53 protein-coding genes, 2 tRNA genes and 1 rRNA gene (1 of these 56 only partly in view) are annotated in these 56,412 nt (G+C 59.3%); 23 read left to right on the forward strand and 33 right to left on the reverse strand.

Features of this window, described 5'->3' with window-relative positions; all coding sequences use genetic code 11:
* Window positions 1-135: 135 nt before the first annotated feature.
* The 4 genes from rrf (at window position 136) to CIB54_RS00020 (ending at window position 4,032) form a co-directional block, all read left to right on the forward strand.
* A 5S ribosomal RNA gene (gene rrf, locus CIB54_RS00005) occupies window positions 136-251 on the forward strand.
* A 215-nt stretch (window positions 252-466) separates the two neighbouring features.
* Complete coding sequence (locus tag CIB54_RS00010; RefSeq protein WP_065951353.1) at window positions 467-1,126, forward strand: paraquat-inducible protein A; 660 nt, start codon at window positions 467-469, stop codon at window positions 1,124-1,126.
* The gene (locus CIB54_RS00015; protein WP_065951354.1) at window positions 1,113-1,736 is read left to right on the forward strand and encodes a paraquat-inducible protein A; all 624 of its coding nucleotides are present in this window, start codon (window positions 1,113-1,115) and stop codon (window positions 1,734-1,736) included. The genes CIB54_RS00010 and CIB54_RS00015 overlap by 14 nt, the downstream gene beginning before the upstream one ends.
* Window positions 1,729-4,032 (forward strand): PqiB family protein, encoded by a 2,304-nt coding sequence (locus tag CIB54_RS00020; RefSeq protein WP_101218154.1) that lies wholly within the window; start codon window positions 1,729-1,731, stop codon window positions 4,030-4,032. Before CIB54_RS00015 ends, CIB54_RS00020 begins: the two co-directional genes overlap by 8 nt.
* 177 nt (window positions 4,033-4,209) lie before the next feature.
* On the opposite strand, the gene mksF is transcribed toward CIB54_RS00020, so the two are convergent.
* The 3 genes from mksF to mksB are packed head-to-tail and all read right to left on the reverse strand — an operon-like array spanning window position 4,210 to window position 9,021.
* Window positions 4,210-7,050, reverse strand: coding sequence for an Mks condensin complex protein MksF (mksF, locus tag CIB54_RS00025; protein WP_065951356.1), 2,841 nt, complete (start codon window positions 7,048-7,050; stop codon window positions 4,210-4,212).
* Window positions 7,047-7,754, reverse strand: a complete 708-nt coding sequence (gene mksE / locus CIB54_RS00030; RefSeq protein ID WP_065951357.1) for an Mks condensin complex protein MksE — start codon at window positions 7,752-7,754, stop codon at window positions 7,047-7,049. The genes mksF and mksE overlap by 4 nt, the downstream gene beginning before the upstream one ends.
* Complete coding sequence (mksB, locus tag CIB54_RS00035) at window positions 7,744-9,021, reverse strand: Mks condensin complex protein MksB (RefSeq protein ID WP_101218155.1); 1,278 nt, start codon at window positions 9,019-9,021, stop codon at window positions 7,744-7,746. Before mksB ends, mksE begins: the two co-directional genes overlap by 11 nt.
* Window positions 9,022-9,208: 187 nt before the next feature.
* On the opposite strand from mksB, the gene CIB54_RS00040 reads away from it, so the two are divergent.
* Entirely contained in the window at window positions 9,209-9,952 is a 744-nt protein-coding gene (locus CIB54_RS00040; RefSeq protein ID WP_065951359.1) for an energy transducer TonB, read from the forward strand.
* Window positions 9,945-10,397, forward strand: coding sequence for a ribosomal protein S18-alanine N-acetyltransferase (gene rimI / locus CIB54_RS00045; RefSeq protein ID WP_101218156.1), 453 nt, complete (start codon window positions 9,945-9,947; stop codon window positions 10,395-10,397). Before CIB54_RS00040 ends, rimI begins: the two co-directional genes overlap by 8 nt.
* 298 nt (window positions 10,398-10,695) lie before the next feature.
* On the opposite strand, the gene CIB54_RS00050 is transcribed toward rimI, so the two are convergent.
* The gene (locus tag CIB54_RS00050; RefSeq protein ID WP_101218157.1) at window positions 10,696-11,100 is read right to left on the reverse strand and encodes a serine kinase/phosphatase; all 405 of its coding nucleotides are present in this window, start codon (window positions 11,098-11,100) and stop codon (window positions 10,696-10,698) included.
* Between the two features lie 138 nt (window positions 11,101-11,238).
* On the opposite strand from CIB54_RS00050, the gene can reads away from it, so the two are divergent.
* Window positions 11,239-11,883: a carbonate dehydratase gene (gene can / locus CIB54_RS00055; protein WP_003188288.1), complete on the forward strand. Its 645-nt coding sequence runs from the start codon at window positions 11,239-11,241 to the stop codon at window positions 11,881-11,883.
* Here the strand turns inward: can and CIB54_RS00060 are convergent.
* From CIB54_RS00060 to CIB54_RS00075, 4 genes are all read right to left on the reverse strand, one after another.
* A complete protein-coding gene (locus CIB54_RS00060) occupies window positions 11,880-12,404 on the reverse strand; it encodes an SET domain-containing protein-lysine N-methyltransferase (RefSeq protein WP_065951361.1) in 525 nt (174 codons plus the stop codon). The two genes, can and CIB54_RS00060, sit on opposite strands and share 4 nt — an antisense overlap.
* A gap of 141 nt (window positions 12,405-12,545) precedes the next feature.
* Window positions 12,546-13,715, reverse strand: a complete 1,170-nt coding sequence (locus CIB54_RS00065) for a hypothetical protein (RefSeq protein ID WP_101218158.1) — start codon at window positions 13,713-13,715, stop codon at window positions 12,546-12,548.
* A gap of 123 nt (window positions 13,716-13,838) precedes the next feature.
* On the reverse strand, window positions 13,839-15,539 hold the full coding sequence (acpA, locus tag CIB54_RS00070; RefSeq protein ID WP_101218159.1) for an acid phosphatase: 1,701 nt from the start codon (window positions 15,537-15,539) through the stop codon (window positions 13,839-13,841).
* Window positions 15,540-15,691: 152 nt separating this feature from the next.
* Complete coding sequence (locus CIB54_RS00075) at window positions 15,692-17,110, reverse strand: short-chain fatty acid transporter (RefSeq protein WP_065951364.1); 1,419 nt, start codon at window positions 17,108-17,110, stop codon at window positions 15,692-15,694.
* A gap of 185 nt (window positions 17,111-17,295) precedes the next feature.
* Here CIB54_RS00075 and CIB54_RS00080 point away from each other — a divergent pair, with 185 nt between their 5' ends.
* A complete protein-coding gene (locus tag CIB54_RS00080) occupies window positions 17,296-18,585 on the forward strand; it encodes an MFS transporter (RefSeq protein WP_065951365.1) in 1,290 nt (429 codons plus the stop codon).
* Between the two features lie 136 nt (window positions 18,586-18,721).
* Here CIB54_RS00080 and CIB54_RS00085 read toward each other — a convergent pair whose 3' ends face one another.
* The 3 genes from CIB54_RS00085 to CIB54_RS00095 form a co-directional block, all read right to left on the reverse strand.
* Window positions 18,722-18,958: a hypothetical protein gene (locus CIB54_RS00085; protein ID WP_101218160.1), complete on the reverse strand. Its 237-nt coding sequence runs from the start codon at window positions 18,956-18,958 to the stop codon at window positions 18,722-18,724.
* A gap of 450 nt (window positions 18,959-19,408) precedes the next feature.
* Window positions 19,409-19,645, reverse strand: a complete 237-nt coding sequence (locus CIB54_RS00090) for a hypothetical protein (RefSeq protein WP_065951366.1) — start codon at window positions 19,643-19,645, stop codon at window positions 19,409-19,411.
* A gap of 447 nt (window positions 19,646-20,092) precedes the next feature.
* Window positions 20,093-20,902, reverse strand: a complete 810-nt coding sequence (locus tag CIB54_RS00095) for an AraC family transcriptional regulator (RefSeq protein WP_065951367.1) — start codon at window positions 20,900-20,902, stop codon at window positions 20,093-20,095.
* A gap of 137 nt (window positions 20,903-21,039) precedes the next feature.
* Here CIB54_RS00095 and CIB54_RS00100 point away from each other — a divergent pair, with 137 nt between their 5' ends.
* Window positions 21,040-21,678, forward strand: a complete 639-nt coding sequence (locus CIB54_RS00100) for a LysE family translocator (RefSeq protein ID WP_065888066.1) — start codon at window positions 21,040-21,042, stop codon at window positions 21,676-21,678.
* Window positions 21,679-21,739: 61 nt separating this feature from the next.
* Here CIB54_RS00100 and ggt read toward each other — a convergent pair whose 3' ends face one another.
* Window positions 21,740-23,569 carry a gamma-glutamyltransferase gene (gene ggt / locus CIB54_RS00105; protein WP_101218161.1) on the reverse strand — a complete coding sequence of 610 codons (1,830 nt, stop codon included), beginning with the start codon at window positions 23,567-23,569 and terminating at the stop codon, window positions 21,740-21,742.
* Window positions 23,570-23,883: 314 nt separating this feature from the next.
* Between ggt and CIB54_RS00110 the strand changes: the two genes are divergently transcribed.
* Window positions 23,884-28,068 carry an AvrE-family type 3 secretion system effector gene (locus tag CIB54_RS00110; protein WP_232790507.1) on the forward strand — a complete coding sequence of 1,395 codons (4,185 nt, stop codon included), beginning with the start codon at window positions 23,884-23,886 and terminating at the stop codon, window positions 28,066-28,068.
* 70 nt (window positions 28,069-28,138) lie between these two features.
* Here CIB54_RS00110 and CIB54_RS00115 read toward each other — a convergent pair whose 3' ends face one another.
* The 3 genes from CIB54_RS00115 to CIB54_RS00125 form a co-directional block, all read right to left on the reverse strand.
* Window positions 28,139-28,918 carry a PhzF family phenazine biosynthesis protein gene (locus CIB54_RS00115; protein WP_101218163.1) on the reverse strand — a complete coding sequence of 260 codons (780 nt, stop codon included), beginning with the start codon at window positions 28,916-28,918 and terminating at the stop codon, window positions 28,139-28,141.
* Window positions 28,919-29,075: 157 nt separating this feature from the next.
* A tRNA-Met gene (locus tag CIB54_RS00120) sits at window positions 29,076-29,152 on the reverse strand.
* A gap of 222 nt (window positions 29,153-29,374) precedes the next feature.
* Entirely contained in the window at window positions 29,375-29,926 is a 552-nt protein-coding gene (locus CIB54_RS00125; protein WP_065950580.1) for an RNA polymerase sigma factor, read from the reverse strand.
* A gap of 264 nt (window positions 29,927-30,190) precedes the next feature.
* Here CIB54_RS00125 and sctW point away from each other — a divergent pair, with 264 nt between their 5' ends.
* From sctW to sctU, 11 genes are read left to right on the forward strand one after another with little or no spacing between them, the layout of a single operon-like run.
* Window positions 30,191-31,255 (forward strand): type III secretion system gatekeeper subunit SctW, encoded by a 1,065-nt coding sequence (sctW, locus tag CIB54_RS00130; RefSeq protein ID WP_101218164.1) that lies wholly within the window; start codon window positions 30,191-30,193, stop codon window positions 31,253-31,255.
* On the forward strand, window positions 31,252-33,345 hold the full coding sequence (gene sctV / locus CIB54_RS00135) for a type III secretion system export apparatus subunit SctV (protein WP_101218165.1): 2,094 nt from the start codon (window positions 31,252-31,254) through the stop codon (window positions 33,343-33,345). Before sctW ends, sctV begins: the two co-directional genes overlap by 4 nt.
* A gap of 37 nt (window positions 33,346-33,382) precedes the next feature.
* The gene (locus CIB54_RS00140) at window positions 33,383-34,282 is read left to right on the forward strand and encodes an FHA domain-containing protein (protein WP_178084417.1); all 900 of its coding nucleotides are present in this window, start codon (window positions 33,383-33,385) and stop codon (window positions 34,280-34,282) included.
* Window positions 34,279-35,637, forward strand: coding sequence for a FliI/YscN family ATPase (locus tag CIB54_RS00145; RefSeq protein WP_065950584.1), 1,359 nt, complete (start codon window positions 34,279-34,281; stop codon window positions 35,635-35,637). Before CIB54_RS00140 ends, CIB54_RS00145 begins: the two co-directional genes overlap by 4 nt.
* Window positions 35,624-36,052: a type III secretion system stalk subunit SctO gene (gene sctO / locus CIB54_RS00150; protein WP_065950585.1), complete on the forward strand. Its 429-nt coding sequence runs from the start codon at window positions 35,624-35,626 to the stop codon at window positions 36,050-36,052. The genes CIB54_RS00145 and sctO overlap by 14 nt, the downstream gene beginning before the upstream one ends.
* Window positions 36,049-36,507 carry a type III secretion system HrpP C-terminal domain-containing protein gene (locus tag CIB54_RS00155; protein ID WP_101218167.1) on the forward strand — a complete coding sequence of 153 codons (459 nt, stop codon included), beginning with the start codon at window positions 36,049-36,051 and terminating at the stop codon, window positions 36,505-36,507. Before sctO ends, CIB54_RS00155 begins: the two co-directional genes overlap by 4 nt.
* Window positions 36,504-37,517 carry a FliM/FliN family flagellar motor switch protein gene (locus CIB54_RS00160; protein ID WP_101218168.1) on the forward strand — a complete coding sequence of 338 codons (1,014 nt, stop codon included), beginning with the start codon at window positions 36,504-36,506 and terminating at the stop codon, window positions 37,515-37,517. Before CIB54_RS00155 ends, CIB54_RS00160 begins: the two co-directional genes overlap by 4 nt.
* Window positions 37,514-38,167, forward strand: a complete 654-nt coding sequence (sctR, locus tag CIB54_RS00165) for a type III secretion system export apparatus subunit SctR (protein WP_065950588.1) — start codon at window positions 37,514-37,516, stop codon at window positions 38,165-38,167. The genes CIB54_RS00160 and sctR overlap by 4 nt, the downstream gene beginning before the upstream one ends.
* A 7-nt stretch (window positions 38,168-38,174) precedes the next feature.
* Entirely contained in the window at window positions 38,175-38,438 is a 264-nt protein-coding gene (gene sctS / locus CIB54_RS00170; protein ID WP_057725901.1) for a type III secretion system export apparatus subunit SctS, read from the forward strand.
* 10 nt (window positions 38,439-38,448) lie between these two features.
* Complete coding sequence (gene sctT, locus CIB54_RS00175; RefSeq protein ID WP_065950589.1) at window positions 38,449-39,237, forward strand: type III secretion system export apparatus subunit SctT; 789 nt, start codon at window positions 38,449-38,451, stop codon at window positions 39,235-39,237.
* Window positions 39,234-40,331 (forward strand): type III secretion system export apparatus subunit SctU, encoded by a 1,098-nt coding sequence (sctU, locus tag CIB54_RS00180; RefSeq protein ID WP_101218169.1) that lies wholly within the window; start codon window positions 39,234-39,236, stop codon window positions 40,329-40,331. The genes sctT and sctU overlap by 4 nt, the downstream gene beginning before the upstream one ends.
* On the opposite strand, the gene CIB54_RS00185 is transcribed toward sctU, so the two are convergent.
* The 18 genes from CIB54_RS00185 to CIB54_RS00275 form a co-directional block, all read right to left on the reverse strand.
* Window positions 40,332-40,703 (reverse strand): transcriptional regulator, encoded by a 372-nt coding sequence (locus CIB54_RS00185; RefSeq protein ID WP_065950591.1) that lies wholly within the window; start codon window positions 40,701-40,703, stop codon window positions 40,332-40,334.
* On the reverse strand, window positions 40,700-40,903 hold the full coding sequence (hrpT, locus tag CIB54_RS00190; RefSeq protein ID WP_065950592.1) for an HrpT family type III secretion system protein: 204 nt from the start codon (window positions 40,901-40,903) through the stop codon (window positions 40,700-40,702). Before hrpT ends, CIB54_RS00185 begins: the two co-directional genes overlap by 4 nt.
* On the reverse strand, window positions 40,900-43,032 hold the full coding sequence (sctC, locus tag CIB54_RS00195) for a type III secretion system outer membrane ring subunit SctC (RefSeq protein ID WP_065950593.1): 2,133 nt from the start codon (window positions 43,030-43,032) through the stop codon (window positions 40,900-40,902). Before sctC ends, hrpT begins: the two co-directional genes overlap by 4 nt.
* Window positions 43,033-43,045: 13 nt before the next feature.
* Window positions 43,046-43,438: a type III secretion protein gene (locus CIB54_RS00200; protein ID WP_065950594.1), complete on the reverse strand. Its 393-nt coding sequence runs from the start codon at window positions 43,436-43,438 to the stop codon at window positions 43,046-43,048.
* Window position 43,439: 1 nt separating this feature from the next.
* Window positions 43,440-43,655 carry a hypothetical protein gene (locus CIB54_RS00205; protein WP_101218170.1) on the reverse strand — a complete coding sequence of 72 codons (216 nt, stop codon included), beginning with the start codon at window positions 43,653-43,655 and terminating at the stop codon, window positions 43,440-43,442.
* A gap of 108 nt (window positions 43,656-43,763) precedes the next feature.
* Entirely contained in the window at window positions 43,764-44,339 is a 576-nt protein-coding gene (sctL, locus tag CIB54_RS00210) for a type III secretion system stator protein SctL (RefSeq protein ID WP_101218171.1), read from the reverse strand.
* A gap of 570 nt (window positions 44,340-44,909) precedes the next feature.
* Entirely contained in the window at window positions 44,910-45,731 is an 822-nt protein-coding gene (sctJ, locus tag CIB54_RS00220) for a type III secretion system inner membrane ring lipoprotein SctJ (protein ID WP_065950597.1), read from the reverse strand.
* A complete protein-coding gene (locus tag CIB54_RS27545) occupies window positions 45,716-46,081 on the reverse strand; it encodes a type III secretion apparatus protein RspB (RefSeq protein ID WP_232790508.1) in 366 nt (121 codons plus the stop codon). The genes sctJ and CIB54_RS27545 overlap by 16 nt, the downstream gene beginning before the upstream one ends.
* A 102-nt stretch (window positions 46,082-46,183) precedes the next feature.
* Entirely contained in the window at window positions 46,184-46,366 is a 183-nt protein-coding gene (locus tag CIB54_RS00230) for a hypothetical protein (protein WP_065950598.1), read from the reverse strand.
* A 185-nt stretch (window positions 46,367-46,551) separates the two neighbouring features.
* Window positions 46,552-47,469 (reverse strand): sigma 54-interacting transcriptional regulator, encoded by a 918-nt coding sequence (locus CIB54_RS00235; RefSeq protein ID WP_101218172.1) that lies wholly within the window; start codon window positions 47,467-47,469, stop codon window positions 46,552-46,554.
* A 301-nt stretch (window positions 47,470-47,770) separates the two neighbouring features.
* Window positions 47,771-48,871, reverse strand: a complete 1,101-nt coding sequence (gene ychF, locus CIB54_RS00240; RefSeq protein WP_057725888.1) for a redox-regulated ATPase YchF — start codon at window positions 48,869-48,871, stop codon at window positions 47,771-47,773.
* A gap of 21 nt (window positions 48,872-48,892) precedes the next feature.
* On the reverse strand, window positions 48,893-49,477 hold the full coding sequence (gene pth / locus CIB54_RS00245; RefSeq protein WP_065950600.1) for an aminoacyl-tRNA hydrolase: 585 nt from the start codon (window positions 49,475-49,477) through the stop codon (window positions 48,893-48,895).
* A gap of 167 nt (window positions 49,478-49,644) precedes the next feature.
* Complete coding sequence (locus CIB54_RS00250) at window positions 49,645-50,247, reverse strand: 50S ribosomal protein L25/general stress protein Ctc (protein WP_065888041.1); 603 nt, start codon at window positions 50,245-50,247, stop codon at window positions 49,645-49,647.
* A gap of 136 nt (window positions 50,248-50,383) precedes the next feature.
* Window positions 50,384-51,325 carry a ribose-phosphate pyrophosphokinase gene (locus CIB54_RS00255; protein WP_003208392.1) on the reverse strand — a complete coding sequence of 314 codons (942 nt, stop codon included), beginning with the start codon at window positions 51,323-51,325 and terminating at the stop codon, window positions 50,384-50,386.
* A gap of 46 nt (window positions 51,326-51,371) precedes the next feature.
* Window positions 51,372-51,446: transfer RNA gene (locus CIB54_RS00260), tRNA-Gln, on the reverse strand.
* A 20-nt stretch (window positions 51,447-51,466) separates the two neighbouring features.
* Window positions 51,467-52,288: a 4-(cytidine 5'-diphospho)-2-C-methyl-D-erythritol kinase gene (ispE, locus tag CIB54_RS00265; protein ID WP_232790515.1), complete on the reverse strand. Its 822-nt coding sequence runs from the start codon at window positions 52,286-52,288 to the stop codon at window positions 51,467-51,469.
* A gap of 49 nt (window positions 52,289-52,337) precedes the next feature.
* Window positions 52,338-52,955, reverse strand: a complete 618-nt coding sequence (gene lolB, locus CIB54_RS00270; protein ID WP_101218174.1) for a lipoprotein insertase outer membrane protein LolB — start codon at window positions 52,953-52,955, stop codon at window positions 52,338-52,340.
* A gap of 4 nt (window positions 52,956-52,959) precedes the next feature.
* Window positions 52,960-54,684, reverse strand: coding sequence for a tetratricopeptide repeat protein (locus CIB54_RS00275; RefSeq protein WP_101218175.1), 1,725 nt, complete (start codon window positions 54,682-54,684; stop codon window positions 52,960-52,962).
* Between the two features lie 310 nt (window positions 54,685-54,994).
* Between CIB54_RS00275 and hemA the strand changes: the two genes are divergently transcribed.
* Window positions 54,995-56,284 (forward strand): glutamyl-tRNA reductase, encoded by a 1,290-nt coding sequence (gene hemA / locus CIB54_RS00280; protein WP_065950604.1) that lies wholly within the window; start codon window positions 54,995-54,997, stop codon window positions 56,282-56,284.
* Window positions 56,281-56,412: the beginning of a peptide chain release factor 1 gene (prfA, locus tag CIB54_RS00285; RefSeq protein WP_065950605.1), read on the forward strand. The gene runs 951 nt beyond the window's last position; only the first 132 of its 1,083 coding nucleotides appear in the window; it begins with the start codon at window positions 56,281-56,283; the stop codon falls past the right edge of the window. Before hemA ends, prfA begins: the two co-directional genes overlap by 4 nt.

Here is a 56,412-nt window from a genome sequence, read left to right on the forward strand (position 1 = left end):
ACTCTAACGAGCATCAGATTGCGGTGTGTGAAGACGAGATGAACCGAAAGTTCGACGCTCACAAAACACCGACAGCTGTCACATACCCAATTTGCTGAAGCGAGGCCATCAGGCCACGACTCAGTACCCGAATTTCTTGACGACCATAGAGCATTGGAACCACCTGATCCCATCCCGAACTCAGCAGTGAAACGATGCATCGCCGATGGTAGTGTGGGGTTTCCCCATGTGAGAGTAGGTCATCGTCAAGATTAAATTCCGAAACCCCAATTGCGAAAGCAGTTGGGGTTTTGTTTTGGGCGCTCGAAAAGCGCTGCTCTCTGGCGCAGCGAACTTTTCTCGACGCGTACCAACGCCCTGCACGCCCTTATCCTCGCTCCAAAACCTCGGACAAATTTGCACAGTTATTTCTGAACCAGAGCACTAGAATAGGCACCTAACCTTTTTTAGAGCCAGAGCCCTATTTATGCCCGATCCGGTTGATGCCCTTGAGGTGTCGGACTTACCGCTGGACGACCTGGTGGCCTGCCATGAGTGCGATCTGCTGATGCGCAAACCCGTACTCGCCCTCGGTGAAAAAGCTCAATGCCCACGGTGCGGCTACGAGCTATACGCTCACCGTCACAATGTCGTCGAGCGAAGCCTCGCCTTGGTCCTGGCAGCACTGTTGCTGTACATCCCCGCGAACTTTTTACCCATCATGCAGCTCAATCTACTCGGGCAGTCCTCAGAGGACACCGTGTGGACCGGCGTAGTCGGCCTGTTCAACACCGGCATGCAAGGGGTAGCCGTCGTGGTTTTCCTTTGCAGCATGGGTATTCCCTTGCTCAAATTGCTTTGCCAATTGGCCGTGCTGCTCAGCATCCGCTGGAACATCGGTCGCAGTCATGGACTGCTGTTCTACCGCATCTACCACCATATGAAAGACTGGGGGATGTTGGAGGTCTACTTGATGGGCGTCCTGGTGGCGCTTGTGAAGCTGGCGGACATGGCCTCCATTACGCTCGGCCTGGGTCTGGTGTGCTTTGTCAGTCTTTTAATGGTTCAGATCCTGCTCGAGGTGGTGATGTCACCCCATCAGATCTGGCAGGCGTTGTCAGGAGAGGATGACCATGCGGGCGATTGATGCAGGCATTCTGGTTTGTACGGAATGCCATGAGTTGAACAAGCAGGAAGCGGACGCCGATGAGCAACTCTGCAGCCGTTGCGGTGCGCTGATCCACGCACGTCGCCCCAATAGCCTCATACGCACCTGGGCACTGCTGGTCACTGCGGCAATCCTGTATATCCCCGCCAACCTGCTGCCCATCATGACCGTCAACTCCCTCGGCCAAGGTGACCCCAGCACCATCATGTCAGGGGTGATCCAGCTGGTGCAGCACGGCATGTTCCCCATTGCCGCCGTGGTGTTCATCGCCAGTATCCTGGTGCCAACGTTCAAGCTGGTGGGTATCGGCCTGTTGCTGTTTTCGGTGCAGCGCCGTCAACCACTGTCCGCGCAACAACGCATTATCATGTACCGCTTTATCGAGTTCATCGGTCGCTGGTCCATGCTGGATATCTTCGTGATCGCCATCCTGGTGGCGGTCGTAAACTTTGGGCGACTTGCCAGTGTCGAGGCCAATCTCGGCGCTGCAGCGTTCGCCAGTGTGGTGATCTTGACGATGCTTGCCGCAGTAACCTTCGATCCCCGACTGATTTGGGATAACACGGAGTCGGATGACGACCATGAGTGATTTGCCTAAAGCTAAAACCCGCCCTGCATCCAACTGGTCGGCCATCTGGGTGCTGCCGCTGATTGCCCTGATCATCGGTGGCTGGCTGGGTTGGCGTGCCTACTCCCAGCAAGGTCTCGAGATCCAGGTCCGCTTTGAAAGCGGCGAAGGCATTCAGGTCAACAAGACCGAAGTGGTCTACAAAGGCATGACGGTGGGTAAGGTCAAAGCCTTGGCGCTGGATGACGAGGGCAACAATCGGGGGGTGATTGCCACCATCGAGATGAACAAGGACGTCGAGCAATACCTCAGGACCAATACCCGTTTCTGGCTGGTCAAGCCCAGCGTCAGCCTCGCCGGTATCACCGGCTTGGAAACCCTTGTGTCGGGTAATTACATCGCCGCAAGCCCGGGGGATGGTGAGCCCACCCGCAAGTTCAAGGCGCTCTCCGAAGAGCCGCCGTTATCCGATGCCAAGCCTGGTCTGCACCTGACCCTCAAGGCAGATCGCCTGGGTTCGCTGAACCGGGGCAGCCCGGTGTTCTACAAGCAGATTCAGGTGGGACAGGTCAAAAGCTACTTGTTGTCCGAGGACCACAGTACCGTCGAGATCAAAGTCTATATCGAACCGACCTATGCCAACCTGGTGCGCAAACACACGCGTTTCTGGAACGCCAGCGGCATCAGCATCGACGCCAATCTGTCGGGTGTGAAGGTGCGCAGCGAATCTCTTTCCAGCATCGTCGCCGGCGGTATCGCTTTCGCCACGCCGGAAAATCGCAAGGACAGCCCGCCAACCGACCCGAGCCTGCCGTTCCGCCTGTACGAGGATTTCGACGCCGCCGCCGCCGGTATCAAGGTCAAGGTCAAGCTTACCGACTTCGAAGGCCTGCAAGCTGGACGTACACCAGTGATGTACAAGGGTATCGAGGTCGGCAGCCTGAAGACCCTGAAGATCGACCCGGACCTGTCCAGTGCCAGCGCTGAATTGACCCTCGACCCCCTGGCCGAAGATTATCTGGTGCAGGACACGCAATTCTGGGTAGTCAAACCGTCCATCTCCCTGGCCGGCATTACCGGCCTGGAGGCTTTGGTCAAAGGTAACTACATCGCCATCCGCCCCGGTGACAAGGGCACCGCGCCACAACGTGAATACGTGGCTCGCGCCAAGGCGCCACCGTTGGATCTGCGCTCCCCGGGCCTGCACATGGTGTTGCTCACCGACAACCTGGGCTCGCTGGATGTCGGCAGCCCGATTCTGTACAAACAGGTCAAGGTCGGTTCGGTACAGAGCTACCAGTTCTCACGCAAGAAAAAGCAATTGGTGATCGGTGTTCACATCGAGAAAGAGTATGAAAGCCTGGTCAACGGTTCGACCCGTTTCTGGAATGCCAGCGGTGTCACCCTGACCGGCGGGCTTACCGGCGGTATCCAGGTGAAAAGTGAATCCCTGGCCAGCCTGATGGCCGGCGGTATTGCCTTTGAAACGCCGGAACCGAATGTGCCGCTGAAAAGGCACATCCCGCGTTTCCGCCTGTTTGCCGATCGGGACGCTGCCAATCGGCACGGCACGCTGGTCACCATCAAGGTTGACCGCGCCGATGGCTTGAGCCCTGGCACGCCGGTGCGCTTCAAAGGCCTGGACGTGGGCAAGATCGAAAGTGTGGACCTGAGTGCCGACATGCAATCAGTGCTGCTCAGCGCGCGTATCACTCAAGTGGCCGACCGCATTGCACGGGTTGGCAGTCAGTTCTGGGTGGTCAAGCCTGAATTGGGCCTGATGAAGACCGCGAATCTGCAGACCCTGGTCACCGGGCAATACATAGAAGTGCAACCGGCCGCGAAAAACGCCGGGCCGCAGAAAAGCTTTGTTGCCCTTGCCCAACCGCCTGAAGCCGCACATCGGGAGGCGGGCCTGAGCCTGACGCTCAGCGCCGCGCGCCGTGGTTCGCTCAAGGAAGGCGTACCCGTCACCTACCGTGAAGTCACCGTGGGCAAAGTCACCGGCTACGAGCTGGGACAGACCGCCGACCGTGTACTGGTGCATATCCTGATCGAACCCAAATATGCGCCCTTGGTCCGCAGTGGCAGCCGCTTCTGGAACACCAGTGGCTTCGGGCTCGACTTCGGCTTGTTCAAGGGCGCGACGGTGCGTACCGAGTCCCTGGAGACGCTGGTGGCCGGCGGTATTGCCTTTGCCACGCCTGATGGCGATCGCATGGGCAACCCGGCGCGGCCGCAGCAGACCTTTGCGCTGTTCGACAAATTCGAGGATGAGTGGCTGACCTGGGCGCCAAAGATTCCACTGGGCAAGTAGATCGAGGCGCGGCCATCGGGGGCAAGCCCCCTCCCACATTCGGATTTGTGAATACATTCAAAGTGTGGGAGGGGGCTTGCCCCCGATAAGGCCCTCAAACTCAATACAAAACTCCAGCCCAAAAAAAGGCCGCGATCCAAAAAGATCGCGGCCTTTTCGCCTTTTCAGCGCTACACGTCAGACTTCATCCAACTCCGGCTCATCGGCCTGTACGTTCAGAGTTGCCTTCACCCCATCGTGACGACGAATGTATTTCCAGTCCGCCTCATCAATGTAGATCCCGTTGGGCCCGCTGCCGCCTTCCAGGTCGATCGCCACCTGGGCGGACACCTGCGGCTTCACACTGGCCAGGATCGGCACGAAGCCCAACTGCAGGCTGGTTTCCAGCAACGCGGCCTGGTTCTTCTCATCGATATCCGCTGCCTCATCGAGGTAGTACGGCAAGCGCACACGCCCGGCCTGGTCGCGGTCCATCAAGTGCAGCAACAAGTACATGTTGGTCAGCGCCTTGATGGTCATGGTGGTGCCGTTGGACGCGGCGCCATCGATATCGGTATGAATCACCGGCTGGCCGTTTACCTTGGTGATCTCGAACGCCAGTTCGAACAGGTCCTTGAGGCCCAGCTGGTTATGGTTGGCCGCGACTAGGCGGGCCAGGTATTCCTTGGCCTCTTCGTTCTTGTTGTCCTGCTCGGCACTCTGGCTGAGGTCGAACACCGACAACGTCTCGCCTTCTTCATACTGACCGGCGCTGTGGATGATCTGGTCGATATGCTTGAGGGCTTCCTTGTTCGGCGCCAGCACGATGCGAAAGCTCTGCAGGTTGGAGACCTGGCGCTTGTTGATCTCGCGGTTGAACAATGCCAGTTGATGTTCCAGGCTGTCGTAGTCGCTGCGGATATTGCGCAAGGTCCGTGCGATATCCGTGACCGCCGCGCGGCGTGCCTTGCCCAGGGTCAAGGCCTCGTCGGTACGGTGGGCATAGGCGTTGATCAGCAGTTGCAGGCGACGCTCCATGTCATCCTCGCTGTCGAACTTGGCCACACCCTTGAGGCGCACCTGCGCATACAGCGCTTCGATCTGGCCATCGGCGCGCAGCAAACCTTGCCAGCTGTCCTGATAGTCGTTGAGCAGCGGCAGCAGGTTGTCCATGGAGTCGTCGACCGGATCCATGAACGGCGTGCCGAAGGGCAGGTCCGCCGGCAACAGCTGGCGACGGCGCAAGGCATCGTCCAGCGTACGTTGCTTGGCTTCCATATCGCCGATCTGACGGCCGACCAGTTGCAGCTTGGCCGACAGCTGCTGGACGCGCTCGGTGAACGCATCACTGGAGCGCTTCAATTCGTCCTGGGCCGCTTCCATCTGCGCCAGGTTTTCCAGCTTCTCGCCTTCTTCCGCGCTCAGGGTTTGTGCGCGGCGGAAATCTTCCAGCGCCTTCTGTGCGTCGAGTACCTGCTGGTACAGCGCTTCGGTCTGGGTCTTGCTCGCGGCGCGGTCGGAGGCTACGGCCTGCTGAGTCTTGAGTTGCTTGAGCTCTTTTTCCAGGCGCTCTTTCTGATCGCGCAATGCCGCGCGATCGGCCAGCGCCTGTAACGCCGGTGGCTCAATGTGCGAGATGTCGATGGACAGCCCCGGCACTTCGAAACGCTCGCCCTTGAAGCCATCCAGGATCTGCTCCAGGGATTTGACCCACTGGCCGTCCTCGTCCAGCGTGATGCCGTGCTCGCCCAGCGGCAGGCTGAACAACGAACTGTTGAACAGGCGCATCAGGCGCTCGACATCCTGCTGCGAAAATTCTTCGCGCAGCTTGGCGTAGCTGTTGTTGTCCGCGTGGTCCAGCTGCTGCTTGACCGACTTCAAGCGTTTTTCCAGGTCGCGCAGACGCTCGTCCAAATCCTCGGCGCTGAATTGCCGGGACTGCGCCAGCGCACCCGCCAATTCGTCGTGAGCATCCTTGGCCGCGAGCAGTTGCTGCTCCAGCACCCTCACATCATCGACCAACGCGAAGCGATGCTTGAGCACCGACAGTTCGCCCAACCAACGCTGGATGCCGCTGATCTCGCGCTCCAGGCGCATCAGCTCCTGGGTGCCGCCGCGCTGGTCGTTCTGCAGCGCATCCTGCTCGCTGCGATAGTGTTCGGCCTGGAGGGTCAGCTCTTCCTTGCGGGCACTGGCGTAGTCCGACCAGGTGCCCAACAGCGAATCCAGCAACGGCGACAGGCGATGCAATTTGCCGCGCAGGATGTCGCGCTGTTTCACACCATTGGCGAGCGCTTCGACCAACGGCCCGGCGGCCACCAGCGAGTGGTAGTCCTGCTCCATGCGCCGCACATCGCGGAAGGCTTCTTCGCACGCGGCGATGTAATCGACGCTGCCGGAACGCAAGCTGTGTTCGAACGCATCGAGGAACAATTGCTTGAGCTTGGCCGCGGTGATTTCGCGCATGTGCAGCAGGTTGATAAACAGCGCGCGGAACGTCTTCAGGCTCTGCTCGCTGGTGGAACGCAGAGGGATCAGCGTCAGGTCCAGCGGAATCGACGTATGGCCGCCTACCAGCAAGCGACGCAGTTCATCAGGTTTGAGTTCATAGGCTTTCAGGCCTTCGCGCTCAAGGTTGGTGAACAGCTCCTTCTGGCGCAGGCAGGTGTCGTTTTTCTGGTAGTGGGCCAGGTCCAGCTTGCCGGCGTAGGCAAAGAACTGGTGACCGAAACCACCGCCCGGGCCGCGCCCGACTACGCCAATCACGTGCGGGCCGTGGGGCAGCGAGACCTCTACCAGGATGTAGCTGGTGTCCGTGGCAAAGTAGAAGCGCCGCGATTGCTCCAGGGTGTACTTGCCGAAGCTCATGTCCGACATGCGCGCCAGGATCGGGAACTGCAAGGCGTTGATCGACGCGGATTTACCCAGGTTGTTCGCGCCATACACCGACAGCGGTTCTTCCAGCGGGAACAAACCCAGGCTGTAGCCGGCGGTGTTCAACAGGGCGAAACGGCGTATGCCGTAGCGTTCCTTACTCATGCGTCGGTCTCCTGTTCTTCGGCAATGGCGCGGGCGAGGGCGTCTTCTTCGCTTTCCTCGGCGAAGTCGCTCAAGTCCAGCGGGTCATCGGTCTTCAGCAGTTTTTCATCGCTGTCTTCGTCGATGATCACCGGTGCCGGCAACGGCAACACGCTGTGGACGCTGGCGGCGAGGTCGCGGTCCTGCTGGACCGACAGGCACACGTCGAGGAATCGATGCATCGGCGGCAGGAAGCGATAGATGCCATTGTCTTCGCCGGCAAAGCCCAGCTGGGTCATGCGGCGCATGATTTTTTCTTCAAGTTCTTCCTGGGTCTGCACCTCGGCCTGGATAAACAGGTCGCGGTACTTTTCCAGCAACGACGGCAGCTCATCGCGGCCCAGGCTGCCGCCATCGAGCACGGCAACCGGGTCGCGGCCCTGGTCGGCCAGATGCTCGACCAGGATGAAGGTGAACAGGGCCAGACGCTGCGCGGTCTTGTTCACCTGCGCGCTGGCGATGGCCGAATCCGGTACGAAGTAATAGAAACCACGGGTATCGCAGACCAGCTCAAAACCCAGGGCCTTGAACAGCGTGCGGTACTGGTCCTGGAAGTTCGACAGTTGCGCGTACAGCTCCGGGTCGCGACGGCTGACGTGGTAACCCTTGAACAGCTCGCGAAAGATCGGCGCCAGCTGGGACAGTTCGGATAGATCAAGATGCATAAGGCGTGCTCGCAGAATTCTCGGTGGCGTCAACGCCGGCCGGGAGCAGGGCGAAGGAGCGCAGGCTGACCTGGTGCTCGTGTGTGTGATAGTCGCGGCGCTCCAGGCGTTCGCGCTTGAAACGTTTTTCCCGCGAGAGCCGCGAGAACCAGTACAGCAACTCGTCGGTGGCACCGTCCGGTTCCTGCTCCAGCAGCCAGGTCATCAGGTCTGGCATCGGCAGTGCGTCTTCGCAGCGCTCGAGCATTTCCTTGACCGTACGCGGCGCGCGCTGGGCTTCGCCCTTGTGGATTTTGTGCGCCTTGGGGAAGCGTGCCGGTTTTGGTTCGAAATTGGCCAGGGCATACACGTAGGCTTCCACCTGGCTCGCGCTACCCAGGAAGGTGCTTTGCGGGCGGGTGAACAGGGGCATGGCGGCCTGTGGCACCGCGTCCAGGCCTTTGCGGCGGATCGCTGACAGGGCCAGCGCCGCGCCGCGGGTCACGGCATTGTGTCGGCGGGCTTCTTCGCGTAACGGCAACAACAACTCGCGCGCATGGCGCAAGGTCAACTGGGCGCTGGTCTGCATCTCGAGGATGCGCGCGTGCGTGCGCAGCAGCATGTCGTCGTCCACCAACTGGCCCAGACGCTGCTGCTCGGTGAGCATGCGCAGCAGCACATTCTCGACCTTGCGCACGCCTTGCTCGAACGCGCCGTCGGCGTTTACCAACTGGATCATCGGCTCGACGTATTCGTCCCAGGTTGCCAACACCTCGGCATAACGCTGGCGCAACGGGATCTGGCGGTCGCTGGTCTTGGCGCGGTCGGCCACGGCCGCGAGGGCCTGTTCGTCGTTGGCCAGTTTTTTCAGCACATCGCGCACGCGCATATCCAGCAGACGCAGTTGGCGGGCCAGGTCGTGGCCATCACGGATGTCGAAGGCGTCCTGGATATAACCGGCCAGACGCTCGAGGTGGCGCAGGTAGGCTTCGATTTCCAGGCACAGGCCAAGCCGGTGCTCCTTGCGCAGATACGCCAGGAAGTCGTGAATCTGCGCGTTGAGCTCGAAACGGTTCGGGCTCTTGGCGACAGGCACCAGGATATCCAGGCGAATCCACACGTCCAGCAAGCTGGTGATGTCCTGGGGCGTGCTGTCCAGTTGTTGGGCGGCCAGTTGCGCGCGCAGTTCGCCCAGGCTCAGGGTGCCTTGGTCGAAGTGTTCGCACAGTGGCTCAAGTAAGGCCCAGTGTTCGGCGAGGGCGCGCAGGACGCGCTTGGGTTCGATCATGGGAATGGCCGGCTGGTTGGCGATTAAAAGTCGCGATTGTACTGCATCGGACGCGGGATTTATCCACAGCCGGTCAGTGTGCAGTGGGCGATTGTTGCCGAACAGCGGTAGAATCGCCGCTCTTTAGTTATCCACAAGTGGCCGAGCTGTGCTTATCGAGTCCCGACGTCGCGCTTACTTGAGCGCCATGCAGGTGGTCAACTGGCTGCCCCGCACCGAACTGCCGTTTGCCGCGCCGTCGCGGCCCGAGCTGTTGCAGGTGCCTGAGCCCTATGAGGCATTCGAGCCTTCAGGCGAGGAAGCCGCCGCGCCGGTTGCGGTGGTCAAGCCTGTGCCTGAAATGCGGCCGACGGTGGAGCGCACGAAAATCGAGGTGCCGCGCCCGTCACCTGTGGTCAAGGCGGTGGTTGCCGAGGAGACTGCCCCGGTGATCAAGGCCCCGGTGGTGCCGCCGCCACGCTTTGCCCTGCAACTGCTGCGCGCGGGTCGTTGCCTGCTGCTGGTGGAGTTGCCCACCGGCGAACGTTTCCAGTCGCGCGACCCCGCCTACCTGCTGCTCAAGGATATGCTGCGCGCCGCCGGCCTGCCCGACAGCCCGCAAATCGTCGGTGACCCGGTGCGCTGGCCGCTGTTGGTGCGCGGCACCATGGACCAGGGCCCGGAAGCTGCGCGGGATTTTGTACAGAGTTTTGTCTCGGCACGCCTGGAAGATGAACCTTGCGTATGCCTGTGGCTGATCGGCCTGCCCGCCGTGCGTTTTGCCGGTGAAGCCAATGCCGAAGCCTGGTACCGCGAACTGCAGGTCGAGGGCCTGGGTTCGGTATGGGCCCTGCCGGGCCTGGAATTATTAATGGAAGAGCCACAGCGTAAGGCTGATGTCTGGCAAGCCATGCGCCGGCTGATGGCGCGCTGGAAAACAACCGATGAGTGAGGCTTTATCCTTTCGCCCGATGACCGAGGCCGACCTCGACGCCGTGCTGAAGATCGAATACGCGGCGTTCAGCCACCCATGGACCCGTGGCATCTTTCTCGACGGCCTGGGCAAGTACCAGATCTGGCTGATGTTCGAAGGCGAGCAGCAAGTGGGGCATGGCGTGGTACAGATCATCCTCGATGAGGCGCATCTGTTGAATATCACCGTCAAGCCGGAGAATCAGGGCCGGGGTTTGGGGTTGGCGTTGCTGGAACATTTGATGTCCCGCGCCTACGCGGCCAACGCGCGCGAATGCTTCCTGGAGGTGCGGGACAGCAATACCGGGGCGTTTCGCCTGTATGAGCGCTATGGCTTCAACGAGATTGGCCGTCGCCGGGATTACTACCCTGCCGTGGGTGGCCGCGAAGACGCGGTGGTCATGGTCTGCACCCTGATCGACTGAACACCGAAATCCATGTGGGAGGGGGCTTGCCCTAATGCCAGTCAGTTAGCGCCGATCTCCTGTGGGAGGGGGCTTGCCCCCGATAGCGGTGGGTCAACCAACATCAGTGTTTGCTGTGCCGACGTCATCGGGGGCAAGCCCCCTCCCACATTTGATCTTCGCAGCCTTAAGCATTTCGTTCGCTTAACTGACTGGCATTAGGGCTTGCCCCCGATGGCGGTGGTTCAGCCAATACATGAGTTGACTGACCCACCGCTATCGGGAGCAGGCCCCCTCCCACCTGTTGAACTGAATTGTGTCAGCGCTTGCCGTTGAGCGGGTCCAGGTCGGCCAGTTCGGCCTCGTCCAGGCCATTTCCGCCGCCTATCTCTTCTTCACCAACAACGCTCAGATCGTAGTCCGCCGCGCCGTCTTCACCTTCTTCCCGCGCATCCCGTGCGCCATCCTCATGGATCAGGGTTTCCGGGCTCATATCGTCATCGGTCGACTCGTGATCATCCGTTGAAGCACCGGTCATGCCCGCTTCGCGCACCCGTTCGTCAGGCATCAGGTGCTCGCGCTCGCCAGGGGGGATCTCATCGCCGATTTGGGCCGTCTGGTCTTCTTCATCAAAATCCAGCTCGTGCATCGAACCCATGCGGTCTTCATTATCATCAATCGGTTCGGGCTGCGTAGCGCCGTAGGGACGTCGTGATTCAGTCATGGCCAATCCTCATACTGTGGGGCTTATAGTGAGTGGACAGGCTATGTGCCCCAAAGATTCAAGCTAATTTGCGCCACGCGTGACCCGGACGAGGGCTTGTCAGTCACAAAACAGCGCATCATTCCTGAGGCTTTCCTGATGAACGAACTACAAGACCTGCTAGATAACAACGAACGCTGGGCGGATGCGATCAAACAGGAAGATCCCGAATTCTTCGCCAAGCTCGCCCGCCAGCAAACCCCGGAATACCTGTGGATCGGCTGCTCCGATGCACGTGTACCGGCCAACGAGATCGTCGGCATGTTGCCCGGTGACCTGTTCGTGCACCGCAATGTGGCCAACGTGGTGCTGCACACTGACCTCAACTGCCTGTCGGTGATCCAGTACGCCGTCGATGTGCTCAAGGTCAAACACATCCTCGTCACCGGCCATTACGGTTGTGGCGGCGTGCGCGCCTCGATGCAGGACCGCCAGTTCGGCCTGATCGACGGCTGGCTGCGCACCATTCGTGATCTCTACTACGAAAATCGCGACGTGCTGGCCCAGTTGCCCACTGAAGAAGAGCGCGTAGACCGCATGTGCGAGCTGAACGTGATTCAGCAGGTGGCGAACGTCGGTCATACCAGCATTGTGCAAAACGCCTGGCACCGCGGGCAGAGCCTGTCGATTCATGGCTGCATCTACGGCATCAAGGATGGCCGCTGGAAGAGCTTGAACACCACCATCAGTGGCTTCGAGCAACTGCCGCCGCAGTACCGTCTGCGACCGCTGGGCGAAGCCTAAGACCGTTTATGCTCGCGCCACCAGGCCATGAAGGCCTGGCCTCTGGCGTTCAACGGCTCCTTGTGGCCGGTGATCCAGCCCCGGCAGTTCGGCTCGCCGCAATGGCAGGCGAACTGTCGGAACAGCGCGTCTTCGGTCGTGGCGTAATCAACCGTCAGCGCTGTACCGACGGGGATAGACTGTGCGGTCCACAGTTCCAGGTAAGTGGTGTCCAGGAACACGTTTGGGGTGCACGAGTGCTGCAACAGGCCGCAGAACCAGGCGTCGTACAAGTGAATGCGTGGCGATAGCTGCAGCGTATACCGACGTCGTTCGCTGACGGCATACCCGCAAATCCTGGCGATGCGCACGCCTCTCCCAAATGCGACGCGGGCTTTTATGACGGCGGGCGTGCCGTGAGTGCCTTGCACAATCTGGAAGTGTTCGCTCGAGGGGTAACCCTGATCGACGTGCAGCGTCTTGAACGGGTAAAGGCTGTCAAACACAGCCGCTTTAGCCTTATCCATGGCTTGAGTCTTCATCACTCTCCTCATAGGGCTGCATGGACCTGCGGGGCTTAACTGACGGCCAATCTGTTGCAGCAAATGGGTGCTGCCCAAGACTCACCCAAGTCGCAGCCGATTTCTACTGTCAAATCTGACAGTAGAAATCATTGCCACCGCTCACAGCGCAGGTGGTGCGAGGGTGGGGGGCGGGGCGGCACTGCGCAGCTGTTTCAACTGGGCTTTGATGGTGGGCGTGGCGCATTTGGCGTTGGCCTGCTCCGCAGTCAGGTTGCGCACCGAGGTGTAGAACAACTCGCAGGTCTGCTCCTTACGCGTGACCTGCCAGGTATTCATGCATGCCTTGAGCAACACATTTGCATCGCTGGCCGGTTTCTGGCCCATGCCGGCTTGCCAGCAGGCCGCGCTGAGGTCCTGGCCCATCACTTTCAGGCCGGCTTCATCGGCCTTTTGCTCATTGCCGTCATACGTGTCCGGGCTGGCGGCGTACCAGATGTAACTCGGGTGGTTGGCACCGAGCACCGAAACCGGCTTGCCCGGTTCCGGGCTGATCTGCGCCAGCCCCAGCACCGCCACGGTCTGCCCGTATTGTTGCTTGATCCAACTGCGCACCGGCGCGCCGAAGGCCACCATCGGCAACGTACCGTCGGGGCGCAGGCTCAACTCCTTGACCATGCGGGTCTGGTAGTCGGTGAAATAGCTGTAGACCGCTTCCAGGTCTTTACCGGCATTGGACGGGGCGGCGATGGGGGCGATATCGATAATGGTCTGATAGGCCGGGGTTTCGCCGGCAGGGATGCCGTTGCTGGTGAGCAAGGTTGCCCAGCGGTCGGTGGTGGCCGACTCCAGATAGTCCTGGGCCTGTGTCAGCGAGTAGTCGGGCGGGAAGTGCAGCAGCTCGATGCTTTTGCGATTTTCCAGGGCCATGCCCAGCGGCAGGAACAGGTACCAGTTGTAGGCCCACTTGCCATCGGTGTTGAGCTGGCTGGCGCCCAGGTAAGCCAGGTCGGCGGTATCGAGCAGGGCCGTCAGGGGCTGGCCGTAACCGTCCGGTACGCCGCTGAAGGTCGCTGCGACCTGGCCGTCATGGCTTTTGACGCTGACCTTGGCCCGACTGTAGCCGTCACGTTGCAGGCTCTGGTTCAAATAATGCTCGGCAGTCTGCTCCAGCGTCCAGGGCCGAAAGCAGATCACGTTGCAGTTGTTGGGAAACGCGAATAACTGAGTGACACGTTGCGTGCTGCCCAACGGCACTTCGATGTCGGCCTGTACGGCCGCACTGGCCAGCAGTGCGGCCAGGGTCAAGGCCAGCGTGGTTGGTTTGAACATAGTTGGTTCCTTGTCAGCGAAAGCCCGTCTGCGCGGGGTGAAAGCCCACCCTTCACACAGTAGCGGCTGACCAGGAAAACCGCGTGCTAAATCGCTGCGGGTGTCGCGATTGGATAAGTGAAGCTAAACGCTGAATTGCAAGGCGTTGCTCAAATCCCCCATGGGTTTCTGGCCGCGGGCGAGCATCGCGTCATCCCTTTGCTTGAGGCCGTCCAGGGTTTCCAGCTCAAACACGCGGGTGATCAAGCGCAGGATCGAGGCGGTGTCATACACCGTATGGTCAACCGTGCCTTTGCGCGCAAACGGTGACACCACCAGCGCCGGAACCCGCGTGCCCGGGCCCCAGCGGTCGCCCTTGGGCGGTGCCACGTGGTCCCACCAGCCGCCGTTTTCATCGACGGTCACCACCACCACCATGTTGTTCCACTGCGGGCTTTCCTGCAGCACCTTGAGGGCGCGCACGATATGGCGGTCGCCCGAGGCTACATCGGCATAGCCGGCGTGCATGTTCAGGTTGCCCTGGGGCTTGTAGAACGTCACGGCGGGGAGCTTGCCCGCCTGGGCATCGGCGAAGAACCTATTGGTGCTCGCCTCATCACCCAAGCCGCCGTCGCGCAGGCGTTTGTCACGTTCCGCACGGTTCTCGGGGCCCTGCTGCTTGAAGTAGTTGAACGGCTGATGGTGATACTGGAAGTTCGGAATCTTGGGGATGCCGCCCGAGTCCTTGAACTGATCCAGGGTGGCTTGCCATGCGCCGGCGTACCAGGCCCAGTCGATGTTCTTTTTCGAGAGCTTGTCGCCAATGTGTTCATGGGTTTGCGGCACCAACACGTTGGGCAGGTCCGGTTTGGAATAATCGGGGTTTTGCGGGTCGCGGATCCAGGTCGGCCAATAGGGCGGCGCCAGCGTGTTGACCGCGTAACCGTCCGGGGTCAGGGCGCTGGGGCCGAACTGCGGCGGGCCGGCCATGGCACTGGCCGGCGAGGTGTCCAGGGGTTTGAGGCGCGGGTCGCCGGGGTCGTCGCTTTGCAGCGTGGCGATCTGCGCCTTGGCCACTGATTGCGCAGCATTGGGATAGGTCGGTGCGGTGGCGCTGATCAGGTATTGGTGGTTAAGGAACGAGCCGCCGAACGCGCCCTGGAAGAAGTTATCGCACAGCACGAACTCCCGGGCGACGTCCCACAGGCGCAGGGAGTAACGGCTCTGGGCGTAATGGCCCATCACCAGGCCACCTGAATCGCCCCACGCCACGAACCCGTCATTCTTGCCGCCGTTGATCTGCATCTGGTTCTGATAGAACACGTGCCACAAGTCCCGGGTCACCAGGCTCAGCGGCAAGTCCTCGGCATTCGGACCCTTGAGGGCGAACGGTGCGTTGGGCAGGTTTTCCTGGAACTGCACGGCGCTCGGGTAGGTCACCCCATCCACGCTTTGCGGGCCGACCTGCAGCACGCCGCCCCAGGTCTGGGGGAGGGCGGGCAATACGCTGCCATCGCGGTCGCGTTGTAGGTAATCCGTGGCGGACAGCGCCGAGAGGGGTTTCTCCAGCCCGGGGAAATCGGCAAACAGATTGTTGAAGCTGCGGTTCTCCGCGTAGATCACAACGACGGTCTTCACCTGGTCGCGCAGGGCCTTGTCCAACTCCGGCGCTGTAAGTGGCCGCGCCGCCGGTTTTTCCGGCGCCTGGCCGGCATTTCCACAGCCACTCAAGGTTGCGCCCACCCCCAGCACTGCAGCGCCCCCCAGGAATCGCCGGCGACTGCTGTCAACCGGCGCCTGGCCTACGGAATCTATGGAAGGGCGATCTACGTGCTCGTCACTCATTGCGCGGGAGTCCTGGGCGAATGTTGCAAGATATTTCGCAGGACGGTAGCAATGCAATGTGACGGGATTAAGGCAGCTACAAGCTACAAGCTGCAAGCTGCAAGCTTGAAGCTTGAAGCTTGTGGCTGAAAACTTGCAGCTTGCGGCTGCTCCTAAGGCATCACCGGCGGCACATACGTCAACGTCGTCCCCAACGCCCACAGCAAAAACAACACCAACGGCGTGTGCACCAGCAATTGCACAAACGAAAACCCGATCAGATCCCGCGCCTTCAGCCCCAGTACCCCGAGCAGCGGCAGCATATAGAACGGGTTGATCAGGTTCGGCAGCGCCTCGGCCGCGTTGTAGATCTGCACCGCCCAGCCCAGGTGGTATTGCAGGTCATTGGCCACTTGCATCACGTAGGGCGCTTCGATGATCCACTTGCCGCCGCCGGACGGGATGAAGAAGCCCAGCACCGCCGAGTACACGCCCATCAGCAGGGCGTAGGTGTCGTGGGAGGCGATGGAGGTGAAGAACAGCGAGATATGGTGCGCCAGGGTTTGACCGTCGCCGCCTTTGACCACGGTCATCAGCGCTGCAATCGAGCCGTACAGCGGGAATTGGATCAACACGCCCGTGGTGGTCGGCACGGCGCGGGCCACGGCATCGAGGAAGCTGCGCGGGCGCCAGTGCAGCAGCGCGCCGACCATGATGAACAGGAAGTTATAGGTGTTGAGCCCCGAAATGGCGCTGATTGCCGGTTTGCTCGAGAACTCGTGGAACAGCCAACCGGCCGCCAGCAGCGCCAGCGCAATCGTCAGCAGCGGGCTGTGCTCCAGCCATTCGCCGGGTCGGGTCGGCACCGGTGGCTTGGGCAGGTTGAACGCAGGGTCGACGCCGCAGGCCTTGGCATCCCGCGCGCTGTTCGGGCCCGGCGCGGTGGCGTAGGCGATGATCAGCGAGACCACGATCAGCGCCAACAACATCACGCCCGATTGCCACAGGAAGATGGTTTCGGTAAACGGGATCATCCCGGTGATCGCCAGGATCGACGGCGGCAAGCTGGCCGGGTTGGCCTGTAACTGCGCGGCCGACGAGGACAAGCCCAGCGCCCACACGGCGCCCAGGCCCAGATAGGCCGCGGCGCCAGCGGCACGGTAGTCCATGCGCAGGTCCGTGCGACGCGCCAGTGCACGCACCAGCAAACCGCCGAATACCAGGGACAGGCCCCAGTTGAGCAGGGAGGCCACCATGGAAATCAACGCGACCCAGGCCACGGCCGACCGGCCGTTCTTCGGGATGCGCGCCAGGCGGTCAATCAGCTTTACCGCAGGCGGCGAACTGGCCACCACATAACCACCGATCACCACAAAGGCCATCTGCATGGTGAAGGGAATGAGGCTCCAGAACCCGTCGCCAAACGCCTTGGCGGCTTCGGTGGGCGCAGCGCCCATGCCCAGGGTGGCCACGGCGACAACGATCACGGCGAGGGCGGCGAACACCCACGAGTCCGGGAACCAGCGCTCGGCGAAGGTGGAGCAACGCAGGGCAAATCGGGCATAGCGGCTTTCTTCGATAGCATCGGCCACGAGTCTTTCCTCTTGTATTTATTATGGGGTGGGCAGTTTTGCGGCATGTTCCGCTACGCTCATTGATTTGGGAATGTAGTTATCTTCATCGATCAATGAGTAAAACAAATATATCCGCCGCGATTGCCATCATCCGGTTCAACTCATAATCTGCACGCCATTTTGTTTGTCTGCCGAGCATGCACATGACTGCCACCGCTTCTTCACAGGCGCAGCGTTTTTCCCGCTCCGACTACAAAACCCTGGGCTTGGCCGCCCTCGGTGGCGCCCTGGAAATCTACGACTTCATTATCTTCGTGTTCTTTGCGCTGACCCTCAGCCAACTGTTCTTCCCCCCGCAAATGCCCGAGTGGCTGCGCCTGCTGCAAAGCTTCGGCATCTTCGTCACCGGCTACCTCGCCCGCCCGCTGGGTGGCATCCTGATGGCGCACTTTGCCGACCACTTGGGGCGCAAGCGCGTGTTCAGCTTGAGCATCCTGATGATGGCCTTGCCCTGCCTGCTGATCGGAGTCATGCCGACCTACGCGCAAATCGGCTACTTCGCACCGCTGATCCTGCTGGCGCTGCGCGTGTTGCAAGGCGCCGCGGTGGGCGGTGAAGTGCCCAGCGCCTGGACCTTCGTCGCCGAGCATGCCCCGCGCAGTCATCGTGGGTATGCCTTGGGGTTCCTGCAGGCCGGCCTGACCTTCGGTTACTTGCTCGGCGCGCTCACGGCCACGTTGCTTGCACAGGTCTTCACCCCGGCCGAGATTCTCGACTATGCCTGGCGTTTCCCCTTCCTGCTCGGCGGCGTGTTTGGCGTGATCGGCGTATGGCTGCGCCGCTGGCTCAACGAAACCCCGGTATTCCTCGAAATGCAGGCCCGCCGCCAAGCTGCCGCCGAACTGCCGCTGCGCACCGTGTTGCGCGACCATCGCGCCGTGTTGCTGCCGGCGATGATCCTTACGTGCGTGCTGACGTCGGCGGTGGTGGTGCTGGTGGTCATCACTCCGACCATGATGCAGAAAACCTTCGGCATGAGCCCCAGCCACACCTTTGCCTTGAGCGCGCTGGGGATTGTGTTTCTCAACATCGGTTGCGTATTGGCCGGCCTGCTGGTGGACCGCATCGGCGCCTGGCGCGCGGTGCTGGTCTACAGCCTGCTGCTGCCGGTGGGGGTGTTTATCCTGTATGCCAGCCTGATCAGCGGCGGGGTCTGGCTGGGCGCCGCGTATGCCGTGGCCGGCTTGAGCTGCGGGGTGGTGGGCGCGGTGCCGTCGGTGATGGTCGGGCTGTTTCCGGCGCCGGTGCGGGTGTCGGGGATTTCCTTCACCTACAACATTGCCTACGCGCTGTGGGCGAGTACCACACCGCTGCTGCTGATTGCGTTAATGCCCGCCAGTCCGTGGATTTGCGTGGGGTATTGCGGGGTGATGGGGGCGGTGGGCGTGGCGAGTGTGGCGCTGTTCGGCAAGCGCCACACCTTGGCTGGCTGAGGCTCAGGTCAGGACGATGATCGTGATTCATGTGGGAGGGGGGTTGCCCCCGATAGCGGTGTGTCAGCCAGCCTGTCTGTCGCTGATACACCGCCATCGGGGGCAAGCCCCCTCCCACATTGGTTTTGTGGTGTTTTCAGGTTCGTGGCAGGCATTCGATGGTGCGGTTTATCACCGTTTTGGCCATTTCCAGCAAGTGCCAGGCGGCATGGATTCTTGCGCGGTCGTGGGGTTGCAGGTGATCGCAACAGTCCCACACCGTGGCCGATGCGCTGTTGATCAGATGGGAAATGTAAAGTTGAGCGTCTTCGAAGCTGAGTTCTTCATTGACGACGAGGCAATCCATGGGCGGATCGGGCAGTGGTTTGGTCATGGTGTAACTCCTGATTAAGTCGGAAGCCGGCCCAGTCGCGACTAAACGAAGGGTGGCGGCTGTACGCAGGTTAGTCGACCGGCTAATCAGGAAAATCCGGCGCACCCGAGGGTGCCCTGCGCACAGCCACCATAAAACCTCATGGAGGACCATGCGCCTGATTAGAGTCCGGGCGACTAAACCCGATCACTGAATTTCAGTGACGGACCGAAGACTAGCCATCGATTCCAACAGGCACAAGGCGGCGGGGATTGTCTCGGAAACGTCCTGCAATTTAAAGGGACACAGCTTGCTGGCCCTTTACAAACCATGACCAGATGCCAGCAACGCCACCTTATCTGAACTGTGGGAGGGGGCTTGCTCCCAATAGTGGTGTGTCAGCCAGCCTGTCTGTCGCTGATACACCGCTATCGGGGGCAAGCCCCCTCCCACATTGGTTTTGTAGTGTTTTCAAGTTCGTGGCAGGCATTCGATGGTGCGGTTTATCACGGTCTTGGCCATCTCCAGCAAGTGCCAGGCGGCATGGATTCTTGCGCGGTCGTGGGGTTGCAGGTGATCGCAACAGTCCCACACCGTGGCCGATGCGCTGTTGATCAGATGGGAAATGTAAAGTTGAGCGTCTTCGAAGCTGAGTTCTTCATTGACGACGAGGCAATCCATGGGCGGATCGGGCAGTGCTTTGGTCATGGTGTAACTCCTATTGAACAAGGGAGCGACCACCAACGCTGCTAAACGTGAGGTGGCAGCTGTACGCGGGTTAGCAGACCGGTCAATAGGAAAACCAGCGCACCCGAAGGTGCCCCACGTACAGCCGCCATAATGCGGTGACAACGTGTGCCTATTGAACTCAGGCTGCTAAACCCGATCACTGAATTTCAGTGACGGGTCGAAGACTAGCCATCGATTCCAACAGGCACAAGGCGGCGGGGATTGTCTCGGAAACGTCCTGCAATTTAAAGGGACACGGCTTGCTGGCCCTTTACAAACCATGACGAAATGCCAGCAACGCCACCTTATCCAAAAGGTGGGAGGGGGCTTGCCCCCGATGAGGCCGTGTCAGTAACGCATCCGAAACTGACCCACCGCTATCGGGGGCAAGCCCCCTCCCACATTGAATGCATTTCAGGTCTTGAGTCAGCGTCCGAGCATTTTCACCCAGCGCGACGGCGGCATGCCGTAGGTGCTGCGAAACTGCCGGGTCATGTGGCTCTGGTCGGTGAAGCCCGCGCTCATCGCCGCATCCACCAAGGGCTCGCCCTGGGCCAATAATTGGCGCACCAGGTCCAGCCGGCGCATGGTCAGGTAGCGGTAGGGGCTGGTGCCGAACAGCAAGCGGAAATCCCGCGACAGCGCCCAGCGGTCGCGCCCGGCGTGATCAGCGATTTCATCCAGGGTGAGGCTGCGGCCCAGGGCGCTGTGGATAAATTCCCGGGCGCGCTCGGCGGCGATGTAATCAAAGGATTTGCGGCTTGTGATGACGCCGGACGCAGCGCTGAGCGTATGGGCCAGGTCGAACATGGCGTCCTGCTCCTGCATCGGGTCGATCGGGCAGTCCAGGCTTTGCAGCAATACCTCGCTGGCGCGGTGCAGCCGCGGGTCGGTGGACACGCCGCCGGGTATGAAGGGCAGCGGCTTGCCGCCGAGGATCTGCTGGATCAGCGCCGGTTCTACATAGATCATCCGGTACTTGAAACCCTCATCGCTGCCCGCGCGGCCGTCATGGATTTCATCGGGGTGAATCACCATGGTGGTGCCGGGCAAACTGTGAGTCATGCCGCCGCGATAGTGGAAACTCTGCACACCGAACAGCGTGCGCCCGATGGCGTAGGTGTCATGGCGATGAGGGTCGAACGCAAAGCCGGCAAAGTAGGCTTCGATACGGTCCAGGCCACTGGCGTGCGGGGCGCGGTGCAGCCAGTCCAGCGTGTGGGTAGGGTTGCCCATGGTGACTGTCACAAAAGGAGGTGGAAACACGTTAGCCGAGTCTGCGCCCCTTGTCTGCCGGGGTCTTGTACGATTGTGCAGTTGTTCGGCCAGGCCTATGATCCAGGCTGCGTATTGCCTTGAAGGAGCTGGCCGCGATGGAACTGTTCAACCCCGCTTATGTGGCGCCGCTGGTCTCGTTGGCCCTGCTGTGGACGGTGGCCGTGGTCACGCCCGGGCCCAACTTCTTCAACACCGCCCAATTGGCCGCCAGTTGTTCGCGCCGACATGGTGTAGTGGCCTCGGCGGGCGTGGCCACCGGTACGATCCTGTGGGGGTTGGCGGGTGGGCTGGGGATCAAGTCGCTGTTTACGGCCGCGCCTATGTTGTACCTGGCGTTCAAGATCATCGGTGGCTGCTATTTGATTTATCTGGGGCTGAAACTGTTCAAGCGCTCGGCAACCAGCATGGGCCAGACTCCATTGCCGGATGCGGCGCGGCGCTCGCTGTTTTCCGCCTGGCGTCTGGGGCTGTTGGGTAACCTGTCCAACCCCAAGGCGGCGCTGTTCGTCGCCACTATCTTCGCATCCACCATGCCGCCGTCGCCTTCGCCGGTGTTGCTGACGTTGGCGGTGATCGTCATGGCGACCTTGTCGTTCAGTTGGTACACCAGTGTGGCGCTGCTGTTTTCCAGTGAACGCATGGCCACTCTTTACAGCCGTTCGCGTAAATGGCTCGATCGTTTTGCCGGGGGATGCTACGTCTTGTTCGGTTCACATCTGATCGCGAATCGCTGACCGTCCGTTACACGGCTTAAATGGGTGGTGAGGGAGCAAGCGCCCTCCCACCCAGGTTGAATCAGTCGCCCAGTGCTTCGCCTTCGCGCCGCGGGTCCGCACCCCCGCTCAATGACACCTTGCCCTGGGCATCACGCGTGCGAACGATCGCCTGGACGCCGCTGGTCATGTCGATTTCGCTCAGTTCGTGACCTCTACTCTTCAAGGCCTGCTTCACGCCCGGGCTGAACAGCCCGGCTTCCAACTCGGTTGCGCCATTGCGGCTGCCGAAGTTCGGCAGGCTGATAGCGGCCTGCGGGTCGAGTTTCCAGTCCAGCATCGCGACCAGTGTTTTGCTCACGTATTCAATGATCTGCGAGCCGCCCGGCGAACCCACGGTGGCCAGCAACTCACCGCTCTGACGGTCGAATACCAGGGTCGGCGCCATGGCCGAGCGCGGGCGTTTGCCGGGTTGTACGCGGTTGGCGACGGGTTGGCCGTTTTCTTCGGGGATGAACGAGAAATCGGTCATCTGATTATTGAGCAAAAAGCCCTGGACCATGACGTGGGAGCCGAACGCCGCCTCGACCGAGGTGGTCATCGATACGGCGCCGCCCTGATCATCCACGGCCACCACTTGCGAGGTGGAAATGCGCAGTGGCGAGCGGTCCGGCGCGTAGGCCACCTGAAGGCCTGCCGGTTGACCCGGCTTGGCGATGCCCATGCTGCGCTCACCGATCAGTGCGGCGCGCCGGGCCAGGTAATCTGGTGCAACGAGACCGGCAACCGGCACCGGCGTGAAGTCCGCATCAGCCACGTATAGCGCTCGGTCGGCGAACGCCAGGCGCCCGGCTTCGGCGATCAGATGCACGGCTTCGGGCGTGGGTTCAAGCCCGGCCGGCGAGGGACTCTTGAGCGGCGTCATCGGCGCGATGGCCAGGCGCGGATCGCGCGTTTGCAGCGCCTGCAATGTGCCGAGGATTTGCGCAACAGCGATCCCACCCGACGACGGCGGCGGCATGCCGCAGACTTTCCACTGCTTGTAGTCGGTACACAACGGCGTGCGCTCCTTGGCGGCGTAGCCCTGAAGGTCCGCTTGGGTCAAGCTGCCGGCATTGCGATTGCCCTGCACCTTGCGTGCGATTTCATCGGCAATCGGGCCGTGATACAGCGCGTCCGGCCCCTCCTTGGCGATACGCTTGAACACCGTCGCCAGCGCCGGGTTCTTCAACAGCGCGCCAGTGGCTTTTGGCGAACCATCGGTATTCAGAAAGTAAGTGGCCATGTCCGGCGATTGCGCGATAAAGCGGTCTGCGGCAATCAAGCTGTGCAGGCGTGGGGAGATTGCGAAACCCTGTTCGGACAACCGGATCGCCGGTTCGAACAGCTGGGCCCACGGCAGGTGGCCATTCTTTTTATGCGCCATTTCCAGTGCCCGCAATACCCCCGGCGTGCCCACCGAACGCCCGCCGATCTGCGCATCGGTAAACGCCATGGGCGTACCGTCGGCCTTCAGGAACAACCGCTCTGTCGCCCCGGCTGGGGCGGTTTCCCGGCCGTCATAGGCGTGCACGTTTTCGCCGTCCCACAGCATGATGAATGCGCCGCCGCCGATGCCGGACGATTGCGGTTCCACCAGCGTCAGCACCGCTTGCATGGCGATCGCCGCATCGATTGCCGAACCGCCCTGGCGCAACATTTCGCGTCCGGCTTGGGCAGCCAGTGGGTTGGCAGCGGCAGCCATATGGCGGGCTGCGTGACGAGTGGCGAGGTCGGTGCGATAGCCCGACCCCAGCTCCGGTGCGGGTGGTTGTTCATTGACCGTGGTGTGGCAGCCGGCAAGGGCGAGCGTGATGGCAACGGTTGATAGTTGACGGCGGGAAATAAAAAGCACGCGTTGAACTCCGTTCATTTTGAGAATGACCTGATCTTCCTGTCGCAAGACTTTAGCGCAGCAGAGAGGGGGATGGTCCGGATTGATTGGTTTTTTCCGGTCGGGCCCGCCGGGCTGGGTTTGCGTAATGCTGGAACCAAACCGAGGAAAATACTCACTCGGTAACTGGTATTTATCTATTTCTGGAGCCTGCTATGCACAGAAGAGTAGATGGTCTGCCCCACGCACAACATGACGTCATCGAGCATGCTCATGTCGATAATGCACATTCCCGCCCGGCCACAGAGCCTGCCCAGCCGTTACCCTCCTACCAATCGTTGAATCCCGCTTCAATGCTGTTCGATATCCGCCTCAAAGGTGGGCGGCTGGAACCTGATACAACCCTGGTGGGACGTGATATCGCCCGCCATCTCAATGCGCCGAACAAGCATTATGTCGCTGATGGCGCCTCGGTCGCCGGCACGTTGCGTTTCAAGGATGAGCGAGATTACCTGTTTCATATTCAGCCCACGCCTGCTGTTGCGGCGGTATTCAGAAGCAGCCTGCCCGAGACTGATGGCGGTGAAGGTCGCGTATCGCCGGGCCCCGGTCGGGGACACTTGGGAAGCGTAAGCGGTGTACAGACGACCGCCGAGGGCAAGCAATTTCGTCTGGATCAGGGACGCCTGTATCGCTTCGAACCCCTTGCCCTGTCCTGGTTGCCCGACGCCGACAACCGCACCTACAGCCGTATCGGGCTGACCCGTGAAGGGCAACTGTTGAAGACCCCGCAGCAGGCGCTGGACAGCAGTGCGCAGGGGCGGACCTCGGCGGTGTTGCGCCAGGCTCAGGGCGCATCGGTCGTGCAGATTCAAGGTGCCGACGTGGCGGATGCACGCCCGGTCGATGAACGCGGCGCGCCTGTGCAACTCACGCGAGTCGGCTTGTCTGGCGGCACGCTGTATGGCGCCACGGCTGACGGTGAACTGCTGCGCGCGGACACGCGGCTGGCGCGGGACGGCACGCTGCCGATGGTTGCGCAATCGCTGGTACCACTGGAGCAGGCGCTGAAGGGCGCGGTGCGTGTCGAGGGGTTCTTCCATGATGACGCCGGGCAACTCAATGCCCAGGTTCGTGATGCCCGGCAGCAATTGCACAGCGTGCCGTTGGATAGGGCTGGCGCACTGCGCCCTGAGTGGAACCTCAGCGACGTGCTGGTCAAGGGCATCGAGAAAGGCCTGCCGTTGCCCAGCCTCCAGGCATTGACGACAGCCGTCGATCTTGGGCTGCGGGGCAAGGTTGCGTTTGATTCCGGCACATTGCTGAGCTGGGATGCGTCGGCGCAACGTTGGGACACAAGCGCACAACAGAGCGTGACGCATCTGGAACGAGGGCTGGATGGACGCGCCTATGCGCTCCAAGCAGGGCAACTCAAAGCGGTGAATGTAACAAAGGTGCGTGACCCGGTCTTTGAGGGGGCCAGTCATGAATTGAGCGCACTGCCCAAGCCTCGTCCCCAGGTGTCACTTGAGGAGGTACTTGCGGGCGATATCCAGCGTCCTGTCACTGGCTTTGCCGTAGCCGACGGCCGCAACTTTGTAACCGTCGATAAAGACCATCAGCTCCAGGCCTGTGTGGACGGAGTGGTCGGTCCGTTACGGCTTTCACCGGCGCTCGCAATCAAAACACTGGCGCTGGATCATGAAGCCAATCTTTATGCACACACTCAGGTGGGCGAATTGTTCAAGCTCGATCGCCGCGCCTGGCAAGGCAGCGAGGATACCGCGCCCCGCTGGAGCAAGGTTGAACTGCCGCAGGGCCAGTCTTTGGAGTCCCTGCGGATGGGGGCTGACCGGCACTTGATTGGCGGTTGGGACAAGCAGTTCCATCGACTGGATAACGCGGCCCCAAGCGCAATGGCGTGGGGGCCGGTGCGACCGGCGGTGCAGGAGGCTTCATTGGCCGATACGTTAGCGGCCGGCCAGATGCGCACGCCTGTGTCAGGGGGCGCGCTGACGGCCAGCAGCAATGTGCTTGGGCAAACACGCGAAGGGATGCCCATCAAGCGCAATTTTCTCCAGGGGATCAAATCGCACTTCCATCCTTTGCAAGCGCTGGGTGAGAAAGGCCAGTCCATTGGGCATCACATCAATGGTCGCCGGGGATTGGAGAGCGTATACGTTGACGACAAGCGCCTGCACCAACAGCTCGAGTCGCTCTCCAGGAGCAAGCCGGTTGGCGCTGACCTGAGTACTCGCCTTGCGGCCATGAGCGAGCCCGGGCCGCGACAGGCACTGGCCGAGCAGCTCAGCCAGGCGTTGGCCAAGGTCGAAGAAAGCAGCCAGTCGTGCGCCCGCCTGATCGGCGACCTGCATGGGCTGACAGTTGATGCACAGCCCAAGCTCAGCCGAACGGTGGTGAGCGCCGAGTCGACGCTGCACCAGTTGTATGAAGCATTCAAGCGGGTCGAACCTTCAGCGCAGAAGACCACGGCAGCGCTGCTGGCCAACTTCGAAGGGCAAGGCTTGAGGTTGCCCGAGTGGAAACCGGAGCGCAAACGAGATTCCAGTCATCCTTCGGCGCTCGTCGAAGGCGATCTGATTCACCATGCCGGCACGCTTAAGCAATTGGCTGGGATGGTTGAAGAACTGAGCAGTACGTCCGGCCATAGCCCAAGCGCCTTGAAAAGAATCGAGGCGTCGCTGGAGGCAGTGATGAAAGGCTTTGAAGAGGGCCCTGTGCACACGCTGTCCAGCCAGCAGATTGTCAGCTACGACCAGGCGGAATCCCTGTATGACAACTTCAAACTGCTGGCCAAGGATCTTGGCACTCCAGGGTCCGCCTTGCATTGGCATCTTTCGGGGCTGCTGGGATTGCCCGCCGATGCGTCCATTACGGATGTGATGACACGGCAAGTGCAGCAGATGGACACGGGTCATGCCCTGAACACCAGCCGAACCCAAGGGGTGAGCGTCGCAGCGCTGGTGACCGGCATAAAGCCGGTGGCGCCAGTGGAGTTTTTTCTGGGCGGTTCCAGGTCTCATACCCATGGTGTGAACATCAGTCGTACCGACACCGGTGCGCGGGTTGAGATCAGCACCGAGGGCACATATCGGTTGGCTGGATCCGTGGGCTCGGGTGTGACCTTGGGTAAAGGCGGCGCTGCGCTGGGGCCGGGCCTGAGGGTCGCGGGCGAGTTGACGGCTGCCGTTGCGCATAACAAGGGGGCTACCCTTGGTTTTAATGTAAAAGAGGCCGACTTTGGCAAGATGATGTCGATTCTGATGGGGCAGTCTGGCGGTTTCCACGACTTGTTGGCATTGGGAGAAAAACACGCGACGGGCACAAGCTCGAAACTCAGTGGTGATGTCAATCTGGATGCGCTCGCGCAACTGCGTTTGATGTATAGCCCGCAAGAGAATATTACCGAATTGGACTCAGTGCTTCGCGCCGGTATTGGAGGGGTGGGTAGTCTGAATCTTATGCATTTGGACAAGAGCCGAAGTACCACGCATTCAACGACGGGCACCAGCCGAGGCGAGGGACGCAGCGCTCAATTATTGAGGCACGGCGCAGTAGGCGCCAACTTCGCGCCTGTCAACGCGCTGGCGATCGCCGGCCGTGATGCCAGCAACGGGCCGGCAGCCATAGCTTTTGCTTTGCCGGAACTGTCGGTCATGGTGAAGTTCGATCGCACACAATCGAAGGCCTTCAATTTTTCGTTCAAGCCGCCGGCCCCCATCACTCAGTCTCAGGTTGACGATATTCGAGACAGCCTGTCGCGGTACTCACCGCAATGGAGCCGGGATTTAGCCACCATCGCCGCGTCGAGCGCGCAAGGTTCTGCCGATGAACAACTGATCACGCTACAGCAGTTTCTGGCGACTCACCCACCGTTGGCGACCAAGCTGGATGACTATGAAGCTATCAGTCAGTCGCTGGGTAAAGTGTTGATTCAACAGGACCTGATGAAAGCTGGCTTACGTCAGTTGGCCTCGGTCGAGTCATCAGTCACACGTGTTGGGGTGCGCGATGATGAGCAGCATGGCTGGCTGGACGATGTCGCGCCGGGCAACAAGGCAGCTATCGTGCAATGGCTCAGGGATGACCCGCAATTGGCCCATATCATCAAACAACTGCAGCAGGGTGAAGGCACCTCTGTGACGCTCGGCATGGAACTCAAACCGCAGGTTCTGCGCATGATCGAGCATCGTCACCTGGCGGGCGAAAGCACCGAGCCGTTGATCAAGCGAGCGCTGAAAGATCCCAACAACCTGCGTGTGAAAAGCATGGGCATGAACTATACCGCGACCCAGACCCATGGCATGTCGTTGCCGTTCCCGAGCAATATCAGCTTCTCCAGCAGCGCCTCGCTCAGTCATACGCAAAAGCATGTCAACGTCGACTTCGAATACGGAGCGAATGCGGACAAACCGTTGCGCATGAACCTGAACAATACGTTGAGCCCCCTGCCACGCCACGACCTGACCGTTGACTTGGCGGACCAGCGTATCAGAACACCCAATGCGATGGCCTGAAAGGTAGCCGCAGGGATGACTGGGCAACCGACATGAATAAGCGGCTTACCTGAGGGCAAGCCGCTGTGTTTTACAGATAAATCACACCCTGCATATACAGCGCGGCCTTACCGGAGATGATCACCCGGTCACCGCGCAGCTCGCAGCGCAATTGACCTTTGCGCGTGCCGCCTTGCTCGGCGGTCAATTGCGATTTGCCCAGGCGCTCGGCCCAGAACGGTGCCAGCGACGTATGCGCGGAGCCCGTGACCGGGTCTTCATTGACCCCCACGTTCGGGCCGAACCAGCGCGAAACAAAGTCAAAGCGCGTGCTCTTGGCGGTGACGGCAATCCCGCGTTTAGGCAGGCCCTTGAGCCTTGCGAAATCCGGCGTGAGTGCGGCCACTTGTGCTTCATCTTCCACCAGCACGATATAGTCATCGGTGCCGAACACCTCGGCGTTTTCGATCCCCAATGCACTTAGCATTCCGCTTGGCGGCTCGCAGCGCTCCGGTTGCCTGGCCGGGAAGTCCATGGCCAGTTCGTCGCCGTTGCGCGTCACCCGCAGCTCGCCGCTGCGCGTGGCGAAGCGCAACACGCGCGGCGCGTCCGGCAACTTGTGAATCAGCACCCACGCCGCTGCCAGCGTGGCGTGGCCACACAGGTCCACTTCGACTTCCGGGGTAAACCAGCGCAGTTCATAAAGGTCGCCACGGGGCACGAAGAACGCAGTTTCCGACAGATTGTTTTCGGCGGCGATGTGTTGCAGTTGCTCGTCCGTCAGCCACTCGGTGAGCGGGCATACCGCCGCAGGATTGCCGCCAAAGGCGTGTTGGCTGAAGGCGTCGACTTGGTAGATGTCCAGTTGCATCGGGAGCGCTCCGTGGTGGGGGAGGCTGGACACTAACAGCGGCTCCCGGGGGCGTCAAAATACAGATGGGTAGTATTTTTGAGCGTGAGCACCTTGGCGACACTTTCCTGCGCGCATAAAAAAACGGCCTACCTTTCGGTAAGCCGTTTTTAGTACTTGGTGGCTACACAGGGACTTGAACCCCGGACCCCAGCATTATGAATGCTATGCTCTAACCAACTGAGCTATGTAGCCAAGTGGCGCGCATTATTCGCGTAGAACGGGAATGCGTCAAGGGCTTTTGTTAAGTTTTTTTCTACGCTTTCAACCGTTTAACGAAAAACAGGCCAAATGGCGACGAGTGGTGGGATCACAGCGGGGGCTCTTCAGGCTGCTATCTTTTGCCGCCGCGTACGTAAAGCTGCGGTCGAGTTGGGCAGATATCCTTTTCGCCCAACGCTTTTTTGTAGCGGGGACTTACGGCTGCAACGGGTTGTGAGTCACGCGTTTAAGCTGTTCGCGCGCCCGCGACAAGCGTGACCGTACGGTGCCGATGGGAATGTCCAGCGCATCGGCGGTGTCCTGATAGCTGCCATCTGTTTCGAGCGAAGCGTATAGCGTTTTGCGCATTTCCGCCGGCAGATGGTCGATGGCGTTCAGGGTTTTCTCCAGGCGTCGGTTGACTTCAAATTCCCAATCCAGGCTGTTGTGTTCCTCCTGGCCATGCCACAACGATTCGTCGAACTCGCAATGCACGGGTTTGGCATACATGCGCCTGAAGTGGTTGCGGATCAAATTCTGAGCTATCCCGCACATCCAGGTGCTGAGCGTGGCCTGGCCGCTGAAACGCTCTCTGTTGCGCCAGGCTTCAAGGTAGGTCAGTTGCAGCAGGTCGTCCGCATCTTCGGGGTTGAGCACGCGTTTATGAATGAAGCGTCGCAGTTTCTTTTGCTGGTCGTCCGTCAGTTGAACCATGAACTGAGGCGAACTGCCGACGAGGTGAGCGAGATCACCAATAGGTATTTTCATGTTGTTTTTCCTCCGGGAAGGCTCGATCGAAATGGTTTCGATAGGAACCCCTTTTGCACTGGCTGTGCCAAATGGGAAAAACACATAACTTATTGATTTGTATGAATATATATTCTTGGTTTAATGCTTTTTGTGCCGTAACCTGCAAAAGGTTCGATGTGGATGTGCAAGTATTTTCATGCCCATCACCTTGAAACGTTTTGATGGAACTGGACCGCAGCGGCTTGCCACATAGGGACACAAACTTCCCATTCTGGCCCGCCCATGAAAGTCGAATCCTTCAACGATGTGCAGCAGATCCAACCCTCGGAAAAGCCCAGTGTCAGCACTGTCGAAGCGCCAAGCCGTTCGCTGGCCTTGGATGACATTGCGCAGATTTTCGCCGAAGAAGTGGCACTTAATGCGCAAGCCCTGGGCCGGCGAGCCATTGGCGCGAAAGTTTCGCCTGTGGCGGAGTTCGTGCAGTTGTATGAACAACTGGGCCACCCTGGCCAAACCACGCTGGAAACCGTTGTTCGTCGGCTTCGGTTTGAGTTGCTGCGCAAGCCCACTGTCGAAAAATTGGTAAACCTCGCCGGCAGTGACCCCGCTCGCGCCTTCGTGGTGCTTCAGCTGATCGCCAGCGAAGCGAAAACTAATGGGTTGAGGGTAGAGGAGGACTCAGCACGCAGCGCGCTGAGAGAGCTCAAGCGTGATTTCGGCGGCCCGATCCAGGCAGGTCTGAATATTGCCTTGGCGTTGAAGGAAGCCAGCGCTGACCCGCAGGAGCGTCAGGACGTGCGTGCGCTTTATTACGCCTCTGTGGTCGTGCGCCAATCCTTGGCGTTGATGCTGCAAACGCTCTTGAAAATGTACGGCCCGACGGAGTTTTCCAGGGGCGTCGGCCTGATGACTCAGGCGCTGAACGGTGATATCGCAGCCCACACACAGTCTGTGCCCACGGAAAAATTGCGTCTCTTGCTCAAAGGGTTGGGGGAGTGTCGCGAGTTGCGCTCAGTGCTGGGCAACTGCGAGGCGTTGATCCAGCGCCTCAACGTTGAACACGATGCGGTGGGTCTGTTGCAGCGTTTTCTGGGTTACGCCAGTACCGGCATCGATTCGGCTGAGGTGCAAAGGCTGGCCAGTGAGTTTGGCGGCACGCTGCTTGCCGCCCGACTGCGTTCGCTCAACGAATTGTCCAGGGAGATAAAGGCCTTGCCCTTGGCCTGGTGGCTTGATGCTCAATCCCAGGCCAGCGCCGTGAGAGCGTTCAAGGACGTGATGCTTGAGTGGGCCCGCGAAGAGCGCGGCCACCTGAAATTCCCCGACGAGACGAGGACGTTCGGGTGACACTGCTGTCATCGATCAATGGCGTGCTGCTCAAGGTGGCACGGCGTGCCGAAGTACTCGGCGCGGTGGTGGTCATGGCCATCGTGTTTATCTTCATTGTGCCGTTGCCCACCTGGCTGGTGGACATCCTGATCGCGTTGAATATCTGTATTTCCTGCCTGTTGATCGTACTGGCGCTCTACCTGCCAGGGCCGTTGGCGTTCTCGTCGTTTCCATCGATCCTGCTGCTGACCACCATGTTTCGCCTGGCGTTATCGATCGCCACCACGCGCTTGATCCTGCTGGAGCAGGACGCCGGTGACATTGTGGAAGCGTTCGGTAATTTCGTGGTGGGTGGCAATCTGGCGGTGGGCCTGGTGATCTTCATGATCCTGACCATCGTCAACTTTCTGGTGATCACCAAGGGGTCGGAGCGGGTCGCTGAAGTGGCCGCCCGTTTCAGCCTGGATGCGATGCCGGGCAAGCAGATGTCGATCGACAGTGACCTGCGCGCCGGACTGATCGACGGTGCACAGGCGCGGGACAAACGTGAGCAGCTATCGCGCGAAAGCCAGTTGTTCGGGGCCATGGACGGGGCCATGAAGTTCGTCAAGGGCGACGCCATTGCCGGTTTGATCATCGTGGTCATCAACCTGCTCGGAGGCTTCTCGACCGGCATGTTCCAGCACGGCATGAGCGCAGGCGAGTCGATGGCGCTGTATTCGGTACTGACCATCGGTGACGGCCTGATCGCGCAGATTCCCGCGCTGCTGATCTCCCTGACGGCCGGCATGATCATCACCCGAGTGGCGCCGGACGGGCGCAAGGGCGTCAGCAATATAGGCGCCGAAATTGCGCGGCAAATGACCAGCGAGCCCAAGAGCTGGATGATCGCGTCGGTGGGCATGCTGGCCTTTGCCACGCTTCCCGGCATGCCCACCGTGGTGTTCATTCTGATTTCGATGATGACCGGTACCCTGGGTTATTACCTCATGCGTCAACGCCAGCGCGAGGAGACGCCACAGCCTTCGGACGAGAAGGCGGTCCGCCCGGAAGAGAATGGTAATGAAGACCTGCGCGGCTTCGACCCGTCACGGCCGTATCTGCTGCAGTTCAATCCAAAGCTGTACAGCACCCCCGAGGTCATCGACATCGTTCAAAAGATTCGTCAGGCCCGAAACGCACTGGTCGCCAATATCGGTTTGACGCTGCCGCCGTTCGAAGCCGAATTCAGTGAGTCGCTGGCCGTCGATGAGATGCGCTTCTGCGTGCACGAGGTGCCTGTCGTGACGGCGACCCTCAGCGACCGGGTAGCGGTCGAGTACGCTTCCCTGGCGCAACCTCCGGACAGAGGGGAAAGAGGGCTGCTTGAGCGGGACGAAGCAGACTGGCTGTGGCTCAGCCCTGATGATCCGTTGCTCGACGATCCGCAGGTTGAGCGTTTCAGTGCCCAAAGCCTGGTCATCGAACGCATGAAGCGGGCGATGCTGCTTAGCGGGCCGCGGTTTCTTGGCATCCAGGAAAGCAAATCGATCCTCAGCTGGCTTGAACACAACCAGCCGGAACTGGTGCAGGAACTGCAACGCATCATGCCGCTTTCACGTTTTTCGTCAGTCCTGCAGCGCCTGGCGGCCGAGGGCGTGCCATTGCGTGCCGTTCGGTTGATCGTCGAATCGCTGATCGAGTACGGCCAGCATGAGCGCGAACCGGATGCCCTGGCCGATTACGCCCGTATCGCGCTCAAGTCTCAGATCTTTCACCAGTACAGCGAAGCCGACGGCCTGCACGCGTGGCTGCTGTCGCCGCAAACCGAGAACATCCTGCGCGAAGCCTTGCGCCAGACCCAGAGCGGCGTGTTTTTCGCCCTCGATAACGACAGCAGTGCTGCCCTGGTTGGCCTGCTCAACCAGGCGTTCGCGCTACGACCCAAAACCAAGAGTGTGCTGCTGGTGGCTCAGGACCTGCGCAGTCCCTTGCGCGCTCTGTTGCTGGATGAGTTCAACCATGTGCCGGTGATGTCGTTCGCTGAGCTGGGGAGCAATTCCAAGGTAAAAGTCCTGGGCCGATTCGACCTGGGTCAGGACGAACTGCTTCGCGGGGCCGTGGCATGAGCCTCTTATTCATACGCCAGCCCAGGGTGGCCCCATGATGTTCGAGCTGCGAGTGCTGGACGGCTTGCATCAGGGCGCCGCGCTGCCGTTATTTGGCGAGCAGTGGAGCCTGGGTGCCAACCCGGACGCTGATTTGCTGTTGAATGATCCCGAGGTCGTCGAGCATCACGCACGTTTGCGCTTGGCCGACGATCGATGGTCGGTGCAGGCCGAGGCAGGACTGCTTAAAGACAGCGATGGGCAAGTGTTGGCGCAGATCGGCGAGCTTGCGCTGAACACGGTCTTTTTGATTGGCTCCGTTCGCCTGTGTGTCAGCCCGGCTGATCAGCCCTGGCCGCAGGCGCCCGTGGCTGTACCGCCGTCTTCTGAGCCTGAGGGGCAGGCCCCGCTTGCGTTGAAACTGTCGTCCATTTCATCGTCCCAGCAAAAGCGTTTGCTCAGCCTGGCACTTGCGTTTGCCGTGCTCATGGCGGCGGTCGGCATTATTTTCAGTGGAGAGCGCAATGCTCAGGCATCGCTGATGCCGGCGGTGATTCAAAAGCCTGAGCTGGCCTCGCCGTTCGAGGTGCGCCAGCAATTGTTGAAGATGCTCAACGAGCGGGAGCTGGGCCTGCGGGTCAGCTTGCAGGTCATCAATGGCCAGATTTCCCTCAGTGGTGATGTTTCGCAGGAGGACGTTGATGTGGTTGCACGCATGCTGGATCGGTTTGGCAAAGAGTTCGATACCGCTGTGCCGGTGATCAGTCGCGTGCGGGTACGTGACGGCGTACTGCCGTTCAAGATCGTACAGATCATCGGCGGACCGAACGGTCACGTGGTTCTGGAGGAAGGCACCCGACTGTTCGTGGGCGATGAAGTCAATGGGCTGCGCGTGGTGCTGATCGACAACAGCAAAGTGGTATTCGACGGTGCGCAACGGTATGAGGTGCGCTGGTGACCGGCACATTGCAAGAGCGCCTCGAGGCGTGGCAACGCAGTCAATCGGCGGCGTTGAATGGCTTTTCGCCCGTCACGATGCGCGGTCGCATACAGCGCGTCAACGGCATGCTGATGCAATGCCGGCTACCCCATGCACGTATCGGCGATCTGTGCCAGGTTGAAAAACAACCTGGCGATTACATGCTTGCCGAAATCATCGGTTTCGATCAGCAGGACGCGGTGCTCAGCGCCTTGGGCAATCTGGAAGGCGTGAGCGTAGGTGCCGGCGTGGAGCGCCTTGGTGTGCCGCACAGGGTACGAGTGGGTCATGACCTGCTTGGCCAGGTGCTGGACGGTTTCGGCCGGCCGATTGCCGGCGACGGACCCAGCGCGTTTGCCGAGGCGGATACGCCTGATGCAACCCCGGTGCTGTGCGAGGCGCCGTTGCCCACGGAACGGCCGCGTATCAACCGCGCGTTGGCCACGGGCGTGCGTTCGATTGATGGCCTGATGACGCTGGGGGAAGGCCAGCGCGTCGGGCTGTTTGCAGGGGCAGGTTGTGGCAAGACGACGTTGTTGGCCGAAATCGCCCGTAACGTGGATTGCGATGTGATCGTGTTCGGTTTGATCGGCGAACGGGGTCGTGAACTACGCGAGTTCCTTGACCATGAACTGGATGATCAATTGCGTGCCAAGGCAGTGCTGGTGTGCTCCACCTCCGACCGTTCCAGTATGGAGCGCGCCCGCGCAGCCTTTACCGCGACGGCATTGGCCGAGGGTTTTCGACGCAAGGGGCAGCGAGTGCTGCTGCTGATCGACTCCCTGACGCGGTTTGCGCGAGCCCAGCGCGAAATCGGCCTGGCCGCGGGCGAACCTTTGGGGCGAGGAGGTCTGCCGCCTTCGGTGTACAGCCTGTTGCCGCGCCTTGTAGAGCGGGCCGGGTTGACGCGTGAGGGGGTAATCACGGCCATCTACACAGTGCTCATCGAGCAGGACTCGATGAATGATCCGGTGGCCGATGAAGTTCGCTCGCTGCTGGATGGTCATATCGTGCTGTCACGCAAGCTGGCCGAGCGTGGCCATTATCCAGCGGTCGACGTACTCGCCAGCCTGTCGCGGATTCTCACCAACGTCGCCGAGCCTGCGCATATCAAGGCCGGCACCGCATTGCGGCGGCTGTTGTCGGCCTACCAGCAGATCGAGCTGATGCTCAAGCTGGGCGAGTACCAGGCGGGCAATGACGCCCTGACCGACATGGCGGTGGACAGCCGTCAGGCAGTAGACAGTTTCCTGCGCCAGGACCTGCGCGAACCTTCGTCCCTCACCACGACTATGGATCAACTGACGGAGCTGACCGCCTATGTCCCATTCTGAAATGCTGCCGGGTGAAATCGAAACGCTGCGCCGTTTGCGTCGGTACCGGGCAGACCGTGCCGAGCGTGAGCTGCGCGAAGCCAAACGATCACAGCAAGCGCTGGTTGCGCACATTCAGCAAGCGCAAGACACGCTTGAGAAAACCCGCGAAGAAGAGGCCCTGCAATCTGCACAACTGTTGAGTGAGCATCAGGGGCAGGTTGTGAGCTTTCAGGCGCTGAAGTCCTGGGGCCGCAAAGAGCAAACCTTGTCCGCCGGCACCCGGCGTGAAGAAGGCCAACTGCAACAACTGCAAGGGCAGCGCGAACAGCGTGAAGTGGAAGTGGGTATCGCACAGAAGCACGTCACCCTGTGCCTGCGCCAGGTGGAAAAGCTGCAGGAACTGGCCAATTTACTCACGCAGGAACCGATATGAACCCGATCTCAGCCAACCCCCCTGAACGCCAACGTCGACGCGACCCCCGTGAGGAACGGGTTCACGAGGTAGACGCCTTGGTGCCTTGGGAACAACGGCAGCTCTTTACCCAATTGTTCGGTGATGACGATCGGGAGTCGGACCGTAGCGCGTCACAGGCCGAAATAAAGATATCGGGTGATCTCGCCATGGTCCAGGCGTTGACGGAGCAATTGCTGCCTCGCCTGCAAAGCGTTTCAACCTTGCCGCTGTCGGTGGCCATGTACTTGCCCCGTCTGGGGCGGATCAACGCCAGTATTCGTCGAAAAAAGGCTGGATGGGATATCGAGCTGGAGGCGGAGCAGATGACAACTGCAAGTTGGCTCCATGACGTACGGCAGCAGTGTGAACGCAGGCTCGCCGCAAGCCTGGCGTTACCGGTGCAGCTGTACGTGGCAAATTCGGCACCGGCATGATGTTGCCACCTCTGGTCTTGCGCACGGTGAGGGCTGATGCAGTGGCGGCCCGGCGCCGATTGGGACGCGGATTGCGTATGCCGTTCCAGGTTGCTGAGCAACGGGGCGAGTTACGCCTCGAGCCCGGCACTGAGCCAGCTGGCGCTCAGACGTTGTGCGTCGAAACCACCTGTGGGGTAGTAGCGTTCAGTGAGCCGGGGCCGCAATTGAGCTTGATGGGCGAATGCCCGGTGACATTGGCCCAGGCTGGCAACGATCCGAATTCCTGGTTCTGGGAATTACTTCAGCACTATCTGAGCCCGCAGATACGTGACCTGTTCGGTTATGTGCGGTTGCTGGATGCCGGTCGCCCCGAGGGCTTCGGCTGTCGGCTCAGCGTGTCCCTGGGCGCTTCGCGGGCCACGGGCTATGTGTGGCTGAGCGCTGAAAGCTTCCTCGCGTTGTGCGAAGCCGCCCCATGGCGTTCTATCGCTGCACCGCTGCCGGCGCGGCTCCAACTGGCGATTGCCGTAACTCTGGGACGCGTGCGCCTGACAATTGCACAGGTACGCAGCCTGCGCGCCGGTGATGTGTTGGTCCCTGAACTGACCCTGTTCCAGGCGCAGGGCAGCGGGTATATCCAGGTTGGCAGGCATCGGCTGCGGGGCACTATTGACGATGAAAACGGGACCATGTGCCTGACCCTTTCTTCTATCGAGGACACGTCTGTGGACGAGAATTTTGCAGCGCACCCGTACTCCGAGGATGCGCAGGATGAACCCGTGGTGGATATCTTTGGCCACGAGCCATTCGATGAGTTGAGCATGGCGCTGAATGTTCGCTGCGGCACACTGAATCTCACGCTGGGTGAGTTGCGCAATCTGGGCCCTGGCTCCGTGCTGGGTATTACCGGTTACGCGCCTGGCCTGGCGGGCCTGTATTACGGCGATCGCCCGATTGGGCAGGGCCAGTTGGTGGAGGTCGACGGCCGTCTGGGGTTGCAGTTGTCCCGCGTGCTCTTCGGCCGATGATACTTCAGGGGCTGGACCCCCTCGTTCTCGCGCTGTTTCTCGCCACGCTGACGCTGATGCCGATGCTGTTGATTATCTGCACATCGTTTCTGAAGATCGTGATTGTGCTGATGATCACCCGCAACGCCATCGGCGTGCAGCAGGTGCCACCCAGTATGGCGATCAACGGCATCGCATTGGCCGCGTCGCTATTTATCATGGCGCCGGTGGGCTACCAGATCGCCGAAAGTCTGAAGATTTCTCCACTGGACACGAGCAATGTGCAGACGGTGCTGCAGACAGGCGCAGAGGCCATCAAGCCGTTGCGTGCATTCATGCTGCGCAATCTCGACCCCGACGTACTCACCCACCTGTTGGAAAACACGCAACGCCTTTGGCCCGCGCAAATGGCCCAGGAGGTCCGGCGTGAAGACCTGATCCTGCTGATTCCTGCCTATGTCTTGTCGCAACTGCAGGCGGGCTTCGAAATCGGTTTTCTGATCTACATCCCCTTTATCGTGATCGATCTGATTGTCTCCAACCTCTTATTGGCGCTGGGTATGCAGATGGTTTCACCCATGACCATTTCCCTGCCGCTCAAATTGCTGCTGTTTGTGATGGTGTCCGGCTGGTCGCGGCTGCTCGACAGTTTGTTCCTTTCCTATCTCTGAGCTGACTATGGAACCGATCGTATTGTTCAAGCAGGGCATGCTGCTGGTGGTGGTCTTGACGGCGCCGCCGCTGATCGTGGCTGTGGTGGTGGGGGTGCTGACCTCGTTGGTGCAGGCGCTGATGCAGGTACAGGACCAGACGTTGCCGTTTGGTATCAAGCTGGTAGCGGTGGGTGTCACGTTGATCATGACCGGGCGCTGGATTGGCGTGGAGTTGATTCAACTGATCAACCTGACGTTCGACATGATTGGCCGCTCGGCCCTCCAGTGAGGTTGCGTCTGTGCTGCTGTATCTTGAGTTTCTGCCGAGTCTGATCATCGCCATGGCGCGTATTTATCCCTGTGCTTTTCTGGTAGCGGCATTCAGTTTTCAACATATTCGAGGCATGCCCCGGCATACGATCGTGATGGTCATGGCGTTGATCCCCGCGCCAGGCATCCATGCCGCGTTGGAGGGCCTGGATTATTCGGGGCTCATGCTTGCAGGCCTGGCGCTCAAAGAGCTGGCCCTTGGGGTGTTGCTGGGCGTATTGCTGTCTATGCCGTTCTGGATGTTCGAGTCGGTGGGAGCGCTGCTGGATAACCAGCGAGGCGCATTGGCCGGAGGCCAGCTCAACCCATCCCTGGGGCCGGACGCGACGCCTGTCGGGCACCTGCTCAAGCATTTGGCGATTTTTCTGTTGATGGTTACGCTGGGGCTGGGTGCATTGACCCAGGTGATCTGGGACAGTTATCTGATCTGGCCGCCAACGGTGTGGTTCCCGCTGCCGTCGCCTAATGGGTTCAGCGTGTTTATCGCCCTGCTCGGGGATACGTTCACGCATATGCTGCTCTACGCCGCACCCTTCATCGCCGTGCTGCTGTTGCTGGAGTTCGGCATCGCGCTGCTGGGGGTCTACAGTCAGCAATTGCAGGTGAGTACGCTGGCTCCGCCGCTCAAGAGCCTGGCGGGGATTGGCATCCTTTTGCTGTATTTTGCGTTGCTGCAGGATTTGATTGTCGGGCGCATGAACTTGCTGGGTGATCTCAAGCATTCCCTCGGACTGCTGTTCAAGGTAGGGATGCCATGAGTGACTCGGGGGAGAAAAAACACCCCGCCTCGGCCAAAAAACTGCGCGATCAGCGCAAGAAAGGCCAGGTTTCCCAAAGCCAGGATGTGAGCAAGTTGCTGGTGCTGACCGCCATCAGCGAAATCGCACTGTATACCGCGCAAATCAGCTTGCAACGGTTTGAGCAAATGATGGTGTTGCCGATTTCACGCATCAATCAGCCTTTTGTGCGAGCGCTGGAGGAGGTGTTGTTCGACGGGCTGGTGGTTTTTTTATCCTTCGCGCTGTTGATGGTCGGGGTTGCGATTGCCACTAAACTGATCAGCAGTTGGATGCAAATCGGGTTCCTGTTCGCCCCGGACGCGCTCAAGCTCGATTTCAATCGGATCAACCCCATGAGCCAACTCAAGCAGATGTTCTCCGCGCAGTCGGTGATGAACCTGTTGATGAGCGTGGCCAAAGCGTTTCTCCTGGGACTGATTGTGTATCTGGTGGTCTGGCCTTCTCTGGATGCTCTGATTAATCTGGCGAACAGCGATCTGCAAAGTTACCTGCTGGCGCTGATTGCGCTGTTCCGCCATCTGCTGCACGCCTGTCTCGGATTACTGCTGGTGTTGGCACTGACCGACCTGACAATGCAAAAGTACTTCTTTGCCAAGCGCATGCGCATGACCCAGGTCGAGGTCACCAAGGAATACAAAGATATGGAGGGCGACCCCCATGTCAAAGGCCAACGCCGCTCGCTGGCCTATCAATTGGCCCAGGAAGAACCCAAGGTCAAGTTGCCCAAGCTGGAAGAGTCGGACATGTTGGTCGTCAACCCGACCCACTTTGCCGTCGCCCTGTATTACCGTCGCGGCAAGACGCCGTTGCCGCAGTTGGTGGACAAGGGCACGGATGCGCAGGCGCGTAGACTCATCGACCGTGCCAAGGCCGCTGACGTGCCGGTCATCCAATGCGTCTGGCTGGCCCGCACACTTTACGAGAAAAGACTCGGGGCGCCGATTCCTCGCGAGACGCTGCAGGCCGTGGCGTTGATCTACCGTACCTTGCGTGAGCTGGATGATGAAGCCAAACGTGAGACCCTCACTTTGCCGGAGCTCGAGCAGCGCTGATCAGCGTGTAACCGAGAGGTCCAGAGCGTGCAAGTTGGCCAGAGACAGCATTCGGCTGAGGATTGTGTCCAGCACCTGGGGCTGGGCGGGCAGGGCGTGCCAGATAACCAGTGCGCCCTGTTTGTCCAGATAGATGTAACAGCCGTCAAACGCCAGCGCCTGTTCAAAACGACGCTCCAATACGCGTTCCAACTGGCCCGATTGCAGGGCCATGTTCTCGATGTGTAACGCCACCCCCTTGCGCGCGCCGGCATCGCACGAACGCCATGTGATTCCCGCGCACAGTTGCTGGTGAGCGGTGCGGCCGCTCACCAGGTCGTCGAGGAGTATCTGGCGCTTCAGGTGACCGTCTGCCAACCCCTTCACGCTCATCGTTCCAGAGAGATCGTTTGATAGTCCGAGCGTTCGCCGGCGGGCCCGGGTTCGACGCGCATCTGGGGTGGCCACCAGACCACCATCTTGTCCTTGGTCGATTGCGGGCGTGAGCAGGAATCGCCTTTGCAAGTCGGCGTGCAACCAGTGGCAAGCAATACGATGCCCAGCACTGTGACGTACAACAGTTTGTGGTTCATGGTGAGGTCGTCCGGGTTGGGGTGAGCAGGGAAGGGCGTGGCTCGCTCAGATGTTCATCTTTGATGACCGGGCGCATGGCGATGAACACTTCAGCTTCTTCGCCAGGCTTGAGCCAGGCGCGCGGCCAGACGGTGACCGCCAGCGTCTGCGAATTGCTGCATTCCTTTTCGTCGATGCGAACATTGCGCTTGAACTGATTGCGCAGCACCACCACCGCCACGTTGTATTGCGGCCCTGCGTACCACTGGCTGCGTTCCGTATTCAATGCCAGCAAGTCGCGGGTACTGCACAGAGTATTCAGTCCCAGGGGCATCGGCTCGGCCTTGAACGCTTTGGGCACTTCGCCACTGACCAGGTGCGCCAGGGTGCTGGTGATGTCGCTGCGGTTAATCACCGGCTGGTGGGGAGCGTAGCGTCGGGCCAAGGGTTTTAGCGCGGCCTGCAACTCGACTTGATCGTCCTGGGGCAAATAGCGCGAAGGATCAGACTGATCGCCGATTACACGCGGGGTCAGAATGAACAGCCGCTCACGCCGGTTGTTCTGTCGTTCGGTCGAAGAGAACAGCGCCTTGCCCAGCAACGGTATGTTTCCCAGCACAGGGATTTTGTTTTGTTTGTCGGTGCTTTCAGTGACGTGGAACCCACCCACCACCAGCGAGCGCTTCTCTGCCATCACCGCCTGGGTGCTGACCTTGCCTCGGCGTACATCCGGGCCGATACGTTCGGGGTTGGACTCGTCAAAGTTACCGTCTTCGATGTCTATCGCCAGGTGGATCTGATGGCTGCCTCGACTGGTGATCACTCGGGGAACCACTTGAAAGCTGGTGCCCACGGTGATGGGCAGGATCGTCGCGTTTTCGGTGCCGGCAGTCAGGTATTGAGTGCGGTTGAAGTCGATGATTGCCGGCTGGTTTTCCAGGGTCAGCACCGAAGGGTTGGACACCATGGTGGCCAGCCCGCGGGATTCCAGCGCCCGAATATCGGCGTAGAAGCGGTCACGGCTTCCGATCGATAATTGCGATGCGGTACCGGGGGCCATGTTGACGCCGCCTCGGAAGCGGCTGTTCTGAAAGCCCCATTTGATACCGAACTCATTCAACTGTGTACGCTCGATATCGAGAATGATCGCGTCGATTTCCACCAGCTTGCGCGCGACATCGAGTTGGCTGATCAACTCGTGATACATCGCTTGTCGCTCCGGCAAGTCATAAATCAGAACGGCGTTGTTGCGTACGTCAGCCTCAACGCGGATCCGGCTGCTGCTCAATGGCGCCCGAGGTGTAATCGACATGCCGGAATCCGGTGGCGTAGGTGGGGTGAGCATTTGCCCCAGCAGCGGGTTACTCAGACGCGGGAAACTCGGTGTCACAGGTGCGGGCTGGGACTGGGACGCGGAACGTTGGGCCAGGCCGGAAAGCGTTGAGGTAGAGCGCGGATCCAACAGCCCACGCAGCATGGTCGCGACGCCTGGAATGATGATTTTTTCGCTGCGGTACTCTATCTGGCGGTCTGCGGCATTGGCGAATTTCAGCGGGAACGTCAGCACACTCTGTTTTTCATCCGCAGAGCGACGCTGGCTGCTGAATTGCTTGATCTGCTCGATGTAGCTTTTGGGACCGGAAACCAGAACGATACCGTCTTCCGGTAACTCACCCCAGCCGAAACGACTGTCGAGCAGTCCGATATCCGTCAGCGCCTGCTTGAGGTCGGAAACGGTTTCGGACGAGACCTCCAGGCGGGCGGATTCCTGTTGGTCCATCGTGCTGATGAACAGGGTGTTGTTGTACATGTACCACTGGAAGCGGTGTTCGACGCCAAGCCTGTCCAGCAGCGACTGCGGTGTATTCGCACGGATCTTGCCATTGACGTCGCCTTCCAGCAGACCCTCGATCTGAAGCCGCGTGCCAAAGGTCTGGGCGAAGTCTTCGAGCACTTCGCGCAACGGTTTATGTTCGGCTTCATAGGCGTAGGCGGTGTTTTTCCATTCGGGGGGAGTGGCGGCAAGGGGATTGTGCACCGGGGCCAGTATGCAGGCCAAAAACAGGGCCAGGTATTGCCAGTTTGCGCGTCTGGATGAAGTTTCGGGCGGGTCAATGTGCAAGCGTCTGTGCTTGTAGATCTCGTGCATAGGACTTTCCTGATTAGTGCCGCAACGAACGGAGCGAGGTCGGTTTGAGCTGATGGGCTTGCTTATTCAGGCGTGCGTAGACGGCGCGCCAGGTATCACGTTGATTGAGCAGCGATTCGACGCTACCGAGCACGCGATCCGCTTGAGGTGCACCCTGCAGACTCTGGGTAATCCAGAGATCGCCACTGCTGGATGCTCGCGCCAGTGCGCCCTGAAAGTGGGTCAGACTCGCAGCGCCGAGCCGCACCCAGCATTGCAGTTCGGTGTTGTGAGGTGAAGTTGAAGTAAGTTTGGCGCATACCAACACTCCACTACCTTGAAGGCTGACGACAATTTCATCTTGGCCTTCAATCAGGGTGATTTGTTCTTCGCCGCTCTTCAGCCAATGAATAATGAGGTCTTTCAAATCACTGAAAGCTCTCGATCGTTGTTTTGATCATTTCGTGTACAACCCGTCCTTGCTCCAGATAGGCAAAGTTGGAAAAGTCTTGTTTTATTATTAGGGCATAGAACGCATCAATATCTTCAGCTGTTGCAGGGTCTTGACCTGCCTGCTCGACTTTGTGGTTAGCGGTGCTGCTGTTTCTCGCAAGTCGAAGCGATAAGTCGCTGAAAGATCGCATGATGATTCCTCATTGTTTTTTGTATTGTGGTTTGTCGTAGCCAGTCAGTTCCATACACAAGAAACTATTTGATACGTGGTAAACCAATGAGGCGGCGCGCTTTTAGTTTTATCGGCTCTGCTTGAGAAACAGGTCGAGCATCGAGTGCCAGTTGATAAGGAAATCTCCCTCATCTGTCCTTAATGTCAGGGTCTGAGGGGGCACAGTGGCGTCTGGTTGTAGCCTCCAGAGTGTCGCCCCGTGAGAAACGAGGTTCCGCTTTACGCACTCGAATTCGTTTGGGCAGCAGAGCAGCGTCGCGTTGACCTGCGGTATTTGACTGGCCAGCAGCTGCTTTATAAGAGCGCTTAGGCGCTGTGGCTCGACAGTTTCGTCACAAATGCACCTGATGGCTTGGTTAATGACCAAGGTCGCGCGGTGTTCAAGACTTGCGAGTATTTCCTCACGCTCTTGTTCCCAGCATTTGAGTTGCTTATCGGCGCGTTGCCAGATTTCCACTGAAGCTTTTTCCTGCATGGCCTCACATTGTTCACTCGCTTTTCTTATAAGCTCGTCAGCCTTCGCTTGTGCTTGCACCAAGTGCTGATTGGCAATTTCGACATCTGCGAGCGCTTCTCGGGGAACCAAGGGGGTTGGAACGCAGGCAGCGTTCTGGTGTAACTCGATTTTGCGCAGTTGGAGCATTATCGGTCGCCTGGTGCGTGCGTATCAGGACGTGTGTCATGGTCAGACGTTGATGTGACTCGCCAAACCACGGCTTGCCAGAGTGTGATCAATCGGCTGCACGCGTTTTCGAATACGGGAGATCTTTTTTCCACTGCGAGCACTCGCTCAAAAGGAAAGCGTAATCTAAGCCGCTGCCAGACGGTGGGCGCTACCCAATTGCACAGTAATTGCAAAGGGTCATCTTCGGGCAGAAGCATGTCAGGTGAGAGGGCTTTGGAGAGGCTCCTGCACCATTGGTCATGGCTTTCGCTCAAGGAAGGTGCGGATTGGGGAATGACGGTCAGGTGAACCAATTGGAGCGCCAAGTTGAGTTGTTCCGTTGAGGCAATTGCCAGTCGAAGCACGGCAAACTGAGGTTGGGGAGGCAAGCAGGGGGCGGCACCTGCAAGTTCGTTCTTCATCAAGGCCTCACAGCAATGAATCAAAGCAATCTCAGGGTAAAAAAACCGCCAGCTTTCGTGGGCGGTTCTCCAAGGAAATGCCCACCATTGAGCCCAAGCCAGATGTTCACTCCTTGATAGAGAATGGTTAATGACCACGCGCAGAACCTTCAGTTACGTCAGGCGCAGGTATTACCTGCTTCGACCGCTGCCGCCGGTTTAACAGGAACAATGTTCCGGCCACCGTCAAAATCAAACCACCCAGCAAAATGATGAGGCTGGTCGACCAAAAACTGCGGTCATCTGCCGGGATCAGGAACGGTCCGAAGTAGACCAGTCGCCTTTGTCCCTGGTAAGCCGTAGCGGGCACGAATATGACGGTAAGTTTTTGCGGGTTGTCCACTGCTGTCGTCATTCCCGGAATACTGCTTGCGACCATTTTGCGAACACGGGCTCGGATATTATCGGGATCAAGGCGAGGATCGTGTTTGATGAACACGGAGGCGGATGCAGGCTGCACCGGTTCTCCAGGCGCAATGCGCTCGGGAAGCACCACATGCACCCGGGCAACGATCACACCATCGATGTTCGAGAGGGTGGCTTCAAGTTCCTGGGATAAGGCGTAGATGTAGCGGGCGCGCTCTTCCAGCGGTGTAGAAATTACGCCCTCCTTCCGAAACGTATCGCCTAGTGTGGCGCGAGCGAGTCTGGGCAGGCCTACGGCCTCCAAAGTGCGAACAGCTCGGCCTAGGTCGCTTGTATCGACACTTACCGTTACCCCATCCTTGGCAGGAATTTTTTGAGCTCGAATATGTTTGTCTGCCAGTTCTGCAATAACTTCATTGGCCTCTTGTTCGGAGAGTTGTCGATGCAATTCGACACGGTCACCGCAACCACTCAACATAAAAAGAAAGGTGAGCGCCACCAGGGTTAACCGCGGGAAGCGTCTGTTTGCTACTGCAGGTTGCATATTTTGTCGACGCACTGGGTTGCTTTGCCGAGGGTTTTTACTAGCAAATGTGACATGAGCAATGCGTTAGAAAGATCATCCGGGTACTTACGTAACGCGTCCCTGTCGGTATTTTTGCTAAGTCTACTGAGGTCTCGTGTTATTTTGTTTTTTGTTGTTTCGAGCGCCGCTGCTGCATTTGTCAGCACATTCATCGTCTCGAGTGGTGCTGCTACAGGCCCTGTCGAAATAGAACGTTCAAGTTGGGAAGTAAAAAAGTCCGCATCAGTACTTGATGGTGAACGATCAGACGCTTGAACGGCGCGTATAAGGCCGGTAGGCGCGATTGAGCTATTGTTTTCCACAAGCATGGGTAACCTCGATAAGTGAGTGATGGGGTTTTACGCTGGCTTGAAGTACCCGCTCAATACGAGAAGCGCCTCCTCGGCTGGTGAGCCGAGGAGGTACTTGCATTAACGCCTTTTACCAGCAGCCTCTTTAACGTTGGTATCTTGCTGGGCGTCGTTGCTCAACCTCAATCCGTCAGCCTGTATCTTCTTCGTCCGCTCGCTCTCTGCGTTAAGGGCGGGGTTTCCGGCGGTGTCGCCGGCACCGTAGTAGGATGAATAGGGGGAATTGCCGTTAATTGGATTCATAGATCTTCTCCACTTCGCTAGTTGAAAAATATCGCGTTGCACAGTCCCCATGTTTTTTGCATCGATTTACAACATGATGTCTGGCACTAACTGTGTGGCAGCCGGTAGTTAAGTGGTTCCCATCATTTACAAAAAACCTAACGTTCCCAGAAGGTGTCTGATGCGCGAGCGTTTTCAACATCCGTTCAGCCAATCCTAAGTTGTTTCATTCGGTAGTAAAGTGTGCGTTTGGCAACCCTTAACTCAACCGCTGCCAGATCCACATTGCCATTGTGCCGACGCAGTGATTCTTCAATCAGTGATTTCTCGATACGTTGTAAGCGTTCTTTGAGGCCTGCTTCAGATGCCTCATGGTCCTTTCCCTTTACCGACAGCGGAGGAAGCCCCAATACAAAGCGTTTAGCGGTGGAGCTCAGTTCGCGAACGTTGCCGGGCCAGGTATGGCATAACAACTGTTGAAACAAGGAGTTTGGAGGTTGGGGGGAGGGGCATTTAAAAGATTCTGCTTGTTGTCGGATCATGGTCAAAAAAAGCGGGATTATTCGATCTCGGCACTCTCGCAACGACGGGAGCTGGATGTTGACGACACTCAAACGAAAATACAGGTCGCGCCGGAAAGTCCCTCGCTCGACCATTTCATACAACGATCGCTGGGCCGATGCGATGACTCGCATGTCTACCGGGATGAATCGAGTTGAGCCCAGGCGCTCTACGCCACGTGACTCCAGTGTCCGAAGTAGCTTGGCTTGTAAAGACAGCGGCATGCTGTCGATTTCATCCAGATACAGGGTGCCCAAGTGTGCAGCTTCGATAAAGCCCGCCCTGGACTGCACGGCGCCGGTGTACGCACCGCTATTGACGCCGAACAATTGGCTTTCCGCGAGCGTCTCTGGAATGGCCGCACAGTTCACAGGAATGAAGCTACCCCGTCGGCCTGATAAACGATGAATTCGCCGTGCCAGGGTATCCTTGCCGGTGCCGGTTTCTCCCAGCAACAGAATGTCAATGTTGAGCGGGGCAATACTGCTCAACATATTTTCAATATCAGGGCCTTCAAGCAGTGAACTATCTGCGTCATTATCCATATGGTCGGGGGCCGACATTGAGTGATTACTCCATAATCGCTACTGCTTCACTATTGATGTGTAGGCTCAGCCTAGTAAATCGAAATTTATAAGCGTTGTCACTTGTCATTGATGAAGTCAGATGCCGGTGTTGCGTAGGATAAGTTTGTGTTTAACTTGGATTTGATGTGCTGTAACAAGAAAAGAATAAAGTGTGTAGGGTTATTCTGAAAAAATCGGTAATTTAGTAAAAATGTTTTTGACCGGGTGATCTGTCGCCCACAAAAAAGCCGATGCAATACATCGGCTTTTTAGTTGCGGCGCGTACGGCAGTTGATACTTACACGTTGAACCTGAAGTGCATCACATCACCATCCTTGACGATATACTCCTTACCTTCCAAACGCCACTTACCCGCTTCCTTGGCCCCCGCTTCACCCTTGTACTGAATGAAGTCGTTGTAAGCGATCACCTCAGCACGGATAAAGCCTTTCTCGAAATCGGTGTGGATCACGCCAGCAGCCTGTGGCGCGGTAGCGCCGACCTTCACGGTCCAGGCGCGCACTTCTTCTACACCGGCAGTGAAGTAGGTCTGCAGGTGCAGCATTTCGTAACCGGCGCGGATCACGCGGTTCAGGCCAGGCTCTTCCAGGCCCAGGGCCTCGAGGAACATGTCTTTTTCTTCGCCATCGTCCAGCTCGGCGATTTCCGCTTCGATCTTGTTGCACACCGGTACAACGATCGCGCCTTCTTCGTCGGCGATGGCCTTGACCACGTCGAGCAGCGGATTGTTTTCGAAGCCGTCTTCAGCAACGTTGGCGATGTACATCACCGGTTTGGTGGTCAGCAGGTGGAAGCCCTTGATCACCGCTTTTTCGTCGGTGCTCATGTTCTTCATCAAGCTGCGCGCAGGCTTGCCTTCGGTGAAGTGAGCGATCAACTGCTCCAGCAGGCCTTTCTGGACCACTGCATCCTTGTCGCCGCCCTTGGCGTTACGCGCGACTTTCTGCAGTTGCTTCTCGCAGCTGTCGAGGTCGGCGAAGATCAGTTCCAGGTCGATGATCTCGATGTCGCGCTTGGGGTCGACGCTGTTGGAGACGTGAATCACGTTCTCGTCTTCAAAGCAGCGGACCACGTGGGCGATGGCATCGGTCTCACGGATGTTGGCGAGGAACTTGTTGCCCAGGCCTTCACCTTTCGAGGCACCGGCGACCAGGCCGGCGATGTCGACGAATTCCATGGTAGTCGGCAGGATGCGCTTGGGGTTCACGATGGCCGCCAACGCCGCCAGGCGCGGGTCAGGCATGGCCACGATGCCGCTGTTAGGCTCGATGGTGCAGAAGGGGAAGTTCTCCGCTGCAATACCGGACTTGGTCAGGGCGTTGAACAGGGTGGATTTGCCGACGTTGGGCAGGCCGACGATGCCGCAATTGAATCCCATGGTGTTTCCCCTCGGTAAAAGTCAGGCCTTCTGGCTGTGCAGGTTTTTCATCGCACGGTTCCATTCACCGGCGAAGATATCCGGCAGCACGCCGAGGGCAAAATCGATGCTGGCATCGAGTTTTTCCTGTTCGGCGCGTGGCGCACGACCCAGGACGAAATTTGAAACCATACTGGCAACGCCTGGGTGGCCAATGCCGAGCCGCAGACGGTAGAAATTATTCTGATTACCCAACTGCGCGATGATGTCGCGCAGACCATTGTGCCCGCCATGCCCGCCGCCCAACTTGAGTTTGGCAACGCCGGGTGGCAGGTCCAGTTCGTCATGGGCCACCAGGATCTCTTCGGGTTTGATCCGGAAAAATCCCGCAAGCGCCGCGACAGCCTGGCCGCTGCGGTTCATGTAGGTGGTGGGAATCAGCAGACGAACATCCTGACCCTGGTGCGAGAAGCGCCCGGTCAGGCCAAAATATTTGCGATCGGCCACAAGATTGAGGCCTTGGGCGTGGGCGATACGCTCAACAAAAAGGGCCCCCGCGTTATGCCGGGTCTGTTCGTATTCGGCGCCTGGATTTCCCAGGCCAACGATCAGTTTTATGGCAGTCACGACAGGGGCCCTTCCTTTGGAGTTGTGGATAACATCGCCAGACTTGAGTGCGGCGAAAGTGGACAACATTACATCATTTACTCAAGAGTAAACGCCGCGTTATCGCCCGCTTTCTCGCTACGTTTCGGTCCGCGATGTTTCCTCAAGCTCCTTCGTTACAGAGCGTATTACTCTGCAGCGGGTTCTTCAGCTTCATCTTCAGCTACAACACGTGGCGCGTGGACGTTGGCAACAGCCTTGTCGTCGTTGTGAGCCAGTGCAACGAACTCAACGCCTTTAGGCGCCTTGAGGTCGGAGAGGTGAATGATGGTGCCGATTTCAGCGTTCGACAGGTCGACTTCGATGAACTCAGGCAGGTCTTTCGGCAGGCAGCTGACTTCGATCTCGGTGGTGGTGTGGGAAACCACGCCGCCTTTCTTGACCGGAGCTTCTTCACCCACAAAGTGCACAGGCACGATAGCGGTCAGTTTCTGGCCAGCTACAACGCGAACGAAGTCAGCGTGCATGATGAACTGCTTGGAAGGGTGACGCTGCATCGCTTTAACGATCACGTTCTGCTTGGCGCCATCGACGTTCAGTTCGATAACGTGGCTGTAGGCCGCTTCGTTTTCGAACAGCTTGGCGATTTCCTTGGCCAGAATGGTCACGGATTCAGCAGGCTTGTTGCCACCGTAGACAACGGCTGGGATGTTGGCGGCGTGACGCAGGCGGCGGCTCGCACCTTTCCCCAGGTCAGTACGCGCTTGGGCGTTCAGAGTAAAATCGTTCATGTTGTTTCTCCAAAATAGCCATCATCGAGGGGCGTTTGCGACCAGCGCCGAACTCGATATGGGCAAAAAAGCCCCGCCCCAGCGGAATGCTGGGGCGGGGCGCTTTTCGTCAGTGGGTGGTCCGCAGGTCTGACCCTTAGCGGAACATCGCGCTGATCGATTCTTCGTTGCTGATGCGGCGAACCGCTTCGGCAACTACCGGTGCGATATCCAGTTGACGGATACGCGAACAGGCTTGAGCTGCAGCGGACAACGGGATGGTGTTAGTCACCACCAGTTCGTCCAGCATGGAGTTCTCGATGTTTTCGATCGCTCGGCCCGACAGCACAGGGTGTGTGCAGTAGGCGAAGACTTTTGCGGCACCGTGCTCTTTCAAGGCTTTCGCCGCATGGCACAGGGTGCCGGCGGTGTCGACCATGTCATCAACCAGAATACAGGTACGCCCTTCGACATCACCGATGATATGCATCACTTCAGAGTGATTGGCTTTCTCGCGGCGTTTGTCGATGATACCGAGGTCCACGCCCAGGGATTTGGCAACCGCTCGTGCACGCACGACGCCACCAATGTCCGGGGACACGATCATCAGGTTTTCAAAGCGCTGGTCTTCGATGTCATCCACCAGAACGGGGGAGCCGTAGATGTTATCTACTGGAATATCGAAGAATCCCTGGATCTGGTCAGCGTGCAGGTCAACCGTGAGCACACGGTCGATACCTACCACGGTCAGCATGTCAGCAACGACTTTCGCGCTGATGGCCACACGTGCGGAGCGCGGACGGCGATCCTGACGGGCATAACCAAAGTAAGGGATTACAGCTGTGATTCGAGTCGCTGAGGAGCGGCGGAAGGCATCAGCCATCACGACGAGTTCCATCAGGTTATCGTTGGTCGGAGCGCAGGTCGGCTGGATAATGAAGACGTCTTTACCGCGGACATTTTCATTGATCTCGGCTGTAATTTCGCCGTCGGAGAATTTACCGACAGAGATGTCACCGAGAGGGATATGCAGCTGACGTACGACACGTCGAGCCAGATCGGGGTTGGCATTCCCCGTAAAGACCATCATCTTGGACACGCGCAGTACCTAGAGGCTGAGGGTAACCTGGATGAGTATTAGAAAATGGCAGGGGCGGCTGGATTCGAACCAACGCATGGCAGGATCAAAACCTGCTGCCTTACCGCTTGGCGACGCCCCTGTATCTGTTGCAACGAGTGCCTAACACTCGATTCCTTTGTAGAGCAGACTTTGCAGCTTGCGATGCAACATCGAAACGTTGCTTCCCTTTGCTACAAACCCTGTAAGGGTCTCTGTAAGAAGGGCCGAGACTTTATCAGCTTCAGCTTTGCTTGGGAAGCCCCCAAACACACAACTTCCAGTTCCGGTTAATTTTGCTTCGGTAAATTTACCTAACAAATTCAAAGCGTTACGTACCTCTGGATAACGCCTTGCTACAACCGGTAAGCAGTCATTTCGACTGTTTCCCTTGGGAACGGGGCGCACTTTAATGGGAGAAGAGTTACGTGTCAACAGCGGATCTGAAAAAATTTCTGCTGTACTTACAGATACTTGCGGCACAAGCACGAGATACCACGGCTCCTCGGGGTCTACAGGGGTCAGTTTTTCCCCCACACCCTCAGCAAATGCGGCATGCCCACGCACGAAAACCGGGACGTCAGCACCTAGCGTGAGGCCCAGCGCAGCCAGGCGATCCTGGTCCCAGCCCAATTGCCACAAGTGGTTGAGCCCGAGCAATGTGGTCGCGGCGTTTGAGCTGCCCCCACCGATACCGCCGCCCATGGGCAGGACTTTATCGATCCAGATATCGATGCCGAGTGGGCAGCCGGATTGCTGCTGAAGATTTTTCGCCGCTTTCACGATCAGGTTGCTGTCGTGGGGCACGCCTGCGAATTCGGTGTGCAGCTTGATCACGCCATCGTCGCGCACGGCGAAGGTCAGTTCATCGCCGTAGTCGAGAAATTGAAACAGCGTCTGCAACTCGTGGTAGCCGTCTTCACGACGGCCCAGGATGTGCAGCATCAGATTGAGTTTGGCGGGAGAGGGCAGTGTGAGTTTTGCGACTGTCACGTTATTGCCCCAGCTTGCGCGGTTGCCAGTCCTTGATCACCAGCGTGACGTCAAGGTCGGTGCCGTGCAGCTTGATGCGCTCGGGCAGCCAGTAACCGTTCTGTTGCACGTAGCTCAGGTACTCGACCTGCCAGCCATCCTGCTCCAGGGCGGCCAGGCGACTGTCGCCATTGAGGCTCAAGCGGCTTTTGCTGTCCGGCGCCGGCAGGCCGCGCACCCACCACACCAGGTGCGAGACCGGCAGTTTCCAGCCGATCTGCTGCTCCAGCAGTTCTTCCGGGGAGCTCGCTTCGTAGCGGCCCTGGTTGGCCACCTCAAGGCTCACTTGTCCCGGTCGGCCGGTCAGGCGGGCCGCACCGCGACCCAGCGGGCCAGACAGGCGAATATCGTAGTAGTCCTGGCGCTGCAGCCAGAACAAGGTGCCGCTGCCGGAGTCCTTCGGCGCGCGCACCCCGACCTTGCCTTCGATCTGCCAGCCGTCGATGCTGCTGAGCTGGTCTTTGTGCTGTTGCCATTGTGCCGGGTTGCCCTGGCCTTCAACGGATTCGCGGGAACCAACACCCGCGCAACCGGCGAGCAGGGCGATGAAACTGAAAACGATAACGTGGCGCAAAAACATAAGCTTATAGGGTCTCGGATCCGGTCAGGCGCTTGATGGTGCTGCGCAGGATAGGGCTTTCGGGTTGTTCCTTGAGGAATTTTTCCCAGATCTGTCGCGCTTCGCGTTGCTTGCCATTGGCCCACAACACTTCGCCCAGGTGAGCGGCGACTTCATGGTCGGGGAAGCGCTCCAGGGCCTGGCGCAGCAAGCGCTCGGCCTCGTCGAGGTTGCCCAGGCGATAATTGACCCAGCCCAGGCTGTCGAGCACGGCCGGGTCTTCCGGGTTGAGCTTGTGCGCCTGTTCGATCAGCGTCTTGGCTTCGGCGTAGCGCGTGGTGCGGTCGGACAAGGTATAACCCAAGGCGTTGAGGGCCATGGCGTTGTCCGGGTCGCGCTTGATGATCAGGCGCAGGTCTTTTTCCATCTGCGCCAGGTCATTGCGTTTTTCCGCCTGCATGGCGCGGGTGTAGAGCAGGTTCAGGTCGTCGGGGTATTGCAGCAACGCCTGTTGCAGCAATTTCCAGGCGCGTTCGCCCTGGTTGTTGGCCGACAAGGTTTCGGCCTGGATCAGGTACAACTGGATCGCGTAGTCCGGTTCGGCATCGCGGGCGGCGGCCAGGCGTTTCTCCGCTTCGTCCGTGCGGCCGTTGCTCATCAGGATATCGGCCTGGCGCAACTGGGCCGGCAGGTAGTCATTGCCCGGGCCGACCTGGGCGTACTCAAGCAGAGCCGCCTGCGGGTCGTTGCGCTCTTCAGCGATGCGGCCCAGGTTCAGGTGCGCCGAGTCCACATGGCTTTCGCGTGCGACCAGCTCTTCCAGGTAGCCCTTGGCCTCGTCCCAGGCCTTGGCTTCCAGGCACACCAGCGCGAGGGAGTAGCGCAGTTCGTCGTCGTCCGGGTATTGCTGGACCAGGTTGGCAAACTGCACTTTGGCGTCTTCCATGCGGTCCTGCTCAACCAGCATCCGCGCGTAAGTCAGGCGCAGGCGCTTGTCGTCTGGATACTTCTTGATACTTTTTTCCAGCAGCGGAATCGCTTCCTTGCCGCGGTTGAGGTTCTGCAACAGGCGTGCGCGCAGCAGGATCGGTGCGATCTCACCCTCTTCCGGCGGGTTCTGCTCCAGCAGCTTGAGGGCAGCGTCGGCTTCATCATCCTGTTGCAGCAGCAGGGCTTTGCCGAAAATCAGCTGGCTGTTCTTCGGATGCTTTTGCAGCAGGCGGTCGAAACTCTTCATCAGGCCATTGCGCGTGTCCTGGTCGGTATCGGCAGCCGACAGTGCCAGGAAGTCGAAATGCGTGTCGCCCTTGCCCTGCAAGACTTTTTCCATATAGACCATGGAGTCGTCATAGCGCCCGGCGCGTGCCAGCTGCACGGCGGCCGCACGTTGAGCCTCCAGGTCGTCCGGGGCGTTTTTCGCCCAGATCAACGAGGCGTCCAGCGCGGCCTGGTCTGCACCCAGGTACTCCGCGATGCGGAACGCGCGCTCCGAGATACCGGGGTCCTGGGTATTGATGGCCTGGGTGACGTAGTTGTCCAGGGCAATATCGAAGCGATTACGCTGGCCGGCCAGTTCTGCGGTCAGCAGGCTGTAGACCGTTTCTTCGCTGAACGAGGAATAAACCTTGGGCTTTTCAGGGACGGGGGTGCTGTCTTCCACCGGCGGTGCAGCGTCCGGCGACACGGGTGCCATAGCCTGGCAGCCGCTGAGGAAGACAAAAGCAAGGAGCAACGCGGAAGATCTATTCATATAGGAAGAGGACGACTAACCTGCGGTCGGATCATCATGACACAAGCCTTCGGCCAAACATAACCGGGGCACTCGGAATACGACTATTGCTGCCTTTTGCCTTTGTAGGAGCGAGCTTGCTCGCGAAAAACCTGAGAGCGCCGCTGAGCGCCAGGCTTCCCGCGTTATCGTTGACGTTTTTCGCGAGCAAGCTCGCTCCTACAGAGTGCATTGATAGGCACAAGGTATAGGGACAATAGACGACGGTGGTTGTTCTGGATCTTTCGAAGTAGGACAATTGTCGGCTTCCCGACATCATCAGCGATAATGAATGGCCTTCCTCGCACTCGGTATTAACCACAAGACTGCCTCAGTAGACGTGCGCGAGCGCGTGGCGTTTACGCCGGAGCAGTTGGTTGAGGCCTTGCAGCAGCTCTGCCGGCTCACCGACAGTCGCGAAGCTGCGATCCTTTCGACCTGCAATCGCAGCGAGCTTTATATAGAGCAGGAGCATCTCTCGGCGGATGTCGTCCTGCGCTGGCTGGCCGATTATCACCATTTGGACCTCGACGACCTGCGCGCCAGCGCTTATGTGCATGAAGAGGATGCGGCCGTTCGTCACATGATGCGCGTGGCGGCCGGTCTCGACTCGCTGGTGTTGGGCGAGCCGCAGATTCTTGGCCAGATGAAGTCAGCCTATGCCGTAGCCCGCGAGGCCGGCACTGTCGGCCCGCTGCTGGGGCGTCTGTTCCAGGCCACGTTCAACTCCGCCAAGCAAGTGCGCACCGATACGGCCATCGGCGAGAACCCGGTGTCCGTGGCGTTTGCCGCCGTCAGCCTGGCCAAGCAGATTTTCAGCGACCTGCAGCGCAGCCAGGCGCTGCTGATCGGTGCTGGCGAAACCATTACCCTGGTCGCTCGTCACCTGCATGAGCTGGGCGTGAAGCGTATTGTGGTGGCCAACCGCACGCTTGAGCGCGCGAGCATCCTTGCCGAGCAGTTTGGCGCGCATGCCGTGCTGCTGTCGGACATCCCGGCTGAGCTGGTGCGCAGCGACATCGTCATCAGCTCCACCGCCAGCCAATTGCCGATCCTGGGCAAAGGCGCGGTCGAAAGCGCGTTGAAGCTGCGCAAGCACAAGCCGATTTTTATGGTGGATATCGCCGTTCCCCGGGATATCGAGCCTGAAGTCGGCGAGTTGGACGACGTTTACCTCTATAGCGTCGACGATTTGCACGAAGTGGTCGCCGAAAACCTCAAGAGTCGCCAGGGTGCTGCCCAGGCCGCCGAGGAAATGGTCAGCATCGGCGCTGAGGATTTCATGGTGCGCCTGCGCGAGCTGGCGGCGGTGGATGTGCTCAAGGCGTATCGTCAGCAGGGCGAGCGCCTGCGCGATGAGGAGCTGATCAAGGCCCAGCGCCTGTTGGCCAATGGCAGCAGCGCCGAAGACGTGTTGATGCAGCTGGCCCGTGGCCTGACCAACAAGCTGCTCCACGCCCCCAGCGTACAATTGAAAAAGCTTACTGCCGAAGGCCGCCTCGATGCGCTGGCCATGGCCCAGGAACTCTTTGCCCTCGGTGAGGGCGCGTCAGATAGCTCTTCGGATAAAAAACTGCAATGAAAGCGTCACTGCTCAATAAACTGGATGTGCTCCAGGACCGTTTCGAAGAACTGACCGCCTTGCTCGGCGATGGCGAAGTCATCTCCGATCAAACCAAATTCCGCGCCTATTCCAAGGAATACGCCGAC

It is taken from the genome of Pseudomonas fluorescens (assembly GCF_002837185.1).
GTDB classification, from domain to species: domain Bacteria; phylum Pseudomonadota; class Gammaproteobacteria; order Pseudomonadales; family Pseudomonadaceae; genus Aquipseudomonas; species Aquipseudomonas fluorescens_AM.

Excerpts from the sequence above, each read along its gene's own strand:
- sctU (WP_101218169.1), top strand. The coding sequence starts at position 39,234 with ATGAGTGACTCGGGGGAGAAAAAACACCCCGCCTCGGCCAAAAAACTG.
- CIB54_RS00125 (WP_065950580.1), bottom strand. The coding sequence starts at position 29,926 with ATGAAAATACCTATTGGTGATCTCGCTCACCTCGTCGGCAGTTCGCCT.
- CIB54_RS00090 (WP_065951366.1), bottom strand. The coding sequence starts at position 19,645 with ATGACCAAAGCACTGCCCGATCCGCCCATGGATTGCCTCGTCGTCAAT.
- sctR (WP_065950588.1), top strand. The coding sequence starts at position 37,514 with ATGATACTTCAGGGGCTGGACCCCCTCGTTCTCGCGCTGTTTCTCGCC.
- CIB54_RS00010 (WP_065951353.1), top strand. The coding sequence starts at position 467 with ATGCCCGATCCGGTTGATGCCCTTGAGGTGTCGGACTTACCGCTGGAC.
- CIB54_RS00110 (WP_232790507.1), top strand. The coding sequence starts at position 23,884 with ATGCTGTTCGATATCCGCCTCAAAGGTGGGCGGCTGGAACCTGATACA.
- ychF (WP_057725888.1), bottom strand. The coding sequence starts at position 48,871 with ATGGGATTCAATTGCGGCATCGTCGGCCTGCCCAACGTCGGCAAATCC.
- mksB (WP_101218155.1), bottom strand. The coding sequence starts at position 9,021 with ATGATCGAACCCAAGCGCGTCCTGCGCGCCCTCGCCGAACACTGGGCC.
- CIB54_RS00095 (WP_065951367.1), bottom strand. The coding sequence starts at position 20,902 with ATGGGCAACCCTACCCACACGCTGGACTGGCTGCACCGCGCCCCGCAC.
- CIB54_RS00100 (WP_065888066.1), top strand. The coding sequence starts at position 21,040 with ATGGAACTGTTCAACCCCGCTTATGTGGCGCCGCTGGTCTCGTTGGCC.
- lolB (WP_101218174.1), bottom strand. The coding sequence starts at position 52,955 with ATGTTTTTGCGCCACGTTATCGTTTTCAGTTTCATCGCCCTGCTCGCC.
- mksE (WP_065951357.1), bottom strand. The coding sequence starts at position 7,754 with ATGCATCTTGATCTATCCGAACTGTCCCAGCTGGCGCCGATCTTTCGC.
- CIB54_RS00185 (WP_065950591.1), bottom strand. The coding sequence starts at position 40,703 with ATGAGCGTGAAGGGGTTGGCAGACGGTCACCTGAAGCGCCAGATACTC.
- CIB54_RS00115 (WP_101218163.1), bottom strand. The coding sequence starts at position 28,918 with ATGCAACTGGACATCTACCAAGTCGACGCCTTCAGCCAACACGCCTTT.
- CIB54_RS00250 (WP_065888041.1), bottom strand. The coding sequence starts at position 50,247 with ATGAACGATTTTACTCTGAACGCCCAAGCGCGTACTGACCTGGGGAAA.
- sctS (WP_057725901.1), top strand. The coding sequence starts at position 38,175 with ATGGAACCGATCGTATTGTTCAAGCAGGGCATGCTGCTGGTGGTGGTC.
- ggt (WP_101218161.1), bottom strand. The coding sequence starts at position 23,569 with ATGAACGGAGTTCAACGCGTGCTTTTTATTTCCCGCCGTCAACTATCA.
- CIB54_RS00085 (WP_101218160.1), bottom strand. The coding sequence starts at position 18,958 with ATGACCAAACCACTGCCCGATCCGCCCATGGATTGCCTCGTCGTCAAT.
- sctL (WP_101218171.1), bottom strand. The coding sequence starts at position 44,339 with ATGCTCCAACTGCGCAAAATCGAGTTACACCAGAACGCTGCCTGCGTT.
- CIB54_RS00015 (WP_065951354.1), top strand. The coding sequence starts at position 1,113 with ATGCGGGCGATTGATGCAGGCATTCTGGTTTGTACGGAATGCCATGAG.
- rimI (WP_101218156.1), top strand. The coding sequence starts at position 9,945 with ATGAGTGAGGCTTTATCCTTTCGCCCGATGACCGAGGCCGACCTCGAC.
- hrpT (WP_065950592.1), bottom strand. The coding sequence starts at position 40,903 with ATGAACCACAAACTGTTGTACGTCACAGTGCTGGGCATCGTATTGCTT.
- CIB54_RS00065 (WP_101218158.1), bottom strand. The coding sequence starts at position 13,715 with ATGTTCAAACCAACCACGCTGGCCTTGACCCTGGCCGCACTGCTGGCC.
- sctJ (WP_065950597.1), bottom strand. The coding sequence starts at position 45,731 with ATGCAACCTGCAGTAGCAAACAGACGCTTCCCGCGGTTAACCCTGGTG.
- acpA (WP_101218159.1), bottom strand. The coding sequence starts at position 15,539 with ATGAGTGACGAGCACGTAGATCGCCCTTCCATAGATTCCGTAGGCCAG.
- CIB54_RS27545 (WP_232790508.1), bottom strand. The coding sequence starts at position 46,081 with ATGCTTGTGGAAAACAATAGCTCAATCGCGCCTACCGGCCTTATACGC.
- CIB54_RS00050 (WP_101218157.1), bottom strand. The coding sequence starts at position 11,100 with ATGACTGAATCACGACGTCCCTACGGCGCTACGCAGCCCGAACCGATT.
- CIB54_RS00275 (WP_101218175.1), bottom strand. The coding sequence starts at position 54,684 with ATGAATAGATCTTCCGCGTTGCTCCTTGCTTTTGTCTTCCTCAGCGGC.
- sctC (WP_065950593.1), bottom strand. The coding sequence starts at position 43,032 with ATGCACGAGATCTACAAGCACAGACGCTTGCACATTGACCCGCCCGAA.
- CIB54_RS00160 (WP_101218168.1), top strand. The coding sequence starts at position 36,504 with ATGATGTTGCCACCTCTGGTCTTGCGCACGGTGAGGGCTGATGCAGTG.
- sctO (WP_065950585.1), top strand. The coding sequence starts at position 35,624 with ATGTCCCATTCTGAAATGCTGCCGGGTGAAATCGAAACGCTGCGCCGT.
- CIB54_RS00140 (WP_178084417.1), top strand. The coding sequence starts at position 33,383 with ATGTTCGAGCTGCGAGTGCTGGACGGCTTGCATCAGGGCGCCGCGCTG.
- ispE (WP_232790515.1), bottom strand. The coding sequence starts at position 52,288 with ATGCTGCACATCCTGGGCCGTCGTGAAGACGGCTACCACGAGTTGCAG.
- CIB54_RS00040 (WP_065951359.1), top strand. The coding sequence starts at position 9,209 with ATGCAGGTGGTCAACTGGCTGCCCCGCACCGAACTGCCGTTTGCCGCG.
- CIB54_RS00155 (WP_101218167.1), top strand. The coding sequence starts at position 36,049 with ATGAACCCGATCTCAGCCAACCCCCCTGAACGCCAACGTCGACGCGAC.
- mksF (WP_065951356.1), bottom strand. The coding sequence starts at position 7,050 with ATGAGTAAGGAACGCTACGGCATACGCCGTTTCGCCCTGTTGAACACC.
- CIB54_RS00020 (WP_101218154.1), top strand. The coding sequence starts at position 1,729 with ATGAGTGATTTGCCTAAAGCTAAAACCCGCCCTGCATCCAACTGGTCG.
- sctW (WP_101218164.1), top strand. The coding sequence starts at position 30,191 with ATGAAAGTCGAATCCTTCAACGATGTGCAGCAGATCCAACCCTCGGAA.
- CIB54_RS00205 (WP_101218170.1), bottom strand. The coding sequence starts at position 43,655 with ATGCGATCTTTCAGCGACTTATCGCTTCGACTTGCGAGAAACAGCAGC.
- CIB54_RS00230 (WP_065950598.1), bottom strand. The coding sequence starts at position 46,366 with ATGAATCCAATTAACGGCAATTCCCCCTATTCATCCTACTACGGTGCC.
- CIB54_RS00060 (WP_065951361.1), bottom strand. The coding sequence starts at position 12,404 with ATGAAGACTCAAGCCATGGATAAGGCTAAAGCGGCTGTGTTTGACAGC.
- can (WP_003188288.1), top strand. The coding sequence starts at position 11,239 with ATGAACGAACTACAAGACCTGCTAGATAACAACGAACGCTGGGCGGAT.
- CIB54_RS00080 (WP_065951365.1), top strand. The coding sequence starts at position 17,296 with ATGACTGCCACCGCTTCTTCACAGGCGCAGCGTTTTTCCCGCTCCGAC.
- CIB54_RS00235 (WP_101218172.1), bottom strand. The coding sequence starts at position 47,469 with ATGTCGGCCCCCGACCATATGGATAATGACGCAGATAGTTCACTGCTT.
- hemA (WP_065950604.1), top strand. The coding sequence starts at position 54,995 with ATGGCCTTCCTCGCACTCGGTATTAACCACAAGACTGCCTCAGTAGAC.